At 68.4% G+C, this 57,671-nt stretch carries 38 protein-coding genes, 2 tRNA genes and 1 pseudogene (1 of these 41 running past the window's edge); 20 read left to right on the top strand and 21 right to left on the bottom strand.

Going from position 1 to position 57,671, the window contains the following annotated elements:
• Positions 1 to 705, top strand: the final stretch of a protein-coding gene (locus tag E8D38_RS20830) for a Do family serine endopeptidase (RefSeq protein WP_140635155.1). The gene continues 774 nt to the left of window position 1, outside the view; 705 of the gene's 1,479 nt are visible here — the last part of the coding sequence; its start codon lies beyond the left edge, outside the window; the stop codon is at positions 703 to 705.
• 51 nt (positions 706 to 756) lie between these two features.
• Positions 757 to 1,524, top strand: coding sequence for a carbonic anhydrase (locus E8D38_RS20825; RefSeq protein WP_246099591.1), 768 nt, complete (start codon positions 757 to 759; stop codon positions 1,522 to 1,524).
• 9 nt (positions 1,525 to 1,533) lie between these two features.
• Here E8D38_RS20825 and E8D38_RS20820 read toward each other — a convergent pair whose 3' ends face one another.
• Entirely contained in the window at positions 1,534 to 3,207 is a 1,674-nt protein-coding gene (locus E8D38_RS20820; RefSeq protein ID WP_246099590.1) for a methyl-accepting chemotaxis protein, read from the bottom strand.
• Between the two features lie 327 nt (positions 3,208 to 3,534).
• Here E8D38_RS20820 and E8D38_RS20815 point away from each other — a divergent pair, with 327 nt between their 5' ends.
• Both E8D38_RS20815 and E8D38_RS20810 read left to right on the top strand, forming a co-directional pair.
• Positions 3,535 to 6,189: a TonB-dependent receptor gene (locus tag E8D38_RS20815; RefSeq protein WP_246099589.1), complete on the top strand. Its 2,655-nt coding sequence runs from the start codon at positions 3,535 to 3,537 to the stop codon at positions 6,187 to 6,189.
• A 34-nt stretch (positions 6,190 to 6,223) separates the two neighbouring features.
• Positions 6,224 to 9,535 (top strand): ATP-binding protein, encoded by a 3,312-nt coding sequence (locus tag E8D38_RS20810; RefSeq protein ID WP_140635151.1) that lies wholly within the window; start codon positions 6,224 to 6,226, stop codon positions 9,533 to 9,535.
• 36 nt (positions 9,536 to 9,571) lie between these two features.
• Here E8D38_RS20810 and E8D38_RS20805 read toward each other — a convergent pair whose 3' ends face one another.
• From E8D38_RS20805 to E8D38_RS20785, 5 genes are all read right to left on the bottom strand, one after another.
• On the bottom strand, positions 9,572 to 10,285 hold the full coding sequence (locus tag E8D38_RS20805; protein ID WP_140635149.1) for a response regulator transcription factor: 714 nt from the start codon (positions 10,283 to 10,285) through the stop codon (positions 9,572 to 9,574).
• On the bottom strand, positions 10,282 to 11,565 hold the full coding sequence (locus E8D38_RS20800) for a hybrid sensor histidine kinase/response regulator (protein ID WP_140635147.1): 1,284 nt from the start codon (positions 11,563 to 11,565) through the stop codon (positions 10,282 to 10,284). Before E8D38_RS20800 ends, E8D38_RS20805 begins: the two co-directional genes overlap by 4 nt.
• A gap of 107 nt (positions 11,566 to 11,672) precedes the next feature.
• Entirely contained in the window at positions 11,673 to 13,955 is a 2,283-nt protein-coding gene (locus E8D38_RS20795) for a winged helix-turn-helix domain-containing protein (protein ID WP_140635145.1), read from the bottom strand.
• Positions 13,956 to 14,278: 323 nt separating this feature from the next.
• Positions 14,279 to 14,354 (bottom strand) — tRNA-Ala (locus E8D38_RS20790).
• A 22-nt stretch (positions 14,355 to 14,376) separates the two neighbouring features.
• Positions 14,377 to 15,249 carry an NAD(P)-dependent oxidoreductase gene (locus E8D38_RS20785; RefSeq protein ID WP_246099588.1) on the bottom strand — a complete coding sequence of 291 codons (873 nt, stop codon included), beginning with the start codon at positions 15,247 to 15,249 and terminating at the stop codon, positions 14,377 to 14,379.
• Positions 15,250 to 15,331: 82 nt separating this feature from the next.
• Between E8D38_RS20785 and E8D38_RS20780 the strand changes: the two genes are divergently transcribed.
• Positions 15,332 to 16,183, top strand: a complete 852-nt coding sequence (locus E8D38_RS20780; RefSeq protein WP_425462802.1) for an alpha/beta hydrolase — start codon at positions 15,332 to 15,334, stop codon at positions 16,181 to 16,183.
• A gap of 10 nt (positions 16,184 to 16,193) precedes the next feature.
• On the opposite strand, the gene rsxB is transcribed toward E8D38_RS20780, so the two are convergent.
• From rsxB to E8D38_RS20765, 3 genes are all read right to left on the bottom strand, one after another.
• Positions 16,194 to 16,844: an electron transport complex subunit RsxB gene (gene rsxB, locus E8D38_RS20775; protein ID WP_425462801.1), complete on the bottom strand. Its 651-nt coding sequence runs from the start codon at positions 16,842 to 16,844 to the stop codon at positions 16,194 to 16,196.
• A gap of 26 nt (positions 16,845 to 16,870) precedes the next feature.
• Positions 16,871 to 18,115, bottom strand: a complete 1,245-nt coding sequence (locus tag E8D38_RS20770; RefSeq protein WP_140635138.1) for a polyhydroxyalkanoate depolymerase — start codon at positions 18,113 to 18,115, stop codon at positions 16,871 to 16,873.
• 166 nt (positions 18,116 to 18,281) lie between these two features.
• Positions 18,282 to 19,481 carry an amino acid aminotransferase gene (locus E8D38_RS20765; RefSeq protein WP_140635136.1) on the bottom strand — a complete coding sequence of 400 codons (1,200 nt, stop codon included), beginning with the start codon at positions 19,479 to 19,481 and terminating at the stop codon, positions 18,282 to 18,284.
• 132 nt (positions 19,482 to 19,613) lie between these two features.
• Here E8D38_RS20765 and uvrB point away from each other — a divergent pair, with 132 nt between their 5' ends.
• Positions 19,614 to 21,716: an excinuclease ABC subunit UvrB gene (gene uvrB / locus E8D38_RS20760; RefSeq protein ID WP_140635134.1), complete on the top strand. Its 2,103-nt coding sequence runs from the start codon at positions 19,614 to 19,616 to the stop codon at positions 21,714 to 21,716.
• A gap of 45 nt (positions 21,717 to 21,761) precedes the next feature.
• On the opposite strand, the gene E8D38_RS20755 is transcribed toward uvrB, so the two are convergent.
• The 9 genes from E8D38_RS20755 to E8D38_RS20715 are packed head-to-tail and all read right to left on the bottom strand — an operon-like array spanning position 21,762 to position 31,656.
• Positions 21,762 to 23,282 (bottom strand): AgmX/PglI C-terminal domain-containing protein, encoded by a 1,521-nt coding sequence (locus E8D38_RS20755; RefSeq protein WP_140635132.1) that lies wholly within the window; start codon positions 23,280 to 23,282, stop codon positions 21,762 to 21,764.
• Positions 23,283 to 23,304: 22 nt separating this feature from the next.
• Entirely contained in the window at positions 23,305 to 23,790 is a 486-nt protein-coding gene (locus tag E8D38_RS20750) for an ExbD/TolR family protein (protein WP_181179313.1), read from the bottom strand.
• 37 nt (positions 23,791 to 23,827) lie between these two features.
• Positions 23,828 to 24,316: a biopolymer transporter ExbD gene (locus E8D38_RS20745; RefSeq protein WP_140635126.1), complete on the bottom strand. Its 489-nt coding sequence runs from the start codon at positions 24,314 to 24,316 to the stop codon at positions 23,828 to 23,830.
• Positions 24,294 to 24,977: a MotA/TolQ/ExbB proton channel family protein gene (locus E8D38_RS20740; RefSeq protein ID WP_140635124.1), complete on the bottom strand. Its 684-nt coding sequence runs from the start codon at positions 24,975 to 24,977 to the stop codon at positions 24,294 to 24,296. The genes E8D38_RS20745 and E8D38_RS20740 overlap by 23 nt, the downstream gene beginning before the upstream one ends.
• A 22-nt stretch (positions 24,978 to 24,999) precedes the next feature.
• A complete protein-coding gene (locus E8D38_RS20735) occupies positions 25,000 to 25,308 on the bottom strand; it encodes a hypothetical protein (protein WP_140635122.1) in 309 nt (102 codons plus the stop codon).
• Entirely contained in the window at positions 25,305 to 25,943 is a 639-nt protein-coding gene (locus tag E8D38_RS20730; RefSeq protein WP_140635120.1) for a tetratricopeptide repeat protein, read from the bottom strand. Before E8D38_RS20730 ends, E8D38_RS20735 begins: the two co-directional genes overlap by 4 nt.
• Positions 25,940 to 29,245: a tetratricopeptide repeat protein gene (locus E8D38_RS20725; RefSeq protein WP_140635116.1), complete on the bottom strand. Its 3,306-nt coding sequence runs from the start codon at positions 29,243 to 29,245 to the stop codon at positions 25,940 to 25,942. The genes E8D38_RS20730 and E8D38_RS20725 overlap by 4 nt, the downstream gene beginning before the upstream one ends.
• Entirely contained in the window at positions 29,242 to 31,128 is a 1,887-nt protein-coding gene (locus E8D38_RS20720; RefSeq protein WP_140635114.1) for a tetratricopeptide repeat protein, read from the bottom strand. The genes E8D38_RS20725 and E8D38_RS20720 overlap by 4 nt, the downstream gene beginning before the upstream one ends.
• A 6-nt stretch (positions 31,129 to 31,134) precedes the next feature.
• Entirely contained in the window at positions 31,135 to 31,656 is a 522-nt protein-coding gene (locus tag E8D38_RS20715; protein WP_219851816.1) for a hypothetical protein, read from the bottom strand.
• An 831-nt stretch (positions 31,657 to 32,487) separates the two neighbouring features.
• Here E8D38_RS20715 and E8D38_RS20710 point away from each other — a divergent pair.
• The 12 genes from E8D38_RS20710 (at position 32,488) to E8D38_RS20655 (ending at position 53,163) form a co-directional block, all read left to right on the top strand.
• Positions 32,488 to 41,088, top strand: a complete 8,601-nt coding sequence (locus E8D38_RS20710; RefSeq protein WP_140635109.1) for an isopeptide-forming domain-containing fimbrial protein — start codon at positions 32,488 to 32,490, stop codon at positions 41,086 to 41,088.
• Positions 41,089 to 41,105: 17 nt separating this feature from the next.
• Positions 41,106 to 46,238: an OmpA family protein gene (locus tag E8D38_RS20705; RefSeq protein ID WP_140635107.1), complete on the top strand. Its 5,133-nt coding sequence runs from the start codon at positions 41,106 to 41,108 to the stop codon at positions 46,236 to 46,238.
• Positions 46,239 to 46,317: 79 nt separating this feature from the next.
• Positions 46,318 to 46,797 (top strand): low molecular weight protein-tyrosine-phosphatase, encoded by a 480-nt coding sequence (locus E8D38_RS20700; RefSeq protein WP_281286142.1) that lies wholly within the window; start codon positions 46,318 to 46,320, stop codon positions 46,795 to 46,797.
• A gap of 137 nt (positions 46,798 to 46,934) precedes the next feature.
• Positions 46,935 to 47,468 (top strand): Fe-S cluster assembly transcriptional regulator IscR, encoded by a 534-nt coding sequence (gene iscR / locus E8D38_RS20695; protein ID WP_140635105.1) that lies wholly within the window; start codon positions 46,935 to 46,937, stop codon positions 47,466 to 47,468.
• 48 nt (positions 47,469 to 47,516) lie between these two features.
• Positions 47,517 to 48,737 (top strand): IscS subfamily cysteine desulfurase, encoded by a 1,221-nt coding sequence (locus tag E8D38_RS20690; protein ID WP_140635102.1) that lies wholly within the window; start codon positions 47,517 to 47,519, stop codon positions 48,735 to 48,737.
• 25 nt (positions 48,738 to 48,762) lie between these two features.
• Positions 48,763 to 49,173: a Fe-S cluster assembly scaffold IscU gene (iscU, locus tag E8D38_RS20685; protein WP_140635100.1), complete on the top strand. Its 411-nt coding sequence runs from the start codon at positions 48,763 to 48,765 to the stop codon at positions 49,171 to 49,173.
• Between the two features lie 11 nt (positions 49,174 to 49,184).
• Complete coding sequence (gene iscA / locus E8D38_RS20680; protein WP_140635098.1) at positions 49,185 to 49,508, top strand: iron-sulfur cluster assembly protein IscA; 324 nt, start codon at positions 49,185 to 49,187, stop codon at positions 49,506 to 49,508.
• A 56-nt stretch (positions 49,509 to 49,564) separates the two neighbouring features.
• Positions 49,565 to 50,083 carry a Fe-S protein assembly co-chaperone HscB gene (hscB, locus tag E8D38_RS20675; RefSeq protein ID WP_140635096.1) on the top strand — a complete coding sequence of 173 codons (519 nt, stop codon included), beginning with the start codon at positions 49,565 to 49,567 and terminating at the stop codon, positions 50,081 to 50,083.
• 21 nt (positions 50,084 to 50,104) lie between these two features.
• Positions 50,105 to 51,961, top strand: a complete 1,857-nt coding sequence (gene hscA / locus E8D38_RS20670) for a Fe-S protein assembly chaperone HscA (protein WP_140635094.1) — start codon at positions 50,105 to 50,107, stop codon at positions 51,959 to 51,961.
• Positions 51,962 to 51,966: 5 nt separating this feature from the next.
• Positions 51,967 to 52,305 (top strand): ISC system 2Fe-2S type ferredoxin, encoded by a 339-nt coding sequence (gene fdx / locus E8D38_RS20665; protein WP_140635092.1) that lies wholly within the window; start codon positions 51,967 to 51,969, stop codon positions 52,303 to 52,305.
• Between the two features lie 5 nt (positions 52,306 to 52,310).
• A complete protein-coding gene (gene dnaQ, locus E8D38_RS20660; protein WP_140635090.1) occupies positions 52,311 to 53,024 on the top strand; it encodes a DNA polymerase III subunit epsilon in 714 nt (237 codons plus the stop codon).
• A 64-nt stretch (positions 53,025 to 53,088) separates the two neighbouring features.
• A tRNA-Val gene (locus tag E8D38_RS20655) sits at positions 53,089 to 53,163 on the top strand.
• A gap of 192 nt (positions 53,164 to 53,355) precedes the next feature.
• Here the strand turns inward: E8D38_RS20655 and E8D38_RS20650 are convergent.
• Together E8D38_RS20650 and E8D38_RS29640 are read right to left on the bottom strand one after the other, a co-directional pair.
• Positions 53,356 to 54,366, bottom strand: coding sequence for a tyrosine-type recombinase/integrase (locus tag E8D38_RS20650; RefSeq protein WP_140635088.1), 1,011 nt, complete (start codon positions 54,364 to 54,366; stop codon positions 53,356 to 53,358).
• Between the two features lie 29 nt (positions 54,367 to 54,395).
• A pseudogene (locus E8D38_RS29640) lies at positions 54,396 to 54,521 on the bottom strand (helix-turn-helix domain-containing protein); the annotation flags it as partial.
• A 655-nt stretch (positions 54,522 to 55,176) separates the two neighbouring features.
• On the opposite strand from E8D38_RS29640, the gene E8D38_RS20645 reads away from it, so the two are divergent.
• On the top strand, positions 55,177 to 56,721 hold the full coding sequence (locus E8D38_RS20645) for a DUF1173 family protein (protein ID WP_181179311.1): 1,545 nt from the start codon (positions 55,177 to 55,179) through the stop codon (positions 56,719 to 56,721).
• 184 nt (positions 56,722 to 56,905) lie between these two features.
• Here E8D38_RS20645 and E8D38_RS20640 read toward each other — a convergent pair whose 3' ends face one another.
• Positions 56,906 to 57,340, bottom strand: a complete 435-nt coding sequence (locus E8D38_RS20640) for a hypothetical protein (RefSeq protein WP_140635084.1) — start codon at positions 57,338 to 57,340, stop codon at positions 56,906 to 56,908.
• Positions 57,341 to 57,387: 47 nt separating this feature from the next.
• Here E8D38_RS20640 and E8D38_RS20635 point away from each other — a divergent pair.
• Positions 57,388 to 57,671, top strand: a 284-nt coding sequence (locus E8D38_RS20635) for a class I SAM-dependent methyltransferase (RefSeq protein WP_219851814.1), incomplete at its 3' end; no start/stop codon positions are given.

The raw sequence follows: 57,671 nt of genomic DNA, 5'->3' as shown, positions 1-57,671 counted from the left end.
GCGCAGATCTACTCGCAAAGCGGCGGCTTCCAGGGCCTGGCCTTCGCCATTCCGGTGGACGTGGCGCTGCATGTGAAGGACCAGATCGTGGCCAAGGGCCGCGTGGACCACGCGCGCCTCGGTGTGGCGCTGCAGGACCTGTCGGCGCCGCTGGCCGAGTCGTTCGGCCTCCAGTCGCCCGACGGCGCGCTGGTGTCGTCGGTGTCGCCGGGCGGCAGCGCGGAGCGCGCGCAGATCCGGCCCGGCGACGTGATCACGGCCATCGACGGCGAGACGGTGCGCAGCGCCGGCGACCTGTCGGGCCGCATGGGCCTGGCCAAGCCCGGCGAGCAGGTCACGCTGTCGGTATGGCGTGACAAGTCCCGCCGCGACGTCAAGGTCACGCTGGGCCGCATGCAGCCCGACAAGGCTCAGGCTGCGGCGGGCGACGGCGATGCGTCACTCGGCATCGCGGTGCGTCCGCTGCAGCGCGACGAGATGCGCGCGGCCGGACTCGACCACGGCCTGCTCGTCGAGCAGGTGTCCGGCAGTGCCGAGCTCGCAGGCATCGAGCCGGGCGACGTGGTCGTCGGCCTCAACGGCAAGCCGGTGCGCAGCGTCGAGCAGATCCGCGACGTGCTCAAGGCCCGTCCGCGGCATGTGGCGCTGCTGGTGGTTCGCAACGGCCAGCAGATCTTCGTGCCGATCGAGCTTTCCCAGGGCTGACCGCCCACTTCCCCAACCCACCCACTTCACTCAACAGCAAAGGGCATCGTTGTGAAGCCATTCCGAACCACTCTCGTCGTTGCCGTCGCCGCCATCGCGTCGTCCTGGGGGGCCGCGGCCTTCGCGGCCGACCATGCCGCGCACTGGACCTACCAGGGCGGAAACGGTCCCGGCCACTGGGGCGGCCTCGACGAAAAGTTCGAGGCCTGCCGCCTCGGCAAGAACCAGTCGCCGATCGACATCCGCGACAAGGACGCGGTGAAGGCCGAGCTGCCCGCCATCGAGTTCGACTACCACGCCTCGCCGCTGAAGATCGTCGACAACGGCCACACCATCCAGGTCAACTACGCGCCGGGCAGCGGCATCACGGTGGGCGGCAAGCGCTACGAGCTGGTGCAGTTCCACTTCCACAAGCCCAGCGAAGAACACCTGAACGGCAAGGCCTACCCGATGGTGGCGCACCTCGTGCACCGGGCCGGCGACGGCACGCTGGCGGTGGTGGGCGTGCTGCTGAAGCAGGGCGCCAAACAGGCCGCCCTGGCCAAGGTGTTCGACAACCTGCCGGCCAAGGCTGGCGAGGAAGTGACGGTGGCCAACACCGAGATCGACCTCAACGCGCTGCTGCCGAAGAGCCGCGCCTACTACACCTTCGCCGGCTCGCTGACCACGCCGCCGTGCAGCGAAGGCGTCACCTGGTTCGTGCTGAAGGAGCCGTCGAACATCTCCGCCGCCCAGCTCGCGAAGTTCGGCAGCCGCTATGCGATGAACGCCCGTCCGGTGCAGCCGCTCAACGGCCGCACCGTGCAGGTCAGCCAGTAGACGCCGGCCTCAGGCCGCGGCGCCGGCGAGCGCCGCGGCACCCGCGGGCACGCCCTGTGTGCGTGTCTGCGTGGCAGTGGCCCCGCGCGGCGTGGGCGTTGCCTGTGCCGCAGCGTCGCCCGACACGTCGGCCGCATGCAGCTTGAACGCATTGACCGCCTCGACCAGCCGCGCCGCCTGCTGGTTGAGGCTTTCGGCGGCTGCCGCGCTTTCTTCCACCAGCGCGGCGTTCTGCTGGGTCACCTGGTCGAGCTGCGCCATCGCCTGGCCCACCTGGGTGATGCCGCTGCTCTGCTCGACGGTGGCGTTCGAGATGTCGTTGATGAGCTGGCTCACCCGCTGCACCTGGGTCACGATGTCCTGCATCGACCGGCCCGCCTCGCTGACCAGCCGCGTGCCGTTTTCCACCTTCTCGGCGCTGTGGCCGATGAGCGACTTGACCTCGCGTGCCGCATTGGCCGAGCGCTGCGCCAGTGCGCGCACCTCACCGGCCACCACCGCGAAGCCGCGGCCCTGCTCGCCGGCGCGTGCGGCTTCCACCGCGGCATTGAGCGCCAGGATGTTGGTCTGGAAGGCGATGCCGTCGATCACGCCGATGATGTCGGCGATCTTGCGTGACGCCTGCGAGATCTCCTCCATCGTCACCACCACCTGATCGACCACCTTGCCGCCGTGGCCGGCCGCGCTGGCCGCACCGGCGGCGAGCTGGTTGGCCTGCTGCGCGGTGTCGGCGTTGTTGCGCACGGTGCTCGTCATCTGCTCCATCGATGCGGCGGTCTGTTGCAGGTTGCTGGCCTGTTCTTCGGTGCGCTGCGACAGGTCGGCGTTGCCGGCGGCGATCTGCCCGGCGCCGGTGGCGATGCTGTCGCTGCCGTTGCGCACCCGCGCCACCACGTCCAGCAGGCTCGAATTCATGCTGGCCAGTGCCTGCAGCAACTGACCGGCTTCGTCGCGCCGATCGCCGCTGTCGATGTGCGATGTGAGGTCACCGGAAGCCACGGTGCGTGCCACCTGCACCGCCTCGTTGATGGGCCGGGTGATCGATCGCGTCACGAACCAGGCGGCCGCGGCCGCCAGCAGCGAGCCCGCCAGCGCCGCGGCGAACATCATCATCTCGCTGCGCTGCACCGTGGCGGCGGCGTCTTCGCCGGCCTTGCGCATCAGGTCCTCCTGAAAGTCGGCAAATGAGGCGAGCACCTGCAGGTAGTGCTGCTGGGCCGGGCGCACCTTGGAGACGAGCTGCGTTCGCATGCGCACGGCATCGCCGGCGCCGACGGCCTGCAGCATCGCATCGAGCTCGCGCACGTAGACGGCCCGCGCCTCCATCAGCTTGGTGAAGTGCTCACGGCCCTGCTCGGTGGTGATCTGTTTGTCCAGCTTCTCCAGGGTCAGGCGGATGGTGTCGCGCGACTCGGCAATCGTCTTCTGCTCGGCGGCGCGCTCGGCGTCCGTCTCGACGATCACCAGCGCGGCGGCCGATCGTGCGATCTGGTTGACCGCATCCTTGATGTCGGTGGCCCAGCGGACCTTCGGATAGCGGTCCTCGTTGATGAGCGCCACGTCCTCGTTGACATGGTCCAGCCCCAGCTTCGCCAGCACCAGCAGCGCCAGCATCACGGCCACGCACAGTGCGAAGCAGATGCCCAGGCGCATGCCGATGCGCAGGTTGTTGAACGTCTTCACCTTGTCTCCTGGTAGTCGGCGAGAAGCGCGCGCCGATTCGCGTTCCGCGTTCAACCACCGGGTCGCGGCAACCCCGAACACCACCGCTCCCTGTCCATTTCCGTAGTTCAATCATTGCTCTGCTCATTTATGAGCAAAGAGCGGAATTGATGATCAATTCCGCGTCAGTTCTGCGAATCGGCGCGCAGAGCGCAGGAGCACTTCTCCCTAGTTGCTGGGCGCAGCGGGCAGGCAGATAGTGGTGACCGAGGGCCGGGTTGCTCCCAGCCCATGCGCAGAGGGTTCAAGTCGAGCGGCAGGAGCCGTTTGCTTGAGAGGAGACGCATCGTGTTGCCAAGAACCTGCTCAGCCTGTGCTGCCGGCGCGGTGGTGCTGGCGTTCACTGAAACCATGGCCCAGCCGGTGCCGGCGCAGACGGAGGAGTCACGCGAGGCGAGGCTGCCGCCGGTCACCGTGACCGGCGTTCGAGCCAGCATGATTTCCGCGCAGCAGGTCCGGCGCGACAACCTGGGCATCGTCGATGCCGTGGTGGCCGACGACATCGTGCGCCTGCCCGACCACAGCGTGGCCGACGCCCTGCAGCGCGTGGCCGGCGTGCAGATCACGCGCGACCGCGGCGAGGGCGGCGTGGTGGTGATCCGCGGCCTCACCCAGATGGAAACGCTGCTCAACGGCCGTGAGGTGTTCACCGCCGGCACCGGGCGCGCGCTGGACTTCTCGGACATTCCGGCCGAAATGATCTCGGCGGTGCACGTGCACAAGACGTCGTCTGCCGACCAGCTGGAAGGCGGGCTGGGCGGCACCATCGACCTGCGCACGCGGCGGCCGTTCGACTTCGCCGGCCGCGAGGTGGCCCTGTCGGCCCGCATGGTGCATGGCGACCTGGTGCGCAAGGCCAAGCCGCAGGTGGCGCTGCTGGCGAGCGATCGCTGGAGCCTGGGGGCCGGCGGAGAGTTGGGCGCCCTGGTGAGCCTGTCGCACCAGCGCCGCGCCTACCGCGAAGACCAGAAGAGCAGCGGCGCGCCGCGGGCGTGCGACAGCACCTCCGCCGCCGGCACGGCGGGCATACCGGCCTGTCCGGAGCTGGTGCCCGGCCGCAAGGTCTATGCGCCCAACGCGACGTCGGAGACGCGCAGCATCGGGGAACGCGAGCGCACGGGCTTGAACGCCGTGCTCCAGTGGCGGCCGTCGCCTGCCCTGGAGCTGTATGCCGAGGGCAGCTTCGCGCAGTTCAAGACCATCCAGGACTCGTACCAGATCAACGCCAGCATCGGACTGAACACCGGCTTCCAGCCCGGCAGTGTGGAGCTGTTCCCCGGGACGGACGACGTGCGCCGCGTGACCTGGACCAATGTGCCGGTCTCGGTGCTGAGCTTTGCCCGCGATACGGTGGACCGCACGCGGCAGTTCGCGCTCGGCGGCAACTGGAAGCCGGGTGATGCGTGGCAGGTCAAGAGCGACCTGAGCCACACGCAGAGCTTCAACCACCTGTTCTTCAGCGGCCCGACCCTCAGCGCCACGGCTGCGGCTTTCACGCATGACGTGTCCTCGCGGGTGCCGGGCACCAGCGTTTCCGGTACCGACCTGCTGGACCCGGCGAACTTCACCTTCGTGAGCAGTGCCTATCGCGTAAGGCCCTTCGAGGGCTCGCTCACCGCATGGCGGATCGATGCGGAACACGACCTTGGCATGGGCATCGCCGAGTCCGTCTCGGTAGGGCTGCGGCTGGCACGCCGCCGGGCCGACAACGGAGCAGGCCTCACCTTCGGAGACGCTTCGGTGCCCGGCGGCCTGCCGGCCGCGAACCGGCCTGATCTCGTGATGCCCAATCCCTACGGCTTCATGCCCGGCGAGGACTCGACGAGCCTGCGCGACTTCCTGGCCGGCAATCTGGCGCTGGCGCGGGATCCGGTGGCGTTGCGCACGGCGCTCGGCATCACCGGGCCGCTGCCGTCCGGCGGCAGTCCGCTGTCCTTGTGGAGGTTCGACGAGCGGACCTACAGCGCCTACGTCAGCACCGACCTGAAGGCGCCGCGCATGCCGCTCGATGGCCGCGTCGGCGTGCGCGTGGTGCGCACGCATGAAGGCGCCTCGGGCTTCCAGTCGGTGCCCAGCGCGGGCGGCGTGGCGCCGCTGGAGGTGGACAGCCGCTACACCGACTGGCTGCCCAGCTTGAGCCTGCGGTATGCGGTCGAACCGGGCCTGGCGCTGCGGGCCGCCGCAGCGAAGACGATCACCCGCCCGAATTTCGACCAGTTGTCGCCTTCGCTGTCGCTGCTGCGCAACTCCGTCGACCCGTCGCTCAACCAGGGCTTGTCCGGCAACCCGGCGCTGGAGCCGGTGCGGGCGGCCAACGTCGATCTGGCGGTCGAGCGCTACTTCGGCGACACCACCGCGGTGCTGGCCACGGTGTTCTGGAAGAAGGTCGACGGATTCGCCACGACCGTCAGCCGCGACGAGGTTCACGACGGCGAAACCTATCGCGTGAGCCGCCCGGTGAATACCTCGCGGGGCAAGGTCACAGGGGTGGAGCTGGGCTATCAGCAGTTCTACGATGGCCTGCCGGGCGCATGGAGCGGGCTGGGGCTGCAGGCGAACTACACCTATGTCGACGGCAAGACCGTGCTGGCGGGCACCGGCGAGCTTCCGCTCCAGAACCTTTCGAGGCACAGCCTGAACCTGATCGGCATGTACGAGAAGGGCCCGGTCTCCGCGCGGCTGGCCTACAACTGGCGCGACCGCTATTTCAGCGGCCTCACCGGCGTGGTGGGTGTCGGCTCGCTGCCGTCCTACGTGGCGGCGTACGGCTGGCTCGACGCGTCGCTGCGCTGGCGCTGGAACGAGCGGGTCACGTTCGCGGTCGAGGGCACCAACCTCCTGCGGACCTTGCGACATTCGTATTACGAGACGCAGACCCGCCGGCAGCACGCCTGGTTGAATGACCGGCAGATCAGCATGGCGGTGACCGTGCGCCTTCACTAGGGCCCTGTGAACGCCAGGCGTGAGGGTCCCCCGGATGGCCGTCGCGACACCGCCGTGCGGGGCAGGGGATTCGAAGGACTTCCTGCCTTGGCTCGGCTTGGTGTTGCTGCTGGTGGGCATGGTCACGCCGGCGTGGCCGGCCGCCAGCGCGCTCGAAGCCTGGCGAGCCGACGCCGCCCGGGTGCGGACCCTGGCCGAAAACAACGTGCCGCGCGCCTACGAGGAGGCCCGGCGCCTGCAGGCCTCGCTGCCGGCCGACGCGACGCCGGCCGACCGGGCCCGGGTGCTCAACCTGCTGTCCCGCGCCGAGACCTACCTCGGGCTCACCGAGGAAGCGGCCGCGCATGCCGGGCAGGCCTTCGAGCTGGCGGCCCGGCACGGCGACCGCATCGGCCAGGCGGAGTCCGACCTCAACGTCGCCCTCAACGCCATCAACCAGGGCCGGCTCGATGAGCTGGTGCGCGCCACCCAGCACAGCGTGACCGTGCTCGAGGGCGTGACCGACCGGCCCGAGCTGCTGGGCGAGGCCCTGCTGCGCACCATGGTGATGTACCGGCGCTTCGAGCAGTACAACGAAGCGGCGGCCATCGCCGTGCAGGCCATGGAGATCGCGCGGCGCTCCGGTCAGCCGCTGGCCATGGCCTTTGCCTACCAGGGGCTGGCGATTGCCTACGACCAGAGCGCACGCCCGCAGGAGATGGTGCAGCACTATCAGCAGATGCGCGAACAGGCACGTGCGGCCGACTCGCGCCTGATGGAAGGCCTTGCGATCTCGGGGCTGACCGGCGCCGCGCTGCAGCGCGGCGCCCATGTCGATGGCGAACGCCTGGCGCGCGAGGCGGTGGCGCTGTTCAGGGAAGTGGGCGCTCCATATGCCGAGGCGTTCAGTCTGTACGGACTGGCCGCCCACATGGCACGCCAGAAGCGGTACCGCCAGGCGATCGAGACCGTCGATCTGGCGATGACCATCTTCCGCGAGCGGCCCAACCGCATCGGCCAGTGGTTCGGCCTCAACTTCATCAGCGAGAACCGCCAGGCCATGGGCGACGTGGCGGGGGCTCGCGCGGCGGCCGAGGAGGCGTATGCGTTGGCCCGGGGCCTGGGCATTGCGCTGTACCTGAGCGGCAGCGCGAACCGGCTGGCCGACATCGCGGCGGCCGCCGGCGACTACCGCCGTGCGTATGCGCTGCGCAGCGAGGCGCGGGCGCACACCGACAACGCGGCGCGCGAGCGCGCCAGCCAGCGCATGGCGCAGCTCATCCGGCAGTACGAGAGCGAAGGCAAGCAGCGCGCGATCGACGAGCTCACGCGCCGCAACGAGCAGCAGACGGCCGAACTGCGGCAGCGCGAGCTGCAGCAACGCTGGCTGTGGACGGTGCTGGCGGCCGTGGGCCTCGCGCTCGCGGGCACGGCGCTGTTCATGCACCGGCTGCGCCTCGCGCATCGCCGGCAGGTGGCGCTGAACGACCAGCTGCTGAAGTCGGAGAACGACGTGCGCGCGCTCAATGCCGAGCTTGAACAGCGTGTGCAGGCCCGCACCGCCGAGCTGCGCCAGCAGGCTCGCTACCTGCGCACGCTGATCGACATGCTGCCCATGTGGGCCTGGTTCAAGGACACGCACAGCCGCTACCTGGTGGTGAACCAGTCGCATGCGCGGGCGCGCGGCCATGAGGTCGCGACGATGGTGGGCAAGACCGATCAGGAGCTGCTGCCCGGCGACCTGGCCGAGCGCCAGCTGGCCGACGACCGGGACGTGATGCTCTCGGGCCAGCGCAAGACGGCCGAGGAATACGTGAGCAGCGAGGCCGGCGCGGCCTGGATGGAGACCTACAAGGCGCCGGTGCTCGACGAGGACGGCTCCCTGCTGGGCATGGTGGGAGTGGCGCGCAACATCAGCGATCGCAAGGCCGCCGAGGCAGCCCGCGAGGCGGCGCTCGAAGAGGCCAGCCGGCTGGCGCGCCAGCGCACCGAGTTTTTGGCGCAGATGAGCCACGAGCTGCGCACGCCGCTCAACGGCATCCTCGGCTTCGCCCAGATCCTGCAGCGCGACCGCCAGCTCGACGAGCGCCAGGCGCGCGGGCTGCGCATCATCGAGGAAAGCGGCCAGCACCTGCTCACGCTCATCAACGACATCCTCGACCTGGCGCGCATCGATGCCGCCAAGCTGGAGCTGTACCCGGGCGACGTGAACCTGGCGACCTTCCTCCAGGTGGTGTGCGACATCGTGAGGGTCAAGGCCGACGAACGCCGGCTGATGTTCCACTTCGAAAGCGCCCGCGACCTGCCGCAGGCGGTGCGGGTCGATGAGAAGCGGCTGCGGCAGGTGCTGCTCAACCTGCTGTCCAACGCGATCAAGTTCACCGACCACGGGCAGGTCAGGCTGTCGGTGTCGAAGGTGGCAGCTTCCGCGCCCGGGCAGGCGAGGCTGCGCTTCGAAGTGCATGACAGCGGCATCGGCATGAGCGAGTCGCAACTGGCCCGGCTGTTCCGTCCCTTCGAGCAGGTGGGCGAAGCCAGGCGACGCGAGGGCGGCAGCGGGCTGGGCCTTGCCATCAGCCGCCAGCTGGTGCGGCTGATGGGCGGTGACATCGAGGTGCGCAGCCGTCCCGGCGAAGGCAGCGCCTTCTGCTTCGAGATCGAGGCGCCTGTCGTGGTGCAGCATGAGCCGCATCAGGCCGACACCCACGCCGTGCCGATCGGCTACGAAGGTGGGCGCCGCCGCTTGCTGGTGGTGGACGACGTGGCGCAGAACCGGGCGGTGCTGACCGACGCGCTCGGCATGCTCGGCTTCGAGACGCTCGAGGCAGCCGACGGCGCCCAGGCGCTCGAGGTGGCGCAGCGCTCCATGCCCGACCTCGTGGTGATGGACCTCACGATGCCGGTGATGGACGGCCTGGAGGCCACCCGCCGGCTGCGGGCACGCTACGGTCCGGGCCTGCCGGTCATCGCCACCTCGGCCAGCGTGACGCCCGACAGTGCCTTGCACAGCCGCGAGGCCGGCGCCGACCTCTTCATCGGCAAGCCGATCGACCAGACGGTGCTGCTCGAGGCCGTCGCGCGGCTGCTGAAGCTCACCTGGGTGCTCGAGCCGCTGGCCGCGGCGCCTGCCGGGGAGGCGGCGTTCGACGACGCAATGCTGGTGCCGCCTCCGCCCGCGCAGATCGCGGTGCTGCAGCGCCTGGCACGCACGGGCAACATGCGATCGATCTGCGAGGAGGCCGACCGGCTGAAGATGCTGGACCCTCGGTACGCGGCCTTTGCGGCGCGCCTGCGCTCGCTGGCGGAGGGCTGCCAGTCGCGTGCCATCGCCGCCCTGGTGCAACGCTACGCAATCGAGCAGGCATGAGCCGGCCGAGCGCCGGGCCGCCCCAAGCCCGCAGCCTCAGGCATTGGCCAGCGGACCGCGGAAGCGGTAGCCGACCTTCTGCTCCGAATGGATGGGCAGCGCGGAACTGGTGGCGCGCTCGATGCGCCGGCGCAGCCGGTAGATGGTGGCGGCCAGCAGGTTGTCGTCTTCGGTGCCCGGGTCGCGGCCCAGACGCAGGCACAGGGCGGCTCGTGTCACCGGTGCGCCTTCGGCGTCGAGGAAGCACTCGAACACCGCGATGTCGTTGTCGCTGAGGTCGATGCGTGCGCCGTCGGGCGCGATGAGCTGGCGCGCCCCGCGGTCGAGCCGCCATGCTGCGGCATGGGTGCGGTTGCTCTCGATGCGGCGCTGCACCGCCTCGATGGCCAGCGCCACCTGCTCGAGCCGCACCGGCTTCATGAGGTACATGTCGGCGCCGGCGCGCAGCACCGACTCGAAGACGTCGGGCCCTACACGGCCGGACACCACCACGACGCCGGCGTGGCTCCTGCGGCGCGCCAGCCGCACCAGGTCCACGCCGTCCACGCCGGGCAGGCCCAGGTCCACCACGTAGAAGTCGAAGCTCCAGGCGCCTGCCGTCGTGAGGAAGTCGTCGCTGTCGGCGAAGGTCTGCACGCGCACGCCGCGTTGTTCGAGATGCTGCGCCAGGTAGTCGGCGAACTCGGCATCGTCGTCGACGACGGCCAGCGTGGCGGGGAGCGTGGGGGGCGTGCTGCGGGGCGTGCTCACACCTCGATGCCCTGGGGAATGACCATGCGGACAATGCTACCGCGCGGTATGTTGGGCAGGATCTCCAGGCTGCCGCGATGCAGCTCGACCACCCTGCGCACGATGTGCAGCCCCAGCCCCGCGCCCGCCACGGCGCCGACGTTGCTGCCGCGCGAGCCCTTGTCGAACACGCGGGGCAGCAGCTCTGCCGGGATGCCGCTGCCGGCGTCGCGCACCTCGAACAGCAGGCCCAGCGGCTCCTCGCAGTCGGCCACCCGCAGCAGGACGGTGGTGTCGCGCGGCGAGTAGGCCAGCGCATTGGTGAGCAGGTTGCACAGCGCCAGGCGCATCAGCACCGGCAGCACGTGCACCGTGCGGGGGGCGTCGGTGCGCTCGACGTCGATGCGATGGCGCTCGTCGGCCGCGACGTCGTGCACCACCAGCCCGAGCAGCGTGTCGAGGTCGCAGTCGACCGCAGCCTCGGTGTGGCCGGAGGTCAGCATGGTGGCTGCAGCCAGTGCGTTGTTGAGGGTGCCGATCACGTGGTCGAGCACGTGGCGGGCCCGCACCAGCGGCCTGCCGATCCCGTTGGTGGGCGCATCGCCCATCGCGGCGATCGCGGCCGAGGCGCTTTCAAGGGCCGCCGACGCGTTGTTGAGCGGCTGCCTCACCTCGTGCGACAGCAGGTGCAGCATCTCGTCGCGTTCGGCCAGCATCTGGTCGCGCTCGTCGAGCAGGCGGCGCAGCCCGGCCGACTCGCCTTCGGCGCGCGCCCGGATCGCGCGCTCGACGGCCAGCTGCTCGAGCTCGACGTTGGTGCGCAACAAGGCCGCCTGGGCGCGCTCGCGCGCCTGCACCTCCTGCTGCAGTCTGGCGTTCTGCCCGGCCAGCTCCCGGCGCAGCGCATACAGCGCCACGTGGGTGCGGATGCGCGCCAGCACCTCGGCGCTTTCGAGCGGCTTGGTCACGTAGTCGACCCCGCCGGCCGCAAAGCCCTCCAGCTTCTGGCTCAGCTCGTCGAGCAGGGTCATGAACACCACCGGGACGTCGCGTGTCTCGGGCAGCTGCCTCAGGCGCCGGCAGGCCTCGAATCCGTCGATGCCCCCGGGCATGTGCACGTCCATCAGGATGAGGTCCGGCCGCACGAACAGCGCGCGCTCGATGCATTCCTCGCCGCTTTGCGCCACCACCACGTGGTATCCCTCCGCCTCGAGGCATTCGACCAGCACCCGCAGGTTGGCGGGCTGGTCGTCCACGCTCAGGATGGTGGCGGACAGGGGGGCGGCGGATTCGGCGCTCATCGCCGCGCCACTATGTCACCGCCGCGGGCGCCCGGGAATCGGGGCCGCTGCTGGTATGGCGAAGGACCTGCGCATCGGCAGCCTGAGCCCCAGGCCCCGGTTTGCCGCTACATCTGCGTCGCCAGCCACGGCGACACCGGCAGCTCGCCATGCGACCGGTCGCCGGCCGCGGCTGCCGCATAGATGCGGTGCAGCTCGCGCCAGCACTCGGGCACCTCGCCATGCACGGCCTGCTGGTAGCGCTCCTGCGCCACGCGCGCCGCCTCGTACTGGCCACTGGCGAACTTCAGCCGCGCGTCGATCACCATGCCCACCGGATGCTCGTGCAGCCAGGCCCCCTGGCCTCGCAGCATCTTGCGTGCGCCAGCCACGTCGCCGCGCTCGAGCAGCAGCCAGGCCGAGTCGAGGCAGGCATAGGCCTGCCACATGCCCGGCTGCCCGCCCAAGGCGATGCCCTGCAGCTCGGCGCAGGCACGCGCATGGTCTCCCAGCGCGTGGTACTTCAAGGCCCTGCAATGGCGCAGTGCCGTCAGCAGCTCGAGGTCGTCTTTCGCTTCCGGCAGCTGGCGCGCAGCCTGGCAGGCCGCTGTCGCCTCCTCGTACCGGCCGGTGCGCACCAGGGCGCGGATGAGCCAGGGGGCTGCCTCGTGCGCCTGCAGCCAGATGCCCAGCTCGCGGCTTTGCGCAATGGCTGTCTGGAAGCAGGGCACCGCCTCGTCGAGGCGGCCTTCCGCCACAGCGAGGTGGCCCGCAGCCATCCAGCGGTAGGGTTGCGCGGCAGCCGGCAGCACCGCGTCGAGTTCGGCCACCGCGCCGGCGACTCGCGCCACCTCGCGCGGCAGCCGCAGCTCTCGGTAGATGAGGCACAGGGTGTCACCGGCCGAAGCCGTGCGGAAGCGTTCGGCCAGCGAGTGCGACATCACGAAGGACTGCTCGGCATGCCGCGCGGCGTCGTGCAGCAGCCCGAGCCCGAGGCTGGCATGCGCGAGGTTCACCGCGGTAAGCGCGAAGTAGCTGTTGAGCCGATGCTCCTCGCACAGGCGCACCGACTCGCGACCCAGCTGCACCGCGCGCATCAGTTCGCCGCTCTTGGCCGCCAGCAGGGCCGAGTTCAGCATCCAGCCGAGCCGATGCACCTGATTGCCGGTGATGTGGCACAGCTCGCGTGCGCGGTCGAGCTGCTGCGCCGCGGTGTCGAAGTCGAGCCGGCTGATGGCGATGGACGAGCGGGTCAGCACCGCAGTCACGGCGCAGTCGTGCAGGTCGCAGCGCAGCGCCGCTCCCAGCGCCTGCTCGAGGTGGTGCTGCGCCTGCGGATAGTCGCGCTTGTGGTGGTGCGTGAGGCCGAGCGCCAGATGTACGCGCGCCAGCGAGGCTGAGTCGTCGATCACGGCCGGCTCCTGCAGCAGCTGCTGGCCCTGCACCAGCGCGTCTTCCGCGCCCAGCGCGGCAAGGGCACTCAGCTGCTCCAGCCGTACCGGCAGGTTCTCGGGCTCGATGTCGAGCACGAGCTGCAGCAGCCCGGTGGCGATGAGCCACTTCTGCTCGCCGGCTGCCTGGAAGGCCTGCAGCAGCGCACGGTAGGCCAGCGGGTCGTTGGACTTCAGCGCGATGTCCAGCGAGCGCATGCGGTCGGGGAACAGTGCGGCGTCGACGTCGCGTGCGATCTGCTGGCCCAGCGGCACGAGGTCGGGGCCGCTGCGCGACAGTCGCCTGAGCGGCGTGGGTCCGACCGTGCAGTCGATGCGGAAGCCGTCGGGATCGCTGGCCACTTCTGCATGCAGCACGTGGCGCACGCCGAGCAGACGCACGATGTCGTCCATGCGGCGTTCGGTCGACGAGCGCGGGAAGGGCAGGGTGCCGAGTGCGGCCAGCAGTGAGGCGGCGGGCGTGATGGACAGGCGATCGTCGGAAGCCAGGTCCTTGGCCACCATGGACATCAGCCCGAGGCCGATCCAGTCGAGCGCCGGCTGCCCGGTGAGGTTGTCGAAGGGCAGCAGCGCAATGCCGACCCGCCGCTCGCGCGGCGTGGTGACGGCGGGGGCGGCTTCACGCGCGACCGCGAGTTCAGCGCTGTTCGACAGCGTGCCCACGAACCGGTAGCCGGTGCGGTGCACGGTCTTGATGAGCGTAGGCTGGCTGCCGTTGTCGCCAATGGCGCTGCGCGCCTTCATGACCGCCCGCGCGATGACACCCGGCGTCACCGGCTCGTGCTTCCACACCACGTCGAGCAGCTCGTCCTTCGACACCACGCGGTCGTGGTGCCGAATCAGGTAGGTGAGCAGCTCGAAGGGCTTGGGCTCGATCTCCTGCGCGCGGCCGCGAAGCAGGACCTCGCGGCGCAGCGGCAGCACGCGGCACTCGGCGAATTCGAAAACGGGCTCGGTCATGCCCGTACCAGGGTCGGTCCGGAGTCCTGTGTCCTCATCAGGATGGGGAGACGGCACCCGCAGGCACCTTTCAATACTCGGTAGGTGAAGTCGCGGTCATGCTACTGGGGTGCCATTTGCAAAGCATGATGAAACCATGACGGCTGCCGTTTGTGCCGAAAGTTGCGGCGCTGGAGCGACGCTTCGCCCGCCGCGGCCCATGCGGTGCGGGGTTTCGTGCGATCTGATGCGCCCCGGCGCTTGCGTGCTGCCGGCCTGGAGGAGGAGGCGCAAAGAAAAAGGCCTTGCCGCAACTGTGTTTGACGGCAAGGCCTTCGGCTGTGTGGTGGAGACGAGGAGGATCGAACTCCCGACCTTCGCATTGCGAACGCGACGCTCTCCCAGCTGAGCTACGTCCCCGAAAGGCTGAAATTCTAGCCTATCAATCCAGGCCGTTGCGGCGCGCCAGTTCGGCAAACAGCGCCGAGTGGTCCAGCTGGCCCAGGCCGTGGTCGATCGCCTCGCTGTACAGCCGTGCGAACAGCTCGGTCACCGGCGCCTCGAAGCCCAGTTCCTCTGCGGTGTCGAGCGCATTGCGCAGGTCCTTCAGCTGCACCGTCATCGCGCCGCGCTTGGCGAAGTCGCGCTCGACCATGCGCTGGCCGTGCACCTCGAGGATGCGGCTTTCGGCAAAGCCGCCGCGGATGGCGTTGCGCACCTGGGCCATGTCGGCACCGCCGCGCGCGGCCAGCAGCAGCGCCTCGGCCACCGCGCCGATGGTGATGCCCACGATCATCTGGTTGGCCAGCTTGGCCAGCTGGCCGGCGCCGTGCGGGCCCACGTGCGTGGCGCGGCCGAACGCGGCGAACACCGGGGCGGCCCGGGCGAAGTCGGCCGCGTCGCCGCCGGCCATGATGGCCAGCGTGCCGGCCTCGGCCCCCACCGTGCCGCCGGAGACCGGGGCGTCGAGATGGGCCACGCCCCGGGCCTGCAGCGCCTGCGCATGCTCGCGCGCCTCGCGCGGCTTGATGGAGCTCATGTCGACGACCAGCGCGCCGCGTGGCAGCGCAGAAGCGGTGCCCAGGCCGAACAGCACCTCATGCACCACGCCGCCGTGCTCGAGCAGCGTGACCACCGCGTCGGCCTGCGCCACCGCGGCGGGCGCACTGTCGGCCACGCGGGCGCCATGCGATGCCAGCGCCTCGGCCTTCGCCCGCGTGCGGTTCCACACCGTCACGTCGAATCCGGCTTGACACAGCCGCCGGGCCATCGGCGCGCCCATGAGGCCGGTGCCGAGCAGGGTGATCTTCTTCATGGTGGGACTCATCCGGTGGTGCCAAGCGAGCGGGCAGTGTAGAAGCGCGCTTGGCCGACCCTGAAGCAAAGGAATCATGTCCATGCCGCAAGCATTCGACCCCGCCTGGCTCGACGGGCAGTACAACAACCGCGCGCGCATCCCGGAGCACCCGCAGATCTTCGCGCGCTGGGCTGCCGACTCGGCCCGTGCGCGGCAATCGCACGCCTGCCGGCTCGATCTGCCCTACGGCGATGCGCCCGCCGAGACGCTGGATCTGTTCCTGCCGCCGCGGCCGGATGCGCCGGTGTTGGTGTTCATCCACGGCGGCTGGTGGCGCAGTCTCGACAAGGCCGACCACTCCTTCATCGCGCCGGCCTTCGTGGACGCCGGCGCGATGGTGGTGGTGCCCAACTACGCGCTGGCGCCGGCGGCGAGCATCGAGCAGATCACGCTGCAGATGGTGCGTCTGCTGGCCTGGACCTGGCGCCATGCCGAAGCGCATGGCGGCGACCCGCGGCGCATCGTGGTGGCGGGGCATTCGGCCGGCGGTCACCTGGCCGCGATGATGCTCTGCTGCCTGTGGCCGGCGGTGGCGGGCGACCTGCCCGCCAGGCTGGTGCGCTGCGCGATGTCGATCTCGGGGGTGTTCGACCTGGAGCCGATCCGCCACACCCCGTTCCTGCAGGGCGACCTGCGGCTCACGCCCGAGGCTGTGAGCCGTTTGAGTCCGGTCAACCTGCCGGCACCCGGCGGGGTTCTCCATGCCTGCGTGGGCGCCGACGAAAGCGAGGAGTTCCTGCGACAGAACCGCCTGATCCGCGATGCCTGGGGTGAGTCGGTGGTGCCGGTGTGCGAGGCGGTGGCCGGGCGGCACCACCTCGACGTGCTGGACGAACTGGCCAAGCCGCAGGGGCGGCTGTTCGGGCTGGCGCAGCAGCTGCTGGCGCGCTGAGGGGGATGTCTCAGCCTTCGCCGCGGCGCTGCCGTGCGCGGGCCAGCGCAGCCTCGATCACCGCACGCTTGCGGTCGATCTGCTCCGGGTCGGTGAGGCGCGTGTGCTCTTCCAGATGGGCCAGCTTCAGCTCGGCCTTGGCGGCCAGCCGGTCTTCGTTCTCGCGCCGGGCGCGCTCGACGCGCATGCGATGGAAGGCATGGCGCTCGCGGGCTTCGTTGGCCTGCGGCTGCGACCAGGCCTGCCAGCCGCTGGCGCCGGGTGTCACGTTCTCGAGCGAGATGCAGTCGACCGGGCACACCGGGATGCACAGTTCGCAGCCGGTGCACAGCGGCTCGATCACCGTGTGCATCTGCTTGGGCGCGCCGACGATGCAATCGACCGGGCAGGCCTTGATGCACAGGGTGCAGCCGATGCACCAGTCTTCGTCGATGACGGCCAGCATGCGCGGGCCTTCGTGGCCGTTGGCCGGGTTGAGGGGCTTGGCGGGGCGGCCGGTCAGCTGCGCCAGCCTTGCCACGCCTTCGGCGCCTCCGGGCGGGCACTGGTTGATGTCCGCATCACCGGCCGCCACCGCTTCGGCATAGCTGCGGCAGTCCGGGTAGCCGCAGCGGGTGCATTGCGTCTGCGGCAGCAGCGCGTCGATCTGCTCGGCAGTCACGTGAGGCAGCGAAGGCAGGGGGCAGCCTACTTGTCGTACTGCGTGATGAAGCTGCGGATCTCGGGATAGGCCTTCTCGCGCCAGCGGCGGCCCGAGAAGATGCCGTAGTGGCCGGCGCCCTCGAGCGTGTAGTGGCGCTGCTTGCTCTTCGGCACGCCGGTGCACAGGTCGTGCGCGGCCTCGGTCTGGCCGGCGCCGGAGATGTCGTCGAGCTCGCCCTCGACGGTGAGCACGGCGGTGGTCTTGATGTCCTGCGGGCGCACCGGCTGGCCCTTCACCTTCCAGGTGCCGTTGACCAGGGCGAATTCCTGGAACACGGTGTGGATGGTGTCGAGGTAGTACTCGGCCGGCATGTCGAGCACGGCGTTGTACTCGTCGTAGAACTGGCGGTGGGCCTCGGCGCTGTCGTCGTCGCCGCGCACCAGGTCGAGGAAGTAGTCGTAGTGCGAGCTCAGGTGGCGGTCAGGGTTCATCGCAACGAAACCGCTGTGCTGCAGGAAGCCCGGGTACACCCGGCGGCCGGCGCCCGGGTAGTTGGGCGGCACGCGGTAGATCACGTTGTTCTCGAACCACTCGTAGCTCTTGTTCATCGCCAGGTTGTTCACCGCGGTGGGCGACTTGCGGGCGTCGATCGGGCCGCCCATCATGGTCATCGTCCGCGGCGTCTTTTCGCCGGCCGATGCCATGAGCGACACCGCGGCCAGCACCGGCACGGTGGGCTGGCACACCGAGATGACGTGCACGTCGTCGGCGCCGATGTGGCGGATGAACTCCTGCACGTAGTGGACATAGTCGTCCAGGTGGAAGGGGCCGGCTTCGACCGGCACCATGCGCGCATCGATCCAGTCGGTGATGTAGACCTTGTGGTCCTGCAGCATCGTGCGCACCGTGTCGCGCAGCAGGGTGGCATGGTGGCCCGACAGCGGCGCCACGATCAGCACCGTGGGCTGCGCACGCATCTTGGTCAGCAGCTTGGCGTCGTCGGTGAAGCGCTTGAAGCGCAGCAGCCGGCAGAACGGCTTCTCCAGCGCCAGCTGCTCCTGCACCACCACCTCGGTGCTGCCCACGTGGGCCGAAGTGATGCCGAAGGCCGGCTTTTCGTATTCCTTCGTGAGCCGGTGCATCAAGTCGAAACCGGCGGCGACACGCTGGGCGCCGGGAGCCTGGGCAAAGGGAGACAGCGGGTGGCTGTACAGCTTGGACGACGCGCTTGCGAACTCGGCAAACGGGCTCAACCAGGCGCGTTGGGTTTCGTACAGCTGATACAGCATCGTGAGCTCCGGGGGGTTGGATGCGCAACCGAGGTGGTGCGCCGCAACATTCTATGAAGGCCGCCGCCGGTCCGCACGTCTGGCTAACCGGGAAAACACGTACCAAACCAGTCCAAATCAAAGAAAAAGGGCCCCAGAGGGCCCTTTTTCGCAGGCAGCGCGTCGTTCAGACGACCGCGGCGATGGCCTTGACCACCGCGTCGATGTTCTTGTCGTTGAGGGCCGCGACGCAGATGCGACCCGAATCGACGCCGTAGATCCCGAACTCGCTGCGCAGGCGCTGCATCTGCTCCTTGGTGAGGCCGGAGTAGCTGAACATGCCCTTCTGCGAGGTGATGAAGGAGAAGTCCTGCTTGAGCCCGGCGGCCGAGAGCTTCTCGACCAGGGCGGTGCGCATGGCCTTGATGCGCACCCGCATGCCGGCGAGCTCCTCTTCCCATTGCTTGCGCAGCGCGGGCGTGGTGAGCACGGTGGCCACCACCTGGGCGCCGTGGGTGGGCGGGTTCGAGTAGTTGGTGCGGATCACGATCTTCAGCTGGCTCAGCACGCGAGCCGCTTCTTCCTTGCTTTCGCACACGACGCTGAGCGCACCCACGCGTTCGCCATAGAGCGAGAAGCTCTTCGAGAACGAGGTGGAGACGAAGAAGTCGATGCCGGCGGCCAGGAACTGGCCGATCACCGCACCGTCCTCGGCGATGCCGTCGCCGAAGCCCTGGTAGGCCATGTCGAGGAAGGCCACCAGGCCTTGCGCCTTCACCGTGTCGACGACCTGTGCCCATTGCTCGGAGGTGATGTCATAGCCGGTCGGGTTGTGGCAGCAGGCATGCAGCACGACCACCGTGCCGGCCGCGGCCGCCTTCAGCGCGCCCAGCATGCCGTCGAAGTTCACGCCCTTCCTGGCCGCGTCGTAGTACGGGTAGGACTCGACCACGAAGCCGGCACTGGTGAACAGCGCACGGTGGTTCTCCCAGCTCGGGTCGCTGATCAGCACCTTGGCATCCGGGTTGACCTTCTTCAGGAAGTCGGCGCCGACCTTCAGGCCGCCGGTGCCGCCCAGGCCCTGCACCGTGGCCACGCGGCCGCCGGTCACCACCTCGCTGCTGTCGCCGAACACCAGGCCCTGGACCGCCTTGTCATAGGCGGCGATGCCGTCGATGGGCAGGTAGCCGCGCGCCTTGGGCGCCTCGGCCATCTGCTTTTCGGCCGCCTCCACGCACTTGAGCAGCGGCAGCTTGCCGTTTTCGTCGTAGTAGACACCCACGCCGAGGTTCACCTTGTTCGGGTTCGGGTCGGCATTGAATTGCTCGTTCAGGCCCAGGATGGGGTCACGGGGCGCCATCTCGACGGCGGCAAACAGCGAAGCCATGGAAGGTCAGTCCTTGTCAGTGGTCAGGGGAAGGGGAATCGGCTAGTCTCGTCGGCCGCCCTGCCGATCCGCGTGATCCGCGCGTGTCCAGGCAGCTTTGTGGCGAGCGGAACTGCCTCAATTTTAAGCCCCATGCCCGACCTCACCGAAGTCAACGCTCCCGACGCCGGCGCCGCCAAGCCGGGCCAATTCGTCAGCTACCCGGATTCGCCCTTCCAGCTGTTTCAGCCCTACCCGCCGGCCGGCGACCAGCCCACCGCCATTGCGCAGCTGGTCGAGGGCGTGCGCGACGGCGAAGTGTTCCAGACGCTGCTGGGCGTCACCGGCTCGGGCAAGACCTACACGATGGCGAACGTGATCGCGCAGCTGGGCCGCCCGGCCATCGTGTTCGCGCCCAACAAGACGCTTGCCGCGCAGCTGTACAGCGAGTTCCGGGAGTTCTTTCCGAAGAACGCGGTCGAGTACTTCGTCAGCTACTACGACTACTACCAGCCCGAGGCCTACGTCCCGCAGCGCGACCTGTTCATCGAGAAGGACAGCTCCATCAACGAGCACATCGAGCAGATGCGGCTGTCGGCCACCAAGAGCATCCTGGAGCGGCGCGACACGGTGATCGTGGCCACGGTGAGCGCGATCTACGGCATCGGCAAGCCTGAGGACTACACCCAGATGCGCATGATCGTGCGCACCGGCGACAAGGTGGGCCAGCGCGACATCATTGCGCAGCTCATCACCATGCAGTACACGCGCAACGAGATGGACTTCTCGCGCGGCACCTTCCGCGTGCGCGGCGACACCATCGACGTGTTCCCCGCCGAACACTCCGAACTCGCCATCCGCATCGAGCTGTTCGACGACGAGATCGAGTCGCTCTCGCTGCTGGACCCGCTGACCGGCCGCATCCGCCAGAAGGTGCCGCGCTTCGTGGTCTACCCGTCGAGCCACTACGTCACGCCGCGCGAGCAGGTGCTGCGTGCCATCGGCACCATCAAGGAAGAGCTGCGCTGGCGCCTCGACGAGCTGGTGAAGGCCGGCAAGCTGGTGGAGGCGCAGCGCCTGGAGCAGCGCACCCGCTTCGACCTCGAGATGCTGCAGGAGGTGGGCCACTGCAAGGGCATCGAGAACTACACCCGCCACCTGTCGGGCGCCATGCCGGGCGACCCGCCGCCCACGCTGGTCGACTACCTGCCGAAGGATTCGCTCATGTTCCTGGACGAGAGCCATGTGCTCATCGGCCAGCTGGGCGGCATGTTCAACGGCGACCGGGCGCGCAAGACCACGCTGGTCGAATACGGCTTCCGGCTGCCGTCGGCGCTGGACAACCGGCCGCTCAAGTTCGAGGAGTTCGAGACCAAGATGCGGCAGGTGGTGTTCGTGTCGGCCACGCCGGCCGCCTACGAGCAGGAACACGCCGGGCAGGTGGTCGAGCAGCTGGTGCGGCCCACCGGCCTCATCGATCCGGTGGTGACGGTGCGGCCGGCCACCCACCAGGTCGATGACGTGCTGCAGGAGATCCACGACCGTGTGGCCAAGAACGAGCGGGTGCTCATCACCACGCTGACCAAGCGCATGGCCGAGCAGCTCACCGACTACCTGGCCGACAACGGCGTGAAGGTCCGGTACCTGCACTCCGACGTGGACACCGTCGAGCGGGTGGAGATCATCCGCGACCTGCGGCTGGGCACCTTCGACGTGCTGGTGGGCATCAACCTGCTGCGCGAGGGCCTCGACATCCCCGAGGTGTCGCTGGTGGCCATCCTCGATGCCGACAAGGAAGGCTTCCTGCGGGCCGAGCGCTCGCTCATCCAGACCATCGGCCGGGCGGCCCGCAACGTGAACGGCCAGGCGATCCTGTATGCCGACCGGATCACCGACTCGATGCGCCGAGCCATCGACGAGACCGAGCGCCGCCGCGCCAAGCAGGTCGCCCACAACGAGGCGCACGGCATCACGCCGCGCAGCGTGCAGAAGCAGGTCAAGGAGATGATCGACGGCGTCTATTCGGCCCAGGCCAAGGACGACCAGAAGGCCCAGCAGGCCGCCGAGATCGAGGCGCTTTCGGAGAAGGACCTCGGCAAGCGGATCAAGCAGCTCGAGAAGCAGATGCTCGAGCACGCCCGCAACCTCGAATTCGAGAAGGCGGCCCGCATCCGCGATCAGCTGGCCCAGCTGAAGGACCAGGCCTTCGGTGCCCACGGCAGCGACAACGTCGTGCCGTTCACCGGCCAGAAGTGAGCCGGGGCGGCGGCCGCCGGGAGGCAGGCCGCCGCGGCCGGCGCATCACGCCGCCGGCAGGAAGTCGATCGGGTAGGTGATCGTGATCGGCGGCACGCCCTGCTTGGCGCCGAAGTTGAACTTCAGCACCCGCTCGACGACTTCGGCCGACAAGGTGGGCGAGGCGAGGTCGGTCGACTTCACGGCACAGGCCGACACCTGGCCGTCGGGCTCGATGGTGAGGCGCAGCACCATCTTGCCCTTGAGGCTCGGGTCGTTGCGCAGCTCGCGGTTGTAGATGCGGTACAGCGCCGCCTTGTAGCGGTCGAACACGATCTGGATCTCCTCGTCGGTGCGCGAAGGCGCAGCGCCCTGGCTGAGCGGCCGGGCATCCGCCATCGCTGTGCCGGTGGTGCTTTGCACCTTGGCCACCTTGACGCCGCCGCCGCCCCCGCCGGCGTTGCTGCTGCCGCCGCCCCCGAGGCCGCTGCCCCCGAAGCCGTTGCCGCCGCCTCCGCCGCCGGTGCCGGTGCCGGCACCGCCCGCGCCGCCGCCGCCGTTGCCGTTGCGGCTGATGGCGGCCACGTTGATGCCGCCGCTGCCGGCGCCCACCTGCGACACGATGAGCGAGCGGGTCGTGGCCGTTCCGGGTGCGATCTGGCCGGTGGTCGACACCACGCCCTCGGCTCCCACCTTCACCGGCCCCGAGCTGTCGATCAGCCCGGCGAATTCGTTCTGGTGCGCGAGCACGCCCTTGGTCTGGGCCGACGCGCGCGCCACCTGCTGCGCATCGGGCGTGCCGGTCGGGTTGTCGGTCAGCGGGCCGGGCGGGCGTGCGTCGTTTTCGGCCGCCTGCGCCTGCCGGGCGGCCTGCGGGCTCGCTGACCTGGGCGCCGGCGTGCGGTCGCCGGCCTTGTAGTCCTGCGGCTTGCGCTCCTGCTTCTTCGGCTCTTCCTTCTTCTTGACGATGAGCTCGGCCACATGGTCGGGGATGAACTGATCCTGCCGCTTCTCATGTGCCGGCTTGAACAGGAACACCACCGAACCCACCGACAGCGAGACCAGCAGGCTCGCCAGGAACACCTTGCGATAGCGCCGGTCGTCCTCGCCGTTGCGGGACCACGGCATCACCAGCGGCCGGTACGGGATCTCGGACGGGTCGCGGAAGACATGGAATTCTTGGCGCTGGGCCTCGGCCTCTTCCTCCAGCTCGACCAGCTCGGTGTTGAGGCGGCGCAGTGTGCCGGTCTCGACGTCGATCTCGTGCTGGACCTGCTCGCGGCGCAGCTGGACGTCGGCGACCTTGTCCTCGAAGGCGGCCACCTGTTCGCGCGCCTTCTGCAGCTGCCGGTCCGGCGAATAGCTGGTGATGTCGCGATGCCAGAACAGGTCGGCAGCCCCGGCGGCGTCGAGCTCGCCCAGCGAGTCGAGGATGGTGCCGAGCAGGTGGAACTTGCGTCGTTCGCCCGCGCAGGTCTCGAGCTCGGCATCGAGCTCGGCGCGGCGCTGCTCGAGCACATCGAGGATGCGGCTGACCTTCGCGATGCCGAGCGTCTGCTCTTGCAGGGACAGGGTTGTTGTAGTCACGGCGGGAGATCCCCGTTGGTCTTTACATCTGGTTCACGGCGAAGGAGATCTTTCCGAAGCCGGCATTGCTGCTGGACAGCATGACCTTCTTGAGCACCTTGAAAGGGACGAACTGGTCGGCCACGATCGTGACTTCGGTATGCATGCCGTTCTGGTCGGCGCGCTGCTCGGCCTCGGCCTTGATGCGCTCGATGGCCTGGCGGATCGGCGCGATCTCGAGCTCGTCGCTGGCCACCACCTCGGCCATCGACACCACGCTCTGGCCCTGCACCCGCACGTCGCGGTCGGACAGCACGACCACCACCGACTGCCGCGGCGCGGTGTCCACACCCGAGATCGGCAGGATCACGTTCTCCGGCGGGTCGAGTTCGACGCCGGTGCCCTGGTTGACCAGCAGGTAGAGCACCAGCACGATGAAGATGTCCATCAGGGACGTCAGCATCATGCCGGCCGAGTCGCCCTTGTTTTCCTTGTGCGCCTTGCGGCGTTTGCCCAAGACGATGCTCATGCCTGCACCCCGCTCGGATTGGCTGTCACTTGGTACCTCATGGCGCATCCCCCACCGTCACGTTGGGAAACAGCGTGATGCGAAGCCGCTGCGAGCCTTCGCGCGGTCCGCGGATCTCGACGAACTTGAGCGCGTCCATCACGGCGATCATGGCGGCGTAGCCGATGTCGGGTTCCACCAGCAGGATCGCATCGCGCTTGCCGGGGTACTGGTCCTTCAGCAGCTTGAGCTTCTGCGACAGGCCGGCCGTGTCGTAGCGGTCACCCAGCTTCGGCAGGCGGTCGGTCACCTCCTTGCCGTTGCCGATCTCCAGGCCGTCCTTGCGCACCATGACCTCGATCACCACCGGGGCCAGCTCCTTGCCGGCCTCGGCAGGGCCGCTGCCTTGCGGCGGCATGTTGAGTTCCTGGATGGTGACCTTCGAGAAGACCGCCGACAGCAGCAGGAAGGAGACCAGCACGACCAGGATGTTCAGCAGGGTCGTGAGCTCCAGCTCCTCCGACTCATGACGCTTTCTTTTCAGCATAGTCGTGCAGGTGCGAGATGCGGGCGGTCGCGCCGGCGCGAACGATCATGTTGATCGTCTTGAGGGCGGCGATCTCCAGGCCGGCCACGATGTGGCTGGCCTTGGTGTTGAGCAGCAGGCTGAAGGTGAGCATCGGCATCGCGATCAGCAACCCGGTGGCCGTGCAGCTCATGGCTTCGGAGATCGACATCGACAGCAGGGCCGACTTCTCCGACGGCGCCGCGGTGGCCACCGCAGCGAACGCGCCGATCAGGCCCACGATGGTGCCGAACAGGCCGAGCAGCGTGGCCAGGTTGGCGAACAGCGACAGGTAGGAGATGCGCTTCTCGAACTGCGGTGCGATCGACTGCAGCACTTCCTCCATCGCCAGCTCGATGTCGTTGCGACGGCGCACCACGCCTTCGTTCTCGAGGCCGGCGTTGAGCAGCGTGGCGACGGCCGACTTGTCCTCGCGGGTGATCTCGCGGGCCTTGTCGAACTGGCCTTCATGCAGCAGCGGCTGGATCTGTTCCCAGGTGCGGCGGTTGGCGCGGGTGGCGCGGGTGAGCACGAAATAGCGCTCGGCGACGACGCCCAGGCCGATGAAGCCCACCACGATGATGGGGATCACCCAGATGCCGCCCGCGGCAATGAACCTGATGGCTCCCGAAAGGTACTCCATTGTCAAACTCCTTCGACTGACATTAGTTGCGTTGGCTTAGCTTGTAGAACTCGAGTCCGCGTAGAAACGATGGCTTGTCGATGGGGGCGATCTCCTGGCTCAGCAGACTCGACCTGAAGTCGGTGTCCCTTCCGATTTCCGAGCTCTTCCACGGGATGATGGTCAGCGACTTGGGCGTTTCGCTGTTGCCGACGATGGACATGCCGGAGACCTCCTTGGCCTCGGACTCGGCGGCCTTGACGGCGGGCTTGTCGGCCTTGGGCCTGTCCTGTGCCATGGCTGCGCCGGCGCACAGCAGCAGGCTCGCGATGCAGAGGACCTTCGCCGTCATTGCGGGCCTTTCGCGCCGTTGCGCTTTTGCAGGTCGGCGATCCAGATCTGCACGGTCTTGTCGTTCGGTGCGCTCTCGGCATAGCGCTGGTAGTGGTCGATCGCGCATGCGTAGTCCTTCAGGTACAGGTCGCACAGGACACCCAGGTTCTTGTGGGCCATCGCGAAGTGCGGGTGCTTCGCCAGCGTCTGCTCGTAAGCGGTGCGCGCTTCGGAGAAGCGCCCCGCCTTGCGGTACAGCAGCGCGAGCTCGTTTCCTGCGACAGGGTTGCCGGGTTCGATGGCCAACGCCTTCCTGAGCTGGGCCTCGGCCAGCTCGGGCTTGTCCTGCTGCTTGTGGACGAGCGCGAGGTTGATCGGCGGAATGGGGTTGTCGGGCAGGGCGGCGGCCAGCCTGGCGAAGGCCTCCGCGGCGCGGTCGTACTGCGCGGCCTTCACCAGGGCCATGGCCGCGTCGAGGTCGGCCTGCTGTTGCGGCGTGACCGGCGCGGCCGCTGCCGGGCCTTGCGCCGACGCGGCAGGCGAGGGTGCTCTGGGGGCCTGCGGCGCGGTGGTACAGCCCTGCAAGGCAAGCGCGAGGGCCAGCAGCAGGACAGGAGGTGCCATGCCGGTGCGTGAGTTGGCAGCGGGGGTCATTTCTTGCGGGCTCCCTTGCGGGCGGGGGCCGGGGTCGCCTTCGAGGCGACAGGAGCGGGAGGCGGCGCGCTCTGCTCGTTCTTCGCAGCCGTGCCGTCGCGCGCTTCAGGCGGTGACTGTTCGGCTGCCTGCACGGGCGCCACCGGTTCCTGCACGGCAGGCGCCGGCGCTGCGGCCACCACCACCGGCACGCGCTTTTCGGTGAGGCGGTCGAAGGCGGCCTGGCGGTTGAATGTCTCGACCCAGCCGCTGCTTTCCTCGAACTTCGCAAAACGCGCCGGTAGCAGCTTGGCGAGCTTGGTGAAGCTCCTGTCGACCCACTTGTTGTAGACGCCCAGCTTCACCAGGTCGGTGTTCTTCTGGTGCACCTCGATGGCCTTTTCCTCGAACGGGTAGGCCTGCTCCTCGAGGGCCAGCTCGTACTGCTCCTTCTCGGCCGCGCTCAGGTTGCGCGGCCGCTGCGACTCCACCAGCGAGCGGTTGAAGTCGTAGTACATCTCGGCCAGGTAATAGCTGGCCGCTGCGGTGGTCTCGCCGATCTCGTAGCGCAGGATGGCCTCGAAGCCGTCCTTCACCTGCTTGAGCGCGGTCTTCTTGCGGGCGAGGTTCTTGTCGAAGGGTTCCACCAGGCGGATCTGCGCATAGTCTTCGAACACCGGCTCGGTGAGCACCAGCAGCGATGAGGCCGCGAGGTAGCGGGTGCGGTCGGTGCGGTCCTTGCCGCCGGCCGCATCGGCACTGACGATGGCCTTGAGTTCGGCGTGATGGGCCGCGGTGTCGTTGCGCGACTTCAGCAGGCCCGCCACCTTGAAGCGCGTCTCCACCGCGACGTCCAGCGGCTTGGGGAAGTTCGCGATGTAGCGGCGATAGGCCGCCACCGCCTTGTCGGCTTCGCCGGCCTGCACGTACAGGTCGCCGGCCAGCTGCAGGGCGGCGCTGCGCACTTCGGGGTCCTTCGACTCCGACTCGGCGCGTTCGTACTCGGCGGCCGCCAGCGCGAGCCTGCCGGCTTCGCGGTAGACGTGCGCCACCTTCTTGGTCACCTCGGGCTGCAGCTTGTGGCCCGGGTGGTTGCTGCGGAAGGCGGTGAGCGCCTGGGCCGCGCCGTCCCAGTCCTTGAGCTGGATGAGCGCCGCGGCGCCGTCGTAGTCGGCGTTGGGGCGGATGCTCGAGGTCGGGGCGGCCTGGGCCACCCGCAGGAAGTGCTGCGCAGCGGTCTTGTGGTCGCCCTGCCGGCCGGCTTCCTCGCCCTGCTTGTAGATGGCGGCCGCCAGGTTCTCGATGAGGTTGGTGCGCGCCTTGTCGCCCTCGGCCACCAGCGGCAGCGACTGCACGTAGGCTTCCTCGGCATCCTTGTAGCGGGCGAGCTCGAACGACGAGTGCGCCAGCGTGATCCAGGCCGTGCGGCGCAACGGCTGCTCGGCATTCGGGAACATGGCGATGAACTTGCGGCTGTTCGAGGCCGCCTGGGCGTAGTCCTTCGCCTCGAAGATGTCGTCGATCGCCGCGCTCATCACCGGCGCCGCCTTCTCATGCCGCGGGAAGGTCTCGGCAAACTTGAGCGAGCTGCGGATCGTCTCCTGCACGGCGCGAGGCTTCTGCTCGGCCGCCACCGCGGCCAGGCCCTTGCGGTGCGAATACACCGCGGCGTAGCCGGCCTCGGCGGACTTCTCGTGCGCCGGGTAGTCGTACGCCGTGCGCTCGAACTCGACCGCCGCCTCGGCGAACGAGGCGTTCTCCAGCAGCAGCTCGGCCAGCTGGTGGTTCACCGCCGGGGACTCGGCTTCCTTCGGGAAGGAGGCGAGGTAGTCGCGGTACCAGCGCATCGCCTCGCGGAAGTTCTCGGGCTTGTCCTTCTCGAACTTCTTTTCCTGGTACAGCGCGTGGTAGTGGTTGGCCAGCTCCTTGAGGCTGGCCTTCACATAACCCACCACTTCGGGCGAGTCCTTGATGTCGAAGTGGTGCCAGTAGGGCGACTTCAGCCCGTAGGCGACGACGAATTCCTTGTTGGCATCAATCACCAGCTTGGGGAAGCCGCCGCGCTTGTAGATGTCGATGACGCGGGTGTCGTAGTGCGGCGCGACCTTGTGGAAGGGTTCGCGCTTCACGAAGGCCTTGTAGGTGACGGCTGCGTCGTTGTAGCGCAGCTTGTCGAGGTAGTACTCGGCCAGGTTGCCGTAGACGTTGACCTCGTAGCTGCGCTTGCCCAGCTTGTCGAAATAGGCGTTGACGGCTTCCGAGCCGCCCTGGTTCGAGAACGCGAGGCTGATGACGCGGTAGGTGTCGTCCACCCGCTGTGCCTCGAGCGCGTCCTTGGGCTTGTCGAAGTCGTAGCCGGTCCTGATCTTGTGATCGAGCAGGGCGGTGAAGCGCTGCAGCGCTTCGTCGTACATGTCCTGCTTGTAGAAGGTCCAGCCCAGCTTGTAGAGCGACAGCTCGTAGAACTGCGAGGCGGCGCCCTTGTCCGCGATCGAGAGATAGGCCTTCTCGGCAGTGAGCCACTTCCTGCGGGTGAACCAGTACTCGCCGATGCGGAACTGCACCTCGTCGACGTAGCGCGACTTGGGGTACTCCTTGACGATGCGGTTCATCACGCCCATCGCCTGGTCGGTCATGCCGAGCTCGTCATATGCGCGCGAGAGCTGGTAGAGCACCTGGTCGTTGCGCTCGTAGTGCGGGTGCCGGGCAAGCAGCTTCTGGTAGAGCGCGATCGCCTCGCCGGCTTCGCCCTGCAGCTCGACCGGCGTGCCGTCGGGCGACCCGACGGGGGCCGGGCTCGCGGCCTTGATCGCGTCGGCCTGCGTCGCACGAGCTTCGAAGTCGCGGCTCGATTCCCTGGTGGTCGCAGCTGCGGTCTTGCTCTTCGCTGCGGGCTTCGTGGCGGCAGTCTTTCGGCCTACCGGCCGCGGCGCCAGCGCCGCGGCCTTCGGCTGCACCGCCGCGGCGGCGGCAACCGCCACCGGGGTGGGCGCCGGCGCGGGCGCGGCATCGGCGGCCTCGCGGCGCGCGGCCTTCTCCTGGTTGCGCTTGACGCCCTCCAGCGTGCCGTATTCCTTCTGGATCTTGAGGTCAGCCAGGCGGCGCAGCGCCTCGGGCGTCATGCCGCCTTCCGGGGTGCGTTCCAGGAACTCGCGGTAGCTGTGGATGGCCAGGTCGGTGCTGCCGTCGATCTTGACGTCGGTGAGGTCGGGGCTGCTGCGGCGCAGCTCACCGATGGAGCCGGTGGTGTCGCCGTTGTGCGAGGCGCACGAGGCGAGGGCCACCAGGCAGGGCAGGGACAGGCGGCGCAGGCGGCGGCTCATTTCGCGTCGCCCTCCTGGCTCTTGTTGGCGCGGTCGTAGCTCTCGGCAAGCGCGAAGCGGGCCTGCACCTGGTATTCCTCCAGGCGGGCGCGGCGCTGCTCGAACTCCTGCACCGCCATCGCCTCGAGGATGCTGCCCTGCCGTGCCATCAGGGTGGACACGCGGGTGCGCGCCTCCTGCACCCGACGGCGCAGCGACGCCAGCGGCTTGTCATAGCCCTTGTAGGCCTGTGTCGCCGCCTGGCGCTCGCGCACGAAGGAGCGATGCACGGTGTCGAGGGCCGCCACCTCGGCGTCGAGCGCATGCAGGTTCTTGTAGGCCTGGGTGAGGCGCTCGTTGTAGGTGGTGTGGATGTTCCAGTGCAGCAGGCCCTGCAGCCGCTCGATGCGACGTCGTGTCTGTTCCCCTGCCTCGCTGGTGTCGCGGCCGGCCTTTTCGGCGAGCTGCGCCAGCTGCTCGCGCGCGAGGCGTTCATCGGCGGTCTGCAGGAAGTCGGGGCGCGGCGCCACCAGCAGCTTCTGCAGGCGCTCGTGCAGGGTCTGGCGCTGCTCGAGGCGCAGGCGCATCTGCGAATCGAGCGCCTGGAAGCGCCGGTCCAGGGGCGGCAGCGCTTCGTCGTAGTAGCGCTTGCGCACTTCGATGATCTCCCCGAAGGCGTCGAGCGAGTCGCCCCAGGCGGCCAGCCTGCGGCGGATCTCCTCCAGGTCGAAGTAGTTCTGCAGCGACTCCTGAAAGTCGTTGGAGGCCATCAGCTCGGTGAGGTAGTAGGTCTCGGGCGACTCGGGCAGCTCGCGCAGCCGCACGACCCAGTTGCTGTCGAGCCGGCCTTCGTTGCGCACCAGGGCCTTCAGGAACTTGCCGTCGCGCACGCTCTTGAGCGAGGCATCGAGCTTGGCGAGCTCGCCGCCGAAGCTCTGCAAGGCGGCGGCATACAGCTGCGCTGCCCGGCCGTGCAGCTTGAGCTTGTTGTAGGCATAGGGCGCGCCGAGCATGCCTTCCTGCACGGCCTTGTCGGTGCTGTTGCGCTTGACGAGCAGCGACCAGGGCACGAGTGCCTGCTCGAACCGGTCCTCGGCGGCGTCGGCCCAGCCGGAGCTCAGCAGCGCCTTGCTGGAGTAGGGGCCGCTCACTCGCACGCGGTCGAGGTACTGCTTGGCTTCGGCCGGCCGATCGGCGGAGATGAGATGGTTGCCCAGCAGCAGGTTGGCCTTGTCGCGGATGGCGAGCGTGGCCTCGTCGTCGGTGGCCAGCTGGCCGGCCTTGCCGAGCTCGGTCAGGCCTTCGGCTTCCTGGCCGCTCTGGATCAAGCCGATGCCCAGGTTGTAGCTCGCGTATCCCTCGTAGCCCTTTCGGGCCTTCAGCTCGCGGAAGAGCCGGATGGCTTCCGGGAAGCGGCCGACGTGCAGGTAGACCTGCCCGCGCAGCAGCTGCTCTTCGTCCTTGATCCTTTCGGGGATGCGGCCCTTGATCCGCTCGATGGCCGCGAGGGCCGAGGTGGCATCGCCCTTCTGCATGAAGATGCGCGCCAGCCGCCAGGCCGCCTCGTTGCGGATGGGTTCTTCGACGGCGCCTTCGAGCACCGCCTTGACGGCGCGGCCGGCCTGCTGGTGCATGCGGTACGAGAGCTCGAAATCACCGACCGAGAAGTTCGCCTGGTTCACCCGGTAGTGCAGCGGGTCGAGCTTCGGCTCATCGATGCGGTGGTACTGCCAGAGCTCGGTGTCGAGCCGGCTGATGGCGTCGAGGTAGTGGCCCTGCGCCGCATGGAAGTAGGCCTCTCCCAGGTAGAGGTCCCTGGCGCGGGCCGGCTGCGCCGGTGGCGCCGGCAGCACCAGCGGACTGGCCAGCACCAGCGCCGCGAGGCATAGGGTTCGACGCAGCACGGCCGGCTATTCCTTGAACTGGATGGCCTTGGCCGAGGCTTCGGAGCGGTCGACCACGATCTCGAGCAGCTTGGGCTCCACCGCCTTCTTGAAGCGGTAGGTCGCGACCTGCTGGAAGTCGGTATCGCCGTGCTTGCCGATCACCGCCACCTCCAGCGAATGCTCGCCGGTGCGCACGTTGCCGGTGTGCAGGCGCTGGATGCCGCCGCCCTGCAGGGCCTCGAGCTCCTTGAAGGTGTAGATGTGGTGTGCGGCGTCCTGCCCGTCGATCTTGAGCCGCACGGCGTCGAGGCGCAGCTTGCCGGCGCCCTTGAGGCTCACGAACAGCGACACCTGCGAGTTCGACGGGTAGAGCAGCTTTTCCTCGAGCAGCTGCAGTTCCGACGAGATGGCCAGCACGTCCTTCTTGATGTCCTGCACCTGCTCGTCGAGGCCCTTGAGCTGTTCCCTCGATGCGGGCTGCGCCATGGCCACGCAGGACAGCACGCCGGCGGCGGCAGCCACGAAGAGTTTGTGAAACCTGTCCATATGGGCCATCAAGGGGTTTTCCCGGAAAACGGCCGGAGCCGAATCTAATTCGACTGCCGGATTTCTTGCCAGCGGCAGCCTCATCGGAAATGGCCGCCTTGAATATCTGGCGGGATGCTGCCACAGCTGATTTCGCAGGGATTCAGGGTCTCGTTGTGGGGCGCCAACGAACCGTCACAGACTTGTAAGTGCGGGTGTGTGCATGTTGCAAACTACCGTGAAAAAAATCACGAACGGTGGTCAGCCGGGAGGCGGCGGATCCGCCCCGGTGCGATCCAGCCCGGATTGGGCTGCAACTGGTCCTTCTGATGGGAAAAGTTCCCATATGGAGCGGGACTTTTTGACGAAAAACAGAGCGTCAAAACCCCGGTGCCCCTCGCCCTCTCGGTTGTGAAGTTCTGCACGCTGCAGTGATAGCGCTTACTGACAACGGCGCGTTTTGGCCGCGTCGGCCAGGTTTTTCAACTCGTTGCAAGTCCCCAGGCGGGGGTCCGGCACCGTAGCGGCACCGGCGCAAGACGGGGCAGGAGGCTGCCGTCGGAGCAGGCGCCGCGTCCGGTGGCTTGGCCGCCGCCGGACACAGGTTCAACGTTGGGAACGGGGCTTATGGATTCATTGCAAGCGCATTTGTCGCCTTAAGGGCGGGTGCCAATCCTGTGTATTTCCGATTTTGCTGCGTGGGGCGCGCGAGCAGGGATATTGCTGCGCCCGAATATTTCGAGTGGCCGGTCGGAATATTCATGAGCCGTCTTCTCGAATTTCAAGAAAGTGCCGAACGACCCGGGTGAGCGGGCTCCGGCAAATCAGATCAATCCAACAGACACCAGTTTCGTGACCAGTATTCGAAAGTCGATCCAACGCGCCGGGCTCGTGCTCCTGCGCCTGCTCGCCCTGGTGCTGCTGCTGGGAGGCGGCTCGGCCGCCCACGCGGGCACCGCGTTCTGCCGCGACTACCCGGTGGTCAACGGCTTCTACGTGATCGACGGCAACGATCCGGCTCTCACCCAGGCGACGCTGCCGTCATCGATCAGCATCGACTCCACCGACCAGTTCCGCTGCTACATCAAGAACTTCCCGATCTCGGCGAAGTGGCCCCAGGGGCTCACGTCGACGATCAACTTCGCCAACGGCACCACGGGTCTCGTGATCTTCGAGAACGTGTACTACAGCGGCAACATGGCCTGCTCCAACACGCAGGTCAAGATCTGGTTCGCCAACGGCGCCTACTACGCGCCCGGCAACAACAACGCCTGCCAGGAACTCTTCATCCCGATCGAGGCGGTGCGCAAGCAGACGCCCGGCGCCACCGCCACGATCGGCGTGCCGTTCACCTACACCATCACGGTGCCGGTGATGTACGACCCCGCGACCGGCACCTACCTGTTCCAGCCGTCGGTCAACTCGCTGTCCAACGCCACGATCTACGACGACCTCGCGGCGATCGGCGCGTCGGCCACCTATGTGGGCAACACCGCCTTCCTGGTCAACGGCGGCACGCGCACGCCGATCGGGCCGCTCACGCTCGGCGCCACGCCGGCCACGATGTCGGCGCTTGGCATCCCGGCGTCCGACAACACCCGGCGCATCGTCTTCTCGTCGGACTTCAACCCCGCGCTCACGAACATCGCGCCCGGCACCCAGATCGAGGTGCAGATGACGGTGGTGCTCGACAACGTGCCGGCCAACGTGGCGGGCACGCAGTTCACCAACACCGCCAAGTGGTGGTTCGGCCGCGTGATCGACGGCGTGAGCTACGCGCCGCTGCCCGGCCAGTCGGGGGTGTCCGCGCCGATGACCATCGTCGAGCCCGGGCTCACGCTGCAGAAGAGCACGTCCCTCACCAACCTCAACGTCGGCACTGCCGCGCCGTTCAGGCTCAACGTGCAGAACGCGGGCGCGAGCGAGGCGTGGAACACCACCGTCACCGACGTGCTGCCGGCCGGCATGCGGGCCTTCGACCCGACGCCCACGGTGACCGCACGGGTCTACGCTTCCGACGGCACGACGCCGGTGTCGGCCGTGCTGGTCGCCGGCACCGACTACTCCGTGAGCTACAGCGCCGCCAGCGGACAGCTCAGCCTCACCATGCTGTCGGCCGCGGCGCGGATCGCGCCCACGCAGCGGCTCATCGTCGACTACCAGGCACGGCTCGACGCCGGCGTGGGGCAGGGCCTGTCGTTCACCAACGTGGCGGGCGCCACCCAATGGTTCAACGCCGCGCCGGGCACCGCCGGCCGCCGCCAGTACAACCGGACGCTGACCGACGGCACGCCGGGCGTGCTCGATTTCCAGGACGCCGCCACCGTCACCTCGACGACCCAGGGCTACTTCTTCCTCAAGTCGGTGGGCGACCTGACCACCGCCACGCCGGTGGCCACCGGCGCGCTGCCGGGCGACCGGCTGCGCTACACGCTGCAGATCCAGAACTTCACCTTCCCCCGGCTGGGCAACATCTCCATCACCGACGACCTGGATGCGCTCAATGCGACCGCCGCCTTCGTGCCGGGGTCGCTCGCGCTGGCCGGCAGCAACCTGCCCGCCGGCGCCACGCTGGTCGTCAACCCGACCGGCGGCGCCAAGGGCACCGGCTCGGTCAGCATCACAGGGCTCGAGCTGCTGCAGGACCAGCAGTACCAGGTGCAGTTCGACGTGACCCTGGCCTCCGCGCTCGCCAACGGCAGCAACGTGCTGAACCAGGCCAGCCTCACCGGCACGGATCAGTTCGGCGTCGCCTGGTCCGGCGTCAGCGACAACCCCTACGTCAACGGCCCGTCGCTGCTGGGCGCCGCGGGCGACGCCACCGCGGTGCGCGTCTACGCGCCGGGCGCGCTGGCCAAGGCCAACACCCAGGCCAGCGCCACCATCGGCCAGCCCTTCAAGTACCGCATCACGGTGCCCGCCGCGCCGGTGGACGTGCCGCTGTACGACGTGCGCATCGTCGACAACCTGGCAACGTCGGCGGCCAACCTCGCGTTCGTGAGCGCGAACGTCGTCTCGGGCGGCAGCTGGAGCCTCACCAACACCGGCACGGCAACCAACGTCGTGATCCAGGACGTGGCCACCGGCATCGACATCCCGGCCGGCGGCCAGGCGGTGATCGAGGTCACCGTGGTGCTGCAGAACACCGCCACCAATCGCAACGGCCTCACGTTCACCAACACCGCCTCGTACACCTACAACAAGCTCAACGGCGACAACGCGACACAAGGCATCGGCGGCAGTGCGACCACGCCCGCGATGACGGTGGTCGAGCCGGCCCTCTCCATCACCAAGACGGTGGGCTACGCCGCCCCGGCGGGCAAGGCTGCCACAGCACCGGCCGCAGCCGGCGACGTGCTGCAGTACACGGTGAGCGTGGTGAACAACGGCACCTCGCCGGCCTATGACGCCGACGTGCTGGACCTGCTGCCGGCCAACCTGTCGCTGGTGGCCGGCTCGGCCACGGCCACGATCAACGGCGTGGCCGTCAGCGGCTTCGTGGCGCAGCCCACCGTGCTGCCCGGCGGCGCGCTGGTGTGGGGCGCGCGAAACGGCGACGGCCTGCTCGACCTGCCGGTCGGGGCGACGCTGGTGCTGACCTATCGGGCCACCGTGCTCGCCGCCAACGGCACGCCGATCGTCAACAGGGCCTACACCAACTGGGCCTCGCTCAATGGCGGCGTGGCAGGCGAGCGCAACGGCGCCGGCTGCCCGAGCGTGACCGCCCCCAACACGTATTGCGCCGGGCCTGCAACGGCGACGGTCACCGCCATCGACCCGACGGCACTGACCAAGACGGTGGCCTCCGACAGCTGGGCCACGGCGCCCAGCACTGCGGCCGACGCGACGCTGCGGGTGGGCGATACGGTGATCTACACCCTCACCGCCATGCTGCGCGAGGGCACCAGCGAGAACGTGGTCGTCACCGACACGCTGCCCGCTGGCATGGCCTTCGATGCGGTGGTCGGCATCAACGGCGACACCGCCGCCCCCTATTCGTCGACCGCTCCCTTCACCCATGCCGACTTCGGCGGGCCGGTGGTGAGCGGCAATACCGTCCGCTTCAGCTTCGGCAGCATCGGCAACGCCGTCGACAACAACGCGGCCAACAACGGCTTCGTGATCCAGTACCGCGCCAGGGTGGTCAACACGCTGGCGCAGCTGCCGCCGGCGCAGGTGCTGCGAAACGACGCGACGCTCGCCTACGCGATCGGCGGCGTGGCCGCCACGCCGCGGGCCGCCAGCGCGAACATCAACGTCCGGCAGCCGGTGCTGGCGGTGTCGAAGAGCGCCGCGCCGGCCGGCGGCGACAACGTCCTCGCGGCAGGGGAGGTGGTCACCTACACGGTGGACCTGCGCAACACCGGCAATGCGCCTGCCTACAACCCGCAGCTGCAGGACGTTCTGCCGGTCGGCATGCGCAACGCGGCGCCGGTGACGGTGAGCGTCAGCCTCGTCAACGCCGGCACGGTGCTGCCGGCGGTGGCGCCCACCTACAGCAGCGCGACCGGCGTGGCCGACTGGAACTTCGTTTCCGGTGTGCCGGCGCAGTACGCCATTCCGGCCGGCGAAACGCTGCGCCTGGTGTACCGCGCCCAGGCCGACGCCAGCCTTGGCGCCGGCATGGTGCTCGCCAACCGGGCCCAGGTGCAGCACTACTACTCGCTCGATGCCGCGGATGCGAACGCCGCCTTCCGCAAGGACTACGGCGCCAGCGGCGTCGCCACGGTGCAGCTCACCACCGCCTCGGCCACGGCGCTGGCCAAGCAAGCCCTCGTGACCACCGCGGCCATCGGCCAGCCCTTCACCTACCGCATCACGCTGCCGGCCACGCCGCAGCCCACCGCGCTGCACGACGTGCGGGTGCAGGACGACATCGGCCTGGCCAGCACCGGCGTGTCGCTCAGCTACCTGGGCGCGAGCGCGCGGCTGGCCTCGAACACCCGCACCTGGGCGACGCTCGCCAACGCCGGCACCGCCACCAGCCTGGTGCTGCACGACGCCACCACCGGCGGCCTCGACGTGCCCGCGGGCGACCAGCTCGTGATCGACGTGGTGCTCGTGCTCAACGACGACACCACCAACAACACCGCCGGCAAGCAATTCACCAACACGGCGAACTACACCTACAACAGCATCAACAACGACGGCAGCACACAGGCCCCCGGAGCGCCGGGCGCCAGCGGCGCCGTCACCATCGTCGCGCCCAGCCTCACGCTGCAGAAGAGCGGCCCCGCCACCATGCGCCTGGGCGTGCCCGGCCGCTTCACGCTCGACGTGCACAACACAGGCGCGGGCACTGCCTGGAACGTGGTGCTGTCGGACGTGCTGCCCAATGTGACGACCGCACCTTCCGGCGGCATGTGCGCCGCGGCGCCCGCCAACATCGCCGCGCGGGTGATGCAGGCCGACGGCGTGACGCCGGTGTCGGCACCGCTGGTGAACGGCAGCGATTTCACGGTCAGCTTCGCCGGCGCGCCCGGCTGCACGCTCACCATCAACCTGAACAGCACCGCGACGGCCATCGCGCCGACGCAGCGCCTGATCGTCAGCTACGACGCCTCGCTCGACGCCGGCACGTCGAGCGGCATCACGCTCACCAACGTGGCCGGCGCCACCCAGTGGCGCAGCGCCAACCCCGCGGTTGCCGGCACCGCCGGCTACATCCACACCACCCGGAACACGCTCACCAACGGCACGCCGGGCGTGCTCGACTTCCAGGACGCGCATGCGCTCACCACCGAGTCGCCGGTGCTGGAGTTCCGCAAGACGGTGGTGAACCTCACCACCGGCCAGAACCCGGGCAGCAACGCACGCCCTGGCGACCTGATGCGCTACACGGTGACGCTGCGCAACGTGAGCCCGCTGGCGGTGAACAACGCCACGCTCACCGACGAACTCGACCGCCTGAATGCGACCGCCATGTTCGCCCCCGGCAGCCTGCGGCTCGTGTCCGCGCCGGCAGGGGTGACGAGCAGCACCAATGCAAGCGGCGGCGCACGGGGCACCGGTGCACTGGACGTGCGCGGCATCAACATCGCCGCCGCCGGGGCGCCCGGCGACTCGGTCGCCGTGGTCTACGAGGCGCGCCTCGCACCCGTCATCACCAGCGGCTCGGTGGTGCGCAACCAGGCGCAGCTCGCCAGCGCGACCAGCCAGACGGTGAACAGCGACGACCCCAACGTCAACGGCGCCGACAACCCGGCCGTGCTCGGCGACGAGGACCCCACCCGCACGCTGATCGCCTCCAGCCCGCTCATGCAGGTGCGCAAGGTCTCGCTGGACGTGACCGGCGATGCGGCCGTGCTGCGCCCGGGCGACCGCCTGCGCTACACCCTCACGATCAAGAACGTCGGCACCGAAAACGCGACCGGCGTGGCACTGCGCGACCTGGTGCCTGCCAACACCACCTATGTGGCCGGCAGCACCACGCTCAACGGCACGCCGGTGCCGGATGTGGGCGGCGCCTCCGCGCTGCAGGCCGGCCTGCAGATCCGCGCGCCGGAAGACGCGACGCCGGGCGCGATGCGCGCCGACAGCTCGGCCGCGGCCGGCAACGTGGCCACCATCACCTTCGAGGTGGTGGTCAACGCCGGCGTGCTCGACGGCACGCTCATCAGCAACCAGGGCTTCGTCAACGGTTCGGGCACCGGCAGCGGCGCCTTCACCGAGGTGCCCTCCGACGACCCGCGCACCCCGGCCGCCAACGACCCGACGCGCGACATCGTCGGCCCGTTCCCCATCATCTCGGCGCGCAAGACGGTGGCGCTGGTGGGTGACGTCAACGGCAACGGCGTGCTCGACCCGCTGGACGTCATCCGCTACACCATCAGCATCGACAACCTGTCGGGCCTGCCCGCCACCGGCGTGAGGCTGACCGACCTGGTGCCGGCCAACACCGCCTACTTGGCCGACACGGTCACGCTGAACGGCGCGCCGGTGGCGCGGCCCGACGGCGGCGTGTCGCCGCTGGCGGCCGGCCTGCCGGTGAACTCGCCCGCCGCGGCCGCCGGCACGGTGGCGCCACGCGCCAGCGGCGTGGTGACCTTCGACGTGCGGGTGAATGCCGGCGTCCCTGGTGGCACCGTCATCAGCAACCAGGGCAGCGTGGCCAGCGCCGAACTGCCGAGCCAGCTCACCGATGCCGACGGCAACAGCGCCAACGGCTTCCAGCCGACCACCATCATCGTGGGCAGTGCGCAGCAGCTCGCCATCACCAAGGCGGTGAGCGTGGTGGGCGGCGGCCCGGCGCTGCCCGGCTCGCAGCTCGAGTACCTGGTGACGGTAACCAACACCGGCGTGGTGGCGGCCACCCAGGTGGTGGTGACCGACAACCTCGGCACGCAGCCGCTGGCGTCTCGGGTCAGCTATGTGGCGGGCTCGGCCACGCTCAACGGCTCGACCGCCGGCGTGAGCCAAAGCGGGGCAGTGCTGCAGGCCGACTACGCGGCCGCCTACGGCAGCCTCGCGCCCGGAGCCAGCGCGATGCTGCGCTTCCGGGTGCGCATCGCCAACGGCCTGCCCGCCGGCACGCTGATCACCAACACCGCCCAGGTGGCCTGGAACTCGCCCGCGCTGCGGGCCTCGGCCAGCGCGACCATCGCGGTGGGCGCCATCGCCGGCGTGGCCAACCTCAACGGGCGGCTGTGGCACGACGCCAACCTCGACAAGCAGCCGGGGGCCGCGGAGGCTCCGCTGCAGGGCTGGACGGTGGAGGTGCTGCGCAACAACGCGCCGATCGGCACGGTGACCACCGACGCCAACGGCCAGTACGCGATCAACGGACTGGCACCTTCGGCGACCGACGCCGACCAGTTCTCGCTGCGCTTCTTCGCACCGGGCGCCGGTGCGCGCACTGCCAAGCTCGGCCTGGCCGACTCGGCCTTCACCAACGGCATGCAGGCCATCAGCGGCATCGTCGCGCCCTCGGGCAGCAACCTGCAGAACCTCAACCTGCCGCTGCAGCCCAACGGCGTGGCCTACAACTCCATCGTTCGCACGCCGGTGGCGGGCGCCACGCTCGAGATGGTTCGCGCGGGCAGCACCATGCCGCTGCCCTCGGCCTGCTTCGACGACCCGGTGCAGCAGGGGCAGGTCACGCCTGCCGGCGGCTACTACAAGTTCGACCTCAACTTCAGCGACCCGTCCTGCCCGGCTGGCGGCGCGTATCTCATCCAGGTGACGCCGCCGCCGGCCTACATGCCTGGGCTTTCGCGCGCCATCCCGCCGGTCTCGCATGCCGACACGGTGTCGTTCTCGGTGCCGGCCTGCCCGGGCACCGCTGCCGATGCGGTGGCGACGACCGCGGCCTACTGCGAATCCCAGCCCTCGGAGTTCGCCCCTGGCGTGGCCGTGCCGGCCGGCAGCCCCGAAACCAACCACTACCTCAACCTGACGCTCAACAACGGCGGCATGCCCGGCACGAGCCAGATCTACAACAACCACATCGCGATCGACCCGCGCCTGGGCAATGCGGTGAGCATCACCAAGGTGGCGGCGCTGCAGAACGTCACGCGCGGGCAGCTGGTGCCCTACACCATCACCGTCAGCAACACGCTGCCGGTGACGCTCACCCGCCTCAGCGTGATCGACACCTTCCCGGCCGGCTTCAAGTACGTGCCCGGGTCCGGCCGCATCGACGGCCAGAGCGTGGAGCCTGTCGCGGCGGGCAACCAGCTCACCTGGAGCAACCTGCAGCTCGCCACCAACGCGAAGCGGGTGATCCAGCTGATGCTGGTGGTGGGCTCGGGCGTGAGCGAGGGCCAGTACGTCAACCGGGCGCAGGTGTTCGCGCCGCAGCTGGCCACCGCCGCCTCGGGTGAAGCCACGGCGACGGTGCGCGTGGTGGCCGACCCCACGCTCGACTGTTCCGACGTCATCGGCAAGGTGTTCGACGACGCCAACATGAACGGCTACCAGGACGACGGTGAACGCGGCCTGGCCGGCGTGCGCCTGGTGACGGCCCGCGGACTCATCGTGACGACCGACGCCCATGGCCGTTTCCACCTGACCTGCGCGGTCGTGCCCGACCCGGACCGCGGCTCCAACTTCATCATCAAGCTCGACGATCGCTCGCTGCCCACCGGCTACCGGGTGACGACCGAGAACCCGCGGGTGCAGCGGGCCACGCGCGGCAAGATGATCAAGTTCAACTTCGGGGCCACCATCCACCGCGTGGTGAAGCTCGACGTCGCCGACGGCGTGTTCGAGCCGGGCACCGTCGAGATGCGCATCCAGTGGAAGCAGCGCATGAAGCTGCTGCAGGACGAGCTGAAGAAGGCGTCGTCCGTGCTGCGCCTGTCCTACCTGGCCGAGAACGAGAGCGAGAGCCTGGTCAAGCAGCGCCTCGAAGCTCTCAAGCGCGAGGTCGCCATGACCTGGAAGCGTGAGGGCGGCCCCTACGACCTGACCGTCGAAACCGAGGTCTTCTGGCGAACGGGAGCGCCTCGCTGAGCGGGTCGAGAACACAGATGCGAAGAACATTCCACATCCTCGCGCTCTGGCTGCTGATGCCGGGCGCCGTGCTGGCCCAGGCGGCCGCGAACGAAGACCGGCCGGTGCAGCCCGGCACGCAGAAGGTCGTGACGGTGCCCGGGCTCGGGCAGGCCGTCGAGAAGCAGCTGCCGCCCGATGCCGAGCTGACCCCGTGGAAGCTCGACGAGAGCACGCTGCCGCCGCTGGTGAAGGAACGCACCGAGGACAAGGAGGTGCTCGAGAAGCACGTGCGGACCATCAAGGTGCAGAACCTGCTGCCGCCGATCTACTTCGACTCGGGCAAGGCCGACATCTCCAAGGATTACGTCGAGAAGGTGCGCAGGATCCTCGACGGCATGAAGGACCGCAGGAACGTGCGCCTGCACCTGGTGGGCCACACCGACAACGTGCAGCTCTTCGGCGAGACGCGCATCCGCTATGGCGACAACGACGGCCTGTCGCGCGAGCGCGCCGGCGTATCGGCGGAGTTCTTCCAGAAGGCGCTGGGCCTGCCGCCCGAGTCGGTCACCTATGAAGGGCGGGGCGAACGCCAGCCGGTTGCTTCGAACGCGACGGAGGCCGGGCGTGCAAGGAACCGGCGCATGGAGGTGGAGGTCTGGTACGACGAGGTCGACGAGAAGCTCGTCACCAAGCAGGTCGTGGTGCAGGAGGATCTCAAGCGGGTGAAGGTGTGCCGCGTCGAGCAGATGTGCCGCATCAGCTACAAGGAAGGCCATGCCAGGCGCATGCGGGTGAAGAACCTGATCCCGCCGTTCCATTACCGCGAAGACGGCGTGGCAGTGACCGAGGAATACCGCCAGAAGCTGCTGCAGGTGCTCAACGACCTGGGCGACAAGCGCAACGTGGTGGTCAAGTTCATCGGCTACACCGACAACGCGCCGCTGGCCGGCCGCGACGAGCGGATCTACGCCGACCATGTGGGCATCTCGAAGGCCCGTGCGCGGCGCCTCGCGCTGGCGCTGCAGGACGCGCTCAAGCTGCCTGCCGCCGCGATCGACAGCGACGGCAAGGGAGCGGCCAGTCCGGTGGCGCCGAACGACACCGAGAGCGGCCGTGCCGCCAACCGGCGGGTGGAGGTGGAGTTCTGGTACGACGATGCCCTGAAGGAGCTGTCGCCCGAGCCGCAGATGTGTCCCGAGCCGCCCGAGCCGGTGACGGTGACGCGGGTGTACCAGTCGCCCAACGTCACGATCAGGCCGGTGGCCTACGAAAACGGCAAGGCGGTGCTGCCGCCGAACTACGCGGCCGACCTGGCCCGGGTGATGGCCGAGATCAAGGACCGCCCGCGGGTGCGCCTGCGTTTCATCGGCACCACCGCCACCGAGCGGCTCGATCGCCGCACGGCGCTCGCCTATGGCGACGACATCGGCCTGTCGACCGCGCGCGCCCGCATGTTGCGCGACGCGGTGGCGAAAGAGCTCGGCCTGGCGGCCGGCCAGGCTGAGTTCGAAGGCCACGGCTACGTGCAGACGACCGACGTCATCAACAACGGCTTCACCGAATCCGAGGTGTCGCGGGTGCAGGCCCAGGTGGTCTACGACGACCAGGCCGAGGTCGACAACCTGGAGGGCCTCGACGTCACCCGCTTCACGCGCGACGTGGCGGTCGCCAACCCGTTCGCGCTCAACCTGATGCGCATCACGGTGGACGGCAAGCCGCTGGACGACCCGGGCAAGAGCATGCCCGACGTGCAGCGTTGCACCGACGTGGCGCTCGAGAAGGCCAGCATCCAGTTCAAGTACGACAACCTGGACGTGAAGCCGCGCCTCAACGTGACCGCCTGGCCGCAGTCGGTGCGATTCCAGGACGACCCCGCCACCGACGTCGTCGACGACGAGGTGCGGTTCCGGGCGTATTCGAACTTCCCCGCGTTCATCGACCGTGCCGAGGTGCGCCTGTTCGACAAGGACAAGTCGGTGCAGGGCGAGCCCCTGGCCGTGGTGGCGCTCGACAAGGAAGGCCGCGGTCGATGGCGTGCCGACCAGCCGTCGTACTCGGCGCCCGGGCGCGACCTGAAGTACGTGCTGCGCGTGTACGACAAGGACGGCCGGTTCAACGAGACGGCCGCGCAATCGCTGTGGGTGATCGACCGCCTGGCAGCCGAGGTGGCCGGCATGGCCGAGATGGATGCCGAGCGCGAGCTCACCGCCGGATGGGGCGAGAGCCGCCTGGCGGTCGAGCACATTCCGCTGCACGGCGGCGCCGTCAAGGTGTTCGGCAACGACATCCCGCCGGGCCATCGCGTGTCGGTGGCGGGGCGCGACGTGCCCGTGTCCGACGACAACAAGTTCGTCGTCGAGGAGATCCTGCCGCAGGGCCTGCACACGGTGGAGGTGTCGGTCCTCGACGCCGACGGCAACGGCGAGATGTACCTGCGCGACCTCGGCCTCGACAAGAACGACTGGTTCCATGTGGCCATCGCCGACGTGACCCTGGCGCGCTCGACCACCAGCGGGCCGGCCAGGCTGGTGGCGCCCGACAACGCGCACTACGACGACAACACCTCGATCGACGGCCGCTTCGCGTTCTTCACCCGCGGCAAGTTCGGCGACCAGTGGAAGCTCACCGCCAGCGCCGACACGCTCGAGGGCCCGTTCGACAAGTTGTTCAGCAACTTCATGGACAAGACGCCGGATGCGATGTTCCGGCGCATCAACCCCGACTACTACTACCCGACCTACGGCGACGACAGCACCACGGAGGAGGCTGCGCCCACCCTCGGCAAGTTCTACGTCAAGCTGAGCCGCCGCGCGGATTACGGCCTGTGGGGCAACTTCAGGATCGGCTACACCGACAACAGCCTCGCCCACGTGGACCGCACGCTGTACGGCGCCAACCTGCACTACGAGCCGCTGTCGCCCACGCCGTTCGGCGAGAAGCGCCTGCTGATCGACGGCTTTGCCGCGCAGCCCGGCACGGTGGCCGGCCGCGACGAGTTCCGTGGCACCGGCGGTTCGCTGTACTACCTGCGTCACCAGGACATCCTCACCGGCTCGGAGCGGGTGCGCATCGAGATCCGCGACAAGGTCTCGGGCCTCGTGGTGGCGGTGAGGAACCTGGTGCCTGTGCAGGACTACACCATCGACCACCTGCAGGGGCGCGTGCTGCTGTCGTCGCCGCTGTCGCCGGTGGCGAGCGACAACCTGCTGGTCGCCAGCGATTTGAGTCCGGGCAACGAGGCCTACCTGGTGGTGCGCTACGAGTACTCCACCGGCTTCGAGGAACTCGACAACGTGTCGAGCGGTGCCCGCCTGCACTACTGGGTGACCGACCACCTGCGGCTGGGGGCGACCGTCAACAGGAACACCGACCCGGGCGCGGAGAGCACGCTGGCGGCCGGTGACGTGACCTGGCGGCTGAGCGCGACCACCTGGGTGAAGGTGGAGACCGGCGCCACCAAGGGCGCCGGCGCCGCAGCCTACGGTTCCAACGATGGCGGCTTCAACTTCACGCCGACCACCAGCACCGGCGTCACGCCGGTGGTGCCGGCGGCCGACGACGCGCGCCACGGGGCGACCCGCGTGGAGGCGAGCGTCGACCTGAAGGACGTGCACCAGGCCGCCAACGGCCAGGTGACCGTCTATCACCAGTCGGTCGAGGGCGGCTATGCAGCGCCGGGCGCAATGGCACTCACCGACGTGAACCAGAAGGGCGGGTCGGTCAGGACGTCCATCACCGAACGGGTGAGCCTGCAGGCCAAGCTGGACAAGCGCGAGCAGGCGTTGTCGCTCGAGACCTCGGCGCTCGAGGTGAACGCCGAGTACCGGCTGAGCGATCGATGGAAGCTCAGTTCGGGTGTGCGCAAGGACAGCCGCACCGACCATTCGCCGGTGGTGCCGGCCACCCAGGTGCAGGGCGACCGCACCGATGTGGTGGTGCGCGCCGGCTACGACTCGCTGGGCCAATGGGCCGCCTACGGTTATGTGCAGGACACCGCGTCGACCACCGGCAACCGCGAGAACAACGGCCGCATCGGCGCCGGGGGCGCCTACCGGCTGAGCGAGCGCTTCAAGGTGAGCGGCGAGCTCTCCGGCGGCGACCTGGGCGTCGGCGCACGGTTGGGCACGGAATACCTGCTGTCCGACAGGACCACCAGCTACCTGAACTACGCGCTGGAGAACGAGCGCAGCGACAACGGCGTGCTGGCCAACAAGGGCAGCGTGAGCGTGGGTGCCAAGAGCCGGTACTCGGACACGACGACCGTCTTCGGCGAGGAGAAGTACACCCACGGCGACGTGCCCGCCGGCCTGCTGCATTCGGCCGGCGTGGAATACAAGCCCGACCAGCGCTGGAACTTCGGCGCGCACATCGATGCCGGCACGCTGCGCGACAACCTCACCGGCGCCAGGATGGAACGCTCGGGCTTCGCGGTCTCGGCCGGCTACGGGTTCGATGCGATCAAGGTGTCGACGCTCGTCGAATACCGGCGCGACCAGGTCCAGTCTCCGATCGACCTGAGCTACTCGAACCGCAGGAACTTCCTCACCAAGAACAGCCTCAAGTACCAGATCAGTCCCGACTGGCGCTTCATCGGCAAGCTGAACTATTCGAAGAGCGACAGCTCGCTGGGCGAGTTCTATGGCGGCAGCTACACGGAAGCGGTGATGGGCTACGGCTGGCGCCCAGTCGAGAACGACCGCCTGAACGCGCTGGCGAAGTACACCTACTTCTACAACCTGCCGTCATCGGGCCAGGAACTGGTGCCGAACACCGCGGTGTCCTACATCCAGAAAAGCCACATCGTGTCGTTCGATGCCATCTACGACCTGACGCCGCGCTGGTCGCTGGGCGGCAAGTACGCGCGCCGGATGGGGCAGGTAAGCCAGGACCGCGTGAACCCGGTGTTCTTCGACAGCACGGCCAACCTGTACATCGCGCGAGCCGACTGGCACGTGGTGCGGCTGTGGGACGTCGCGATCGAAGGCCGCATGCTGTCGGTGGAGCAGGCGCAGGACACCCGGCGCGGCGCACTGGTGGCCGTCTACCGTGCCTTGAGCGACCACATCAAGCTCGGCGGCGGCTGGAACTTCACCGACTTCTCGGACGATCTCACGAACCTGAGCTATACGCACCGCGGAGCGTTCCTCAACCTGGTGGCGAAGTTCTGATCCGGCCGACAATCCGGGCCCATGAAGTACTGCAAGGCTGTCGTTCGTGGAAGCAGGTGAGAAGAGGCTGGGCGTCCTGATGGTGTGCATGGGCAACATCTGCCGCTCGCCCACGGCGGAAGGCGTGCTGCGCCACAAGCTGCGCGCCGCCGGACTGGACGGCCGGGTGCACGTCGCCTCGGCTGGCACCCATGGTGACTACCACGCCGGCTCCCCGCCCGACCGCCGCAGCCAGGCGCATGCCGCGAGACGCGGCTACGACCTGTCGGCCCAGCGGGCTCAGAGGGTCGAGTCGCTGCACTTCGAGCGCTACGACTACATCCTCGCCATGGACGAGGCCAACCTGGAATGGCTGCGCGATGCCTGCCCGCCCCAGCACCAGGCCAAGCTTCGCCTGCTGATGGCCTATGCGCCCGGCGGGGCGCCGGTGGTGCCCGACCCCTACTACGGCGGTCCGGCAGGCTTCGATGCGGTGCTCGACCTCGTCGAGCAGGCCTGCGATGCCTTCGTGAACCATTTGGCGCAGCAGCTATCGCAGGCACCCTCCGGAACTTCCTGAGCCATAACCGACCGAAAAAGTCGGCTTCACGTATAATTGAGTAAATCACTCGGGATCACCCGAGGGTTTCCCCGGGCGTGAAGCCATCGCCGGGCTCTCTCCGGCCGCTTTCGCCACAGGTTCAAGGAGCTTTCGCCATGCGTCTCACTACAAAAGGCCGGTTCGCAGTCACTGCGATGATCGATCTCGCCCTGCGCGAGCACACGGGGCCGGTCGCGCTGGCGGCCATCAGCCAGCGCCAGCAGATTTCCTTGTCCTACCTGGAGCAGCTGTTCGGCAAGCTGCGCCGCCACGAGCTGGTGGAAAGCACCCGCGGCCCGGGTGGGGGTTATTCGCTCGGCCGCAAGGCTGAAGAAATCACCGTGGCCGACATCATCGTCGCCGTCGATGAGCCCATCGACGCCACCGGCTGCGGTGGCAAGGAAAACTGCATGGGCGACGACACCGGCCGCTGCATGACCCACGACCTGTGGGCCAGCCTCAACACCAAGATGATCGAGTACCTCGATTCCATCTCGCTGCGCAAGCTGGTGGATGACCAGCTCGCCAAGGGCGTGTCGATCGAGGAGGCGCCGGTCAAGCGCGCCATCTCGAGCCAGCCGGTGGTCAAGCCGATCAAGGTCACCGCGCCGAACTCGGTGTTCGCTCTGGGCAACGCCTTCACCAAGTAACCCGCTTCACGCCAGCCGGCGCCGGAGGCGGCGCCCACGAGCCAGCAAATGGACATGACCCCGCATTTCCCGATCTATATGGACTACGGCGCCACGACGCCGGTGGACCCTCGCGTCGTCGACGCGATGATCCCGTGGTTGCGCGAGCATTTCGGCAACCCGGCGTCGCGCAGCCACGCCTGGGGCTGGGAAGCCGAAGAGGCCGTCGAGAAGGCCCGCGTGCAGGTGGCCGAACTGATCGGCGCGGACCCGCGCGAGATCGTCTGGACCTCCGGCGCCACCGAGTCCAACAACCTTGCCCTCAAGGGCGCCGCGCAGTTCTACAAGTCGCGCGGCAAGCACCTCGTCACCGTGAAGACCGAGCACAAGGCCGTGCTCGACACGATGCGCGAGCTGGAGCGACAGGGCTTCGAGGTGACCTACCTCGAGGTGCAGGAAGACGGGCTGCTCGACCTGGAGAAGTTCAAGACCGCGCTGCGGCCCGACACCATCCTGGTGTCGGTGATGTTCGTCAACAACGAGATCGGCGTCGTCCAGGACATCCCCGCCATCGGCGCCATCTGCCGTGAGCGCGGCATCGTGTTCCACGTCGATGCGGCACAGGCCACCGGCAAGGTGCAGATCGACCTGGCCAGCCTGCCGGTCGACCTCATGAGCCTCGCCTCGCACAAGACCTACGGTCCCAAGGGCATCGGCGCGCTGTATGTGCGCCGCAAGCCGCGCGTGCGCCTCGAGGCGCAGATGCATGGCGGCGGCCACGAGCGCGGCATGCGCTCAGGCACCCTGCCCACGCACCAGATCGTCGGCATGGGCGAGGCCTTCCGCATCGCACGCGAGGAAATGGGCACCGAGCTGGAGCGCATCCGCATGCTGCAGCGCAGGCTGCTGGCCGGCATTGCCGACATCGAGCAGGTGTTCATCAACGGCCATCTCGAGAAGCGCGTGCCGCACAACGTCAACGCCTCGTTCAACTACGTCGAGGGCGAGTCGCTGATCATGGGCATCAAGGGCATCGCGGTGTCGTCGGGGTCCGCCTGCACCTCGGCCAGCCTCGAGCCCAGCTACGTGCTGCGCGCCCTCGGCCGCAGCGACGAACTGGCGCATTCGTCCTTGCGCATGACCATCGGCCGGTTCACCACCGAGGAAGAGATCGACTACGCAGTGGCCACGCTGAAAGACCGTGTGGCCAAGCTGCGCGAGCTCTCGCCGCTGTGGGAGATGTTCAAGGACGGCGTCGACATCAGCGCGATCCAGTGGACTGCCCACTGAGGAACGCCAGCAGTAGGAGAAAACCATGTCATACAGCAACAAGGTCATCGACCACTACGAAAACCCCCGCAACGTCGGCTCCTTCGACAAGACCGAAGAAGGCATCGGCACCGGCATGGTGGGCGCACCGGCCTGCGGCGACGTGATGAAGCTGCAGATCAAGGTGAACCCGGCCACCGGCGTGATCGAGGACGCGCGCTTCAAGACCTACGGCTGCGGCTCTGCCATTGCCTCGAGCTCGCTCGTCACCGAATGGGTGAAGGGCAAGACGCTGGACCAGGCCGCCACCATCAAGAACACGCAGATCGCCGAAGAGCTGGCGCTGCCGCCGGTGAAGATCCATTGCTCGATCCTTGCCGAAGACGCGATCAAGGCCGCCGTGAGCGACTACAAGGCCAGGCACGGCGCAGCCGCCGAGGCTGCGACGGCAAAGTAGGGCAGCCGATGATGGCAGTCACGCTGACCGAGGCCGCCGCCCGCCATGTCACGCGCTATCTCTCCAAGCGTGGCAAGGGCGTGGGCGTGCGCCTGGGCGTCAAGACCACCGGCTGTTCCGGCATGGCCTACAAGATCGAGTACGCCGACGAGGTGGCCCCTGAAGACATCGTCTTCGAAGGCCATGGCGTCAAGGTGCTCGTCGATCCGAAGAGCCTGCCGTATCTCGAGGGCACGCAGCTCGACTTCGTGCGCGAGGGCCTGAACGAAGGCTTCAAGTTCAACAACCCGAACGAGAAGGATCGTTGCGGTTGCGGCGAGTCGTTCAGGGTATGACGCAGCCTGGGCAGTAAACGAGGCGCGGCCTACGCCGCGCCTTTTTGTTGATCGACATGAAGCTGGATGCCAACGACTTCGAGCTCTTCGGCGTAGCGCCGCGCTTCGAGCAGGAGCGCGCCGAACTCGACGCGCGCTGGAAGGCGCTGCAGGCCGAGGTGCACCCCGACCGTTTCGCTGCCCAGGGCACCGCGGCGCAGCGGGTGGCCATGCAATGGGCCGTGCGGGTGAATGAGGCCTATCAGCGGCTGAAGGACCCGCTCAAGCGCGCGGCCTATCTCTGTGAGCTGAACGGCGTGCCGCTGCAGGCCGAGAAGAACACGGCGATGCCGGCGAACTTCCTGATGCAGCAGATGGCCTGGCGCGAGGCGCTCGAAGAGGCGCGTGGCGAACCGGAGCTCGGCGCGCTGCATGACGAGGTGATGGCCGCGCGAAAGCAGATGCTCGGGCAGCTTGCCACCACACTGGACGACCAGAAGGACTGGCACGCCGCCGCTCAACAAGTGAGAGCCCTCATGTTCGTCGAGCGCTTTGCCCACGACGTGGAGCAGCGCCTGGACGCACTAGGACAATGACAGGCCGCACAGCACAACACCATGGCCCTCCTGCAGATTTCAGAACCCGGGCAATCGCCTGACCCCCACCAGCGCCGCATCGCGGTGGGCATCGACCTGGGCACCACCCATTCGCTCGTGGCCGCGGTGCGGCACGGCGTGCCCGAATGCCTGCCCGATGCCGAAGGCCGCGTGATCCTGCCTTCTGCCGTGCGCTATCTGCCCGGCGGTCGCCGGCAGATCGGCTTCGATGCGCTGGCCGAGCAGGCCAACGATCCGCAGAACACCATCGTGTCGGTGAAGCGCTTCATGGGACGCGGCCTCGCCGACATCGCCGAGCGCGGCAAGCTGCCCTATGAGTTCGTCCAAGCCCCCGGCATGGTGAGCCTGGCAACGCGCGAAGGTGTGAAGTCGCCGGTGGAGGTGTCGGCCGAGATCCTGGCCGCCCTGCGCCAGCGGGCCGAAGACAGCTTCAACGACGACGTGTTCGGCGTCGTGATCACGGTGCCGGCCTACTTCGACGAGGCGCAGCGCCAGGCCACGAAAGACGCTGCCAGGCTGGCCGGCCTGAACGTGCTGCGCCTGATCAACGAGCCCACCGCTGCTGCCATTGCCTACGGCCTGGAGAACGGTTCCGAAGGCCTGTACGCCGTGTACGACCTGGGCGGCGGCACCTTCGACATTTCGCTGCTGCGGCTCACACGCGGTGTGTTCGAGGTGGTGGCCACCGGGGGCGATTCGGCCCTGGGCGGCGACGACTACGACCATGCGATCGCCGACTGGGCCGCGAGCGAGTCGGGCGTGCATGCGGCCACGCCGCAGGACAAGCGTGCCCTGCTGGTGGCAGCGCGCCGGACCAAGGAGGCGCTGACCGACCAGGCCGAAGCCCCGCTTCATGCCGGCCTGAGCGCAGGCTCGATCGACCTCAACCTCACCCGAAGCCATTTCGAAGAGCTGACCAGGACCCTGACCGAGCGCACCCTCGCGGCCGTGCGCAAGGTGCTGCGTGATGCCAAGGTCACCAAGGACGACGTGCAGGGCGTCGTGCTGGTCGGCGGTTCGACCCGCATGCCGCAGGTTCGCGAGGCTGTGGCCCGGCACTTCGGTCGCGCGCCGCTGGTCAACCTCAACCCCGACGAGGTGGTCGCGCTGGGCGCGGCCATCCAGGCCAACCAGCTCGCAGGCAACGCGCAGAACGGCGAGATCCTGCTGCTCGACGTGATCCCGCTGTCGCTCGGCCTCGAAACGATGGGCGGGCTGGTCGAGCGCATCGTCCCGCGCAACTCCACCATCCCCACAGCGCGCGCACAGGACTTCACCACCTTCAAGGACGGCCAGACAGCCCTGGCGGTCCACGTGGTGCAAGGCGAGCGCGAACAGGTCGAGCATTGCCGCTCGCTGGCGCGCTTCGAGCTGCGCGGCATCCCGCCGATGGTGGCCGGCGCCGCGCGCATCCGCGTGAGCTTCCAGGTCGATGCCGACGGGCTGCTGAGCGTATCGGCCCGCGAGCTCACCTCCGGCGTGGAGGCAGCCATCACGGTGAAGCCCAGCTACGGGCTCACCGACGACCAGATCGCCACCATGCTGCAGGAGGGCTTCCGCACGGCCGAGGGCGACATGAAGGACCGTGCGCTGCGCGAGTCGCGTGTCGAGGCCGAGCGCATGGTGCTGGCCACCCGGTCGGCACTCGCCGCCGATGGCGACCTGCTCAGCGAGGCCGAGCGCGCTGCCGTCGAGGTGCTGATCACTGGCGTACTGGAAGCAGCCCGGGGCGAAGACCACCATGCCATCGACGCCGCCATCGAGGCGCTGGCGAAGGGCACCGAGCCCTTTGCGGCCGAACGCATGAATCGCGGCATCCGCCAGGCGCTGTCGGGCCGCAGCGTCGAAGAGGTTTGAACGAAATGACCATCATCAAGATCCTGCCCCACCAGGAATACTGCCCCGAGGGCAAGACGATCGAGGCGCAGCCCGGCACGTCGATCTGCGAGGCGCTGCTCGAAAACGGCATCGAGATCGAACATGCCTGCGAGATGAGCTGCGCCTGCACCACCTGCCACGTCGTCGTGCGCGAGGGTTTCAACTCATTGGGCGAGATGGACGAAAGCGAAGAAGATCTGCTCGACCGCGCCTGGGGGCTGGAGCCCAACTCGCGCCTGAGCTGCCAGGCCATCGTGGCGCAGAAGGATCTCGTGGTCGAGATCCCGCGATACTCGATCAATCACGCCAAAGAGAACCACTGAGCCGCATGACTCGCCAGATCTTCCTGGATACCGAAACCACCGGCCTGAGCCCCGAATCCGGCGACCGCATCATCGAAATCGGCTGTGTCGAGATGGTCAACCGCCGGCTCACCGGCAACAACAAGCACTTCTATCTCAACCCCGAGCGGGCCAACAGCGAAGACGCGGTCAAGATCCACGGCCTGACCGATGAATTCCTGGCCGACAAGCCGCTGTTCTCGGCCATCGCCGACGAGCTGATGGAGTACCTCGCGGGCGCCGAGATCATCATCCACAACGCCGGCTTCGACGTCGGCTTCATGAACGAGGAACTGCGCCGCATCGGCCGGCCCAGGTTCGCGGAGCATGTAGGGCAGGTGACCGACAGCCTGCTCATGGCGCGCGAGATGTTCCCGGGCAAGTCGAACTCGCTCGACGCGCTGTGCAAGCGCCTTGAGGTCGACAACGCGAGCCGCACGCTGCACGGCGCCCTGCTCGACGCAGGCCTGCTGGCCGAGGTCTACATCCGCATGACGCGCGGCCAGAACACGCTGGTCATCGACGTGGCGGAGTCGAGCTCCTCCGAGCAGAGCATTGACGTGCCGCTCGTCGACCTCACGCAGTTCACGCTGCCTGTGCTGGTGCTGAGCGAGGAAGAACGCACGCAACACGAGGCCCTGTTGGCCGACCTCGACAAGGCGAGCAACGGAAAGACGATCTGGCGAGCACTTGTGGCATAATCGCGGTCTTCGCTTTCGGCAGCAGCCAAAAGTTGCAGCCGAAAGGCCCCGGTTTCAAGGAATCGGGCGGTTAGCTCAGCGGTAGAGCACTGCCTTCACACGGCAGGGGTCGCAGGTTCGAACCCTGCACCGCCCACCAATAAAATCAAGCACTTGCAGCGGCCCTCAGGGGCCGCTTTTTGTTCCCGGTGTAAATTCTGGTGTAAATCCAGGCACTGCTCTCTGGGCCCGAACGGGCTTGATGCGTACTGGCGGTTTCGAGTCGCGTCAGCCAATGCGGGCGGTGCGACGGACTGCGCCCCCCGGTGGTAGCGCAGCGGGCAGCGCGAGTTCATGTTCGCGAGCGCCGCGACGTGGCACCGCGCTTGAGTGTCCGCGTGGCGAGGTCGCCCAGCTTGGCCAACGCGTCGCGCTGCGGCTTGACCATCACGTGGGCGTAGCGCTCGGTCGTTTTCACCGAGGTGTGGCCGAGGATCTCTCGCACGACACACAGCTCGACGCCCAACTGCAGCAGGATGGTGGCACAGGAGTGACGCAGGTCGTGGAAGTGCACTTGCGGCATGCCGGCCGCTTCGCGCGCGCGTCGAAAGCCGCTTTTCAGGCCCTCGAAGTTGATCGTCAACGGCAACTTGTCTAGCCAGGGGCGTAGCGCGGGCACGATGGGCACCTCGCGATAGCGCAGCGTCTTCGTGTTGCCGGCCTGGATGCGGACTGTGCGCCGGCCAATGTCCTGGGCCGCGATCTTGCACACCTCACCGCGCCGGCAGCCCGTGAGCAGCGCCACCCAAATCGCGGTGCGTACCTGCTCGCTCGCATGATCGGCAATGGCTTTCACTTGCGACATCGACAGATAAAGAGTGCGCTGGTTGTTCTCGGCGATACGCCTGACGTGCGTGCTGTAGTCCAGCTCGCCGGTGCGTCCCTTCTCCCATGCCATGTGAAGCGCCTTTTTCAGCGCACTCAGGCTGCGATTGACGGTGGCTGGCGCGTAAGCCTGCAGCAGGTCGTCGCGCAACTCGGCGGCGACCTGCCGCGCTTCGGATGCGTGCCGGCCGTCGATCCACGGTCCGAGCCGGTACGCATGAAACTTGGCCGTCTGGGGGCTGCGAAGCGTGGCGGCATGCCGCTCCGTGTAGTCAGCCATCAGTTCGGTCAGCAGCGGATCGCCGGGCACCACAGCAGCACGCTTGCCCTTGGCTGCCTCGAGCGCACGCCTTAGCTCGGCCTCGAGTTTCTTGGCTTCACTCGCAGACGTACCTGCTGGAAGGCGTCGATGTAATCGTCGACGGCCGACGCAGACCTCCGCGTGCCAGCGTCCGTCGGGATCCTTTCGGATGGGCATGTGCGTGCTCTGTCAAAGGCCCACGCAGTCACGGCAGCGACGTCGAAACGGCGGCGCGAGCCGACCAGGAGGCTCGGACAACCGTCGCTGACCATGCGAGCCACGGTGCGCTCGCTGACGCGAAGGTGGGCGGCCAGCTCGGCCGGTGTGAGCATGGCAGGAATTGGCCATGCGGGCGCTTCCCCCTCGGGGCCAGGCGGCGGCGAAGGCGTATCCATTTCGCGGTACGCGCTTGCGCTCAGCATTGTCCGAGCGGTGGCAGCAGGTACAGACGTCGTCTGCAGCTGCGCGGGGTGTCTGTGAACATGGCGGGGCAAATGCGCCGGCATACGTGAGGCGTGCGATCGATTGGTGGCATGGTGAATCCTTGTCCTGGCAGAGCGGAGGCTCGGCGGCTGAGCGCGCGGCCACAGGCAGCAAGTGGCCATGGCGCAAAGGGGGCTCGAACGGGTTGCGGACAGGCCCGATGTCGCTGACGCGCGCGCTCCGAGCAAACCTTTGCTCTAGCGTCTGGCAGGCGCTGACGCTCTTGGCGGTGCCTCCGATGCGGGGCCTGATCCCGCCAGCGAGATCGCCCATGCTCATCTGAAATGCGCTCACGATCCGTGCGGTTAACGTCCGCGTCCGGCTGCGGCCAGCAGAGGCCCAGGAGGTGCAGCATCCCAGTCTGCGTGTGGACACGCAGACGCGGGAATGGTCTCTGGGTTCGTTGCTCCCCGTCAAGGCTGGTTCTGCGCCCGATTTAGGCCCGGTTCTGTTGCGCGTCGGGGATTGAAGCGCCCTCTGCCCTCTGGCGAATCGTGCAGGACCATGTGCGCCGCAGGCTGTTCCGCCGTCAGTCCAGGCGTCCGTGCGGACGTGTCTGGCGGGTCCGATCCTCTTGGCAAGCGTTCGACAGGACGCGGTGAGTCCGCCTGCGATGGGCTCGAAGGTCCACCGACCGGAACCGCCGGCTCGATGAACCCCGTTCCGGCTGGATCGGGGCAGCCGCCGAACCACAAGATGGGGCCGCCGTCGCGCAAGCGTCGTGCGCTGCGGCGAGCGGCGGCGGCAACGGGAGCGCAGATGGACGATCAAGGCCCCCAGTATCTGGTCGATGGCGTGCAGCTGCGGCCGAGCGACGCCGGCTGGCAGCAGGCGCTCGAACGGGCCTACGCCGGCGCCGCGAAGCCACTTTGCCTGTGCCGGCACGGCGGCGTGCCCATGTACATCGCGCACTACCAGCAGTTCTTCGTCAAGCGGCTTCCGGACACGGGGCATCGACACCACCCCACCTGTGCGTCGTACGAGCCGCCCCCCGGTCAATCCGGGCTCGGCGAGGTGTTGGGCGAAGCCGTCATCGAGCGCGCGCCCGACCGGGTCGAAGTTCGGCTCGAGTTCCCGCTGACGCGACGCATCGGCCGGCCCGTGGTCCCCGGCGAGCCCGGTGCCGTGCGTACCGAGGTGGCCGCCCGTCGCCGTCGCCTCGGTCTTCGCGGCCTGGCCCACCTGCTGTTGCAACGCGGCGGCTTCAACCGCTGGTACCCGCGCATGCAGGGCAAGCGCACGTGGTACGTCGTGCGCAAGCACCTGCTGGCCGCAGCTCACGAGATCGAGACCAAGGGCGTTCGGCTCGCCGACTTCCTGCTGATCCCCGAGCCGTTCTCGCTCGATGACGCCGCGGCAATCTCCAAGCGACGCGCCCGGGCCATGGCCGTGTTGCTGTCGCCCGGCGAGGACGTGCAGTTCAAGCTGATGCTCGTGATGAGCGAGCTCAAGGAGTTCTGTGCCACCAACATCGACCACCGCATCGTGCTGCGCCACATGCCCGACTGCCCGCTGTACATGGAACGCAAGGCCGGCGAGCGCTTCAAGAAGGTGTTCGAGTGCGAGTATGAGGCCTGGGCCCACCAGCGCTCGGCCGAGCAGGCGGGACAAGCCGACCCGTGGCGACTGCGCTTCCTCTTCTGCGGCCTGATCTACGCCAAGCGCGAGGGCGTGTACTTCGTCGATACGGCGACGCTCGTGATGCTGTCGTCCACCTGGATCCCGCTCGACCATCCGTACGAACAACTGCTGATCGACGAACTGGTGCGCCAGGAGCGGTGTTTCCTCAAGCCGCTGCGCTTCGAATCGAAGCAGGGCGCGACGTTTCCGAACGCAGTGCTGCTCGACACCGGCGACGCGGAAACCCCACTGGACATCGTCACGCCGTTCATGATCGACAGGGACCGCGCGCTGAAGCAACAGGCCCTCGCCAGGCGGGCAGCGGGATGGATCTGGGACATGCGGACGCAGCAGGAGCCGCCGCCGCTGCCGCGTGCGATCCATCATGGGCCGCGGGCGGCGGCTGCGTACACGACGGCGGCGACATGAGCGCGCGCCTGCTCATGTTCCTCGTCTTCGTCGAGGGCTTCGCGTCGCTGGGCATCGAGGTGATCGCACTGCGTCGGCTCGTGCCGCACCTGGGCAGCGCGATCACGGTCACCGCTCCGACCATTGCCCTGTTCCTGCTCGCGCTCACGCTCGGCTACTGGACTGGTGGCCGCATCAAGAGCGGCTACGCGGCCCGTGTGCAGGCTAACTTCCTGATCGCCGCCGGCCTCGCGGGGGTTGGCTTGTCGACCTCTTTCGTGCAGGTCTTGTTTGCGGCGGTCCCGAACTCCGGGCTGGCATTCATCGTCTTCGTCACCGTCGTCGTGTGCCCGCCGGCGTGTCTTCTCGCGCAGACCGTGCCGCTGATGGCCAACCTGGTCGAGCACGAGCGCGCCGGCGCCGCCAGCGCGGTCGCGCTGACCGCGTCGACGGCCGGCTCGGTGCTCGGGGCGCTGGTCATCTCGCTCGGCGTGATGCAGCTTGCCGGCGTGTCGGCCGCCGTGGCGCTGTGCTGCGCAGCCCTGTGCCTAGCAGCGGGGATCCAAGCATCGGTCAGCGCGCGATCGGCAAGCGCTGCGACGGCGGCGATGGCGTCGGCCGCCCTCGTCGCCTGGAACATTGGCGGCCCCTCGCCCGCTGGGCCCGGGCTATACGGACCCCGCGCGCGTGTTCCTGGTGAACAACCAGCAGGCCTCGCTGCTCGATGCGAGCGAGCCGCCGAAGCGTTCGCCCTACATCGAGCGCATGCAGCGGTTGCTGCTCGACGAACTCGGCCTCAGCGGCAAGCAGGTGCTTGTCCTCGGCGCGGGAGGCTTCACACTGTCGGTGGGCGACGCCAGCAATCGCTACACCTACGTCGACATCGATCCGCACATCCGGTTCGTGGCCGAGCGACAGTTCATTCGGGGGCCGATCAACGGCCGCTTTGTCGCCGAGGACGCACGCCGGTT

The sequence above is a fragment of the Methylibium rhizosphaerae genome, from assembly GCF_006386545.1.
GTDB classification, from domain to species: Bacteria; Pseudomonadota; Gammaproteobacteria; order Burkholderiales; family Burkholderiaceae_C; genus Pseudorivibacter; species Pseudorivibacter rhizosphaerae.
Note: the sequence above shows the minus strand (reverse complement) of the source record. Positions and strands in the feature narration are given on the sequence as shown.

What these genes read in the sequence shown, in the direction of transcription:
- E8D38_RS20810 (WP_140635151.1), top strand. Translation starts at nt 6,224, where the DNA reads ATGGCCGTCGCGACACCGCCGTGCGGGGCAGGGGATTCGAAGGACTTC.
- E8D38_RS20800 (WP_140635147.1), bottom strand. Translation starts at nt 11,565, where the DNA reads ATGAGCGCCGAATCCGCCGCCCCCCTGTCCGCCACCATCCTGAGCGTG.
- E8D38_RS20795 (WP_140635145.1), bottom strand. Translation starts at nt 13,955, where the DNA reads ATGACCGAGCCCGTTTTCGAATTCGCCGAGTGCCGCGTGCTGCCGCTG.
- E8D38_RS20785 (WP_246099588.1), bottom strand. Translation starts at nt 15,249, where the DNA reads ATGAAGAAGATCACCCTGCTCGGCACCGGCCTCATGGGCGCGCCGATG.
- E8D38_RS20780 (WP_425462802.1), top strand. Translation starts at nt 15,332, where the DNA reads ATGCCGCAAGCATTCGACCCCGCCTGGCTCGACGGGCAGTACAACAAC.
- E8D38_RS20770 (WP_140635138.1), bottom strand. Translation starts at nt 18,115, where the DNA reads ATGCTGTATCAGCTGTACGAAACCCAACGCGCCTGGTTGAGCCCGTTT.
- E8D38_RS20765 (WP_140635136.1), bottom strand. Translation starts at nt 19,481, where the DNA reads ATGGCTTCGCTGTTTGCCGCCGTCGAGATGGCGCCCCGTGACCCCATC.
- uvrB (WP_140635134.1), top strand. Translation starts at nt 19,614, where the DNA reads ATGCCCGACCTCACCGAAGTCAACGCTCCCGACGCCGGCGCCGCCAAG.
- E8D38_RS20750 (WP_181179313.1), bottom strand. Translation starts at nt 23,790, where the DNA reads ATGAGCATCGTCTTGGGCAAACGCCGCAAGGCGCACAAGGAAAACAAG.
- E8D38_RS20745 (WP_140635126.1), bottom strand. Translation starts at nt 24,316, where the DNA reads ATGCTGAAAAGAAAGCGTCATGAGTCGGAGGAGCTGGAGCTCACGACC.
- E8D38_RS20740 (WP_140635124.1), bottom strand. Translation starts at nt 24,977, where the DNA reads ATGGAGTACCTTTCGGGAGCCATCAGGTTCATTGCCGCGGGCGGCATC.
- E8D38_RS20735 (WP_140635122.1), bottom strand. Translation starts at nt 25,308, where the DNA reads ATGACGGCGAAGGTCCTCTGCATCGCGAGCCTGCTGCTGTGCGCCGGC.
- E8D38_RS20730 (WP_140635120.1), bottom strand. Translation starts at nt 25,943, where the DNA reads ATGACCCCCGCTGCCAACTCACGCACCGGCATGGCACCTCCTGTCCTG.
- E8D38_RS20725 (WP_140635116.1), bottom strand. Translation starts at nt 29,245, where the DNA reads ATGAGCCGCCGCCTGCGCCGCCTGTCCCTGCCCTGCCTGGTGGCCCTC.
- E8D38_RS20715 (WP_219851816.1), bottom strand. Translation starts at nt 31,656, where the DNA reads ATGGACAGGTTTCACAAACTCTTCGTGGCTGCCGCCGCCGGCGTGCTG.
- E8D38_RS20705 (WP_140635107.1), top strand. Translation starts at nt 41,106, where the DNA reads ATGCGAAGAACATTCCACATCCTCGCGCTCTGGCTGCTGATGCCGGGC.
- E8D38_RS20700 (WP_281286142.1), top strand. Translation starts at nt 46,318, where the DNA reads ATGGTGTGCATGGGCAACATCTGCCGCTCGCCCACGGCGGAAGGCGTG.
- iscR (WP_140635105.1), top strand. Translation starts at nt 46,935, where the DNA reads ATGCGTCTCACTACAAAAGGCCGGTTCGCAGTCACTGCGATGATCGAT.
- E8D38_RS20690 (WP_140635102.1), top strand. Translation starts at nt 47,517, where the DNA reads ATGGACATGACCCCGCATTTCCCGATCTATATGGACTACGGCGCCACG.
- iscU (WP_140635100.1), top strand. Translation starts at nt 48,763, where the DNA reads ATGTCATACAGCAACAAGGTCATCGACCACTACGAAAACCCCCGCAAC.
- iscA (WP_140635098.1), top strand. Translation starts at nt 49,185, where the DNA reads ATGGCAGTCACGCTGACCGAGGCCGCCGCCCGCCATGTCACGCGCTAT.
- hscB (WP_140635096.1), top strand. Translation starts at nt 49,565, where the DNA reads ATGAAGCTGGATGCCAACGACTTCGAGCTCTTCGGCGTAGCGCCGCGC.
- hscA (WP_140635094.1), top strand. Translation starts at nt 50,105, where the DNA reads ATGGCCCTCCTGCAGATTTCAGAACCCGGGCAATCGCCTGACCCCCAC.
- fdx (WP_140635092.1), top strand. Translation starts at nt 51,967, where the DNA reads ATGACCATCATCAAGATCCTGCCCCACCAGGAATACTGCCCCGAGGGC.
- dnaQ (WP_140635090.1), top strand. Translation starts at nt 52,311, where the DNA reads ATGACTCGCCAGATCTTCCTGGATACCGAAACCACCGGCCTGAGCCCC.
- E8D38_RS20650 (WP_140635088.1), bottom strand. Translation starts at nt 54,366, where the DNA reads ATGCCCATCCGAAAGGATCCCGACGGACGCTGGCACGCGGAGGTCTGC.
- E8D38_RS20645 (WP_181179311.1), top strand. Translation starts at nt 55,177, where the DNA reads ATGTGCGCCGCAGGCTGTTCCGCCGTCAGTCCAGGCGTCCGTGCGGAC.
- E8D38_RS20640 (WP_140635084.1), bottom strand. Translation starts at nt 57,340, where the DNA reads ATGTTCCAGGCGACGAGGGCGGCCGACGCCATCGCCGCCGTCGCAGCG.